Annotated in this window: 41 protein-coding genes and 1 CRISPR repeat array (1 of these 42 running past the window's edge); of the genes, 23 read left to right on the top strand and 18 right to left on the bottom strand. The window is 45.3% G+C overall.

Annotation, left to right across the window (positions count from 1 at the left end):
• On the bottom strand, positions 1 to 2,531 hold the 5' portion of the coding sequence (locus Y697_RS11610) for a PD-(D/E)XK nuclease family protein (RefSeq protein ID WP_183083800.1). Its footprint begins 562 nt before the window's first position; the window shows 2,531 of its 3,093 coding nt (coding positions 1-2,531); the start codon lies at positions 2,529 to 2,531; its stop codon lies off the left edge, out of view.
• A 489-nt stretch (positions 2,532 to 3,020) separates the two neighbouring features.
• Here Y697_RS11610 and Y697_RS11605 point away from each other — a divergent pair, with 489 nt between their 5' ends.
• The 6 genes from Y697_RS11605 to Y697_RS11580 all read left to right on the top strand — a co-directional run bounded on the left by Y697_RS11605 (position 3,021) and on the right by Y697_RS11580 (position 12,885).
• Complete coding sequence (locus tag Y697_RS11605) at positions 3,021 to 4,820, top strand: class I SAM-dependent DNA methyltransferase (RefSeq protein WP_121551764.1); 1,800 nt, start codon at positions 3,021 to 3,023, stop codon at positions 4,818 to 4,820.
• 663 nt (positions 4,821 to 5,483) lie between these two features.
• Complete coding sequence (locus tag Y697_RS15020; protein ID WP_259462533.1) at positions 5,484 to 7,148, top strand: formylglycine-generating enzyme family protein; 1,665 nt, start codon at positions 5,484 to 5,486, stop codon at positions 7,146 to 7,148.
• Positions 7,148 to 9,013 carry a class I SAM-dependent DNA methyltransferase gene (locus tag Y697_RS11595; protein WP_121551763.1) on the top strand — a complete coding sequence of 622 codons (1,866 nt, stop codon included), beginning with the start codon at positions 7,148 to 7,150 and terminating at the stop codon, positions 9,011 to 9,013. Before Y697_RS15020 ends, Y697_RS11595 begins: the two co-directional genes overlap by 1 nt.
• Positions 9,006 to 9,764 (top strand): hypothetical protein, encoded by a 759-nt coding sequence (locus Y697_RS11590; RefSeq protein ID WP_121551762.1) that lies wholly within the window; start codon positions 9,006 to 9,008, stop codon positions 9,762 to 9,764. The genes Y697_RS11595 and Y697_RS11590 overlap by 8 nt, the downstream gene beginning before the upstream one ends.
• Positions 9,765 to 10,078: 314 nt before the next feature.
• Positions 10,079 to 12,037 (top strand): leucine-rich repeat domain-containing protein, encoded by a 1,959-nt coding sequence (locus tag Y697_RS11585; protein ID WP_183083799.1) that lies wholly within the window; start codon positions 10,079 to 10,081, stop codon positions 12,035 to 12,037.
• 230 nt (positions 12,038 to 12,267) lie between these two features.
• The gene (locus tag Y697_RS11580) at positions 12,268 to 12,885 is read left to right on the top strand and encodes a tetratricopeptide repeat protein (RefSeq protein ID WP_121551760.1); all 618 of its coding nucleotides are present in this window, start codon (positions 12,268 to 12,270) and stop codon (positions 12,883 to 12,885) included.
• 8 nt (positions 12,886 to 12,893) lie between these two features.
• Here Y697_RS11580 and Y697_RS11575 read toward each other — a convergent pair whose 3' ends face one another.
• The gene (locus tag Y697_RS11575) at positions 12,894 to 14,357 is read right to left on the bottom strand and encodes a hypothetical protein (RefSeq protein ID WP_121551759.1); all 1,464 of its coding nucleotides are present in this window, start codon (positions 14,355 to 14,357) and stop codon (positions 12,894 to 12,896) included.
• An 87-nt stretch (positions 14,358 to 14,444) separates the two neighbouring features.
• On the opposite strand from Y697_RS11575, the gene Y697_RS11570 reads away from it, so the two are divergent.
• Both Y697_RS11570 and Y697_RS11565 read left to right on the top strand, forming a co-directional pair.
• Positions 14,445 to 15,263, top strand: coding sequence for a hypothetical protein (locus Y697_RS11570; RefSeq protein WP_121551758.1), 819 nt, complete (start codon positions 14,445 to 14,447; stop codon positions 15,261 to 15,263).
• Between the two features lie 651 nt (positions 15,264 to 15,914).
• A complete protein-coding gene (locus tag Y697_RS11565) occupies positions 15,915 to 16,565 on the top strand; it encodes a hypothetical protein (RefSeq protein ID WP_121551757.1) in 651 nt (216 codons plus the stop codon).
• A gap of 354 nt (positions 16,566 to 16,919) precedes the next feature.
• Here the strand turns inward: Y697_RS11565 and Y697_RS11560 are convergent, their stop codons facing one another.
• The 11 genes from Y697_RS11560 to Y697_RS11510 all read right to left on the bottom strand — a co-directional run bounded on the left by Y697_RS11560 (position 16,920) and on the right by Y697_RS11510 (position 34,155).
• The gene (locus Y697_RS11560) at positions 16,920 to 17,963 is read right to left on the bottom strand and encodes a hypothetical protein (protein ID WP_121551756.1); all 1,044 of its coding nucleotides are present in this window, start codon (positions 17,961 to 17,963) and stop codon (positions 16,920 to 16,922) included.
• Positions 17,963 to 19,570 carry a DUF3696 domain-containing protein gene (locus tag Y697_RS11555; protein ID WP_121551755.1) on the bottom strand — a complete coding sequence of 536 codons (1,608 nt, stop codon included), beginning with the start codon at positions 19,568 to 19,570 and terminating at the stop codon, positions 17,963 to 17,965. The genes Y697_RS11560 and Y697_RS11555 overlap by 1 nt, the downstream gene beginning before the upstream one ends.
• 73 nt (positions 19,571 to 19,643) lie before the next feature.
• The gene (locus Y697_RS11550; RefSeq protein WP_121551754.1) at positions 19,644 to 20,960 is read right to left on the bottom strand and encodes a hypothetical protein; all 1,317 of its coding nucleotides are present in this window, start codon (positions 20,958 to 20,960) and stop codon (positions 19,644 to 19,646) included.
• The gene (locus tag Y697_RS11545; protein ID WP_121551753.1) at positions 20,950 to 23,157 is read right to left on the bottom strand and encodes a helicase HerA domain-containing protein; all 2,208 of its coding nucleotides are present in this window, start codon (positions 23,155 to 23,157) and stop codon (positions 20,950 to 20,952) included. The genes Y697_RS11550 and Y697_RS11545 overlap by 11 nt, the downstream gene beginning before the upstream one ends.
• A gap of 1 nt (position 23,158) precedes the next feature.
• On the bottom strand, positions 23,159 to 23,989 hold the full coding sequence (locus Y697_RS11540; protein ID WP_183083798.1) for a Dam family site-specific DNA-(adenine-N6)-methyltransferase: 831 nt from the start codon (positions 23,987 to 23,989) through the stop codon (positions 23,159 to 23,161).
• Positions 23,989 to 26,628, bottom strand: coding sequence for a TnsA endonuclease N-terminal domain-containing protein (locus Y697_RS11535; RefSeq protein ID WP_121551751.1), 2,640 nt, complete (start codon positions 26,626 to 26,628; stop codon positions 23,989 to 23,991). The genes Y697_RS11540 and Y697_RS11535 overlap by 1 nt, the downstream gene beginning before the upstream one ends.
• Complete coding sequence (locus tag Y697_RS11530; RefSeq protein ID WP_220665746.1) at positions 26,621 to 28,369, bottom strand: site-specific DNA-methyltransferase; 1,749 nt, start codon at positions 28,367 to 28,369, stop codon at positions 26,621 to 26,623. The genes Y697_RS11535 and Y697_RS11530 overlap by 8 nt, the downstream gene beginning before the upstream one ends.
• Before the next feature lie 15 nt (positions 28,370 to 28,384).
• Positions 28,385 to 31,246 carry an ATP-dependent DNA helicase gene (locus Y697_RS11525; protein ID WP_121551750.1) on the bottom strand — a complete coding sequence of 954 codons (2,862 nt, stop codon included), beginning with the start codon at positions 31,244 to 31,246 and terminating at the stop codon, positions 28,385 to 28,387.
• Positions 31,247 to 32,038: 792 nt separating this feature from the next.
• Positions 32,039 to 32,806 carry a thermonuclease family protein gene (locus Y697_RS11520; protein WP_121551749.1) on the bottom strand — a complete coding sequence of 256 codons (768 nt, stop codon included), beginning with the start codon at positions 32,804 to 32,806 and terminating at the stop codon, positions 32,039 to 32,041.
• A 24-nt stretch (positions 32,807 to 32,830) separates the two neighbouring features.
• Complete coding sequence (locus Y697_RS11515; RefSeq protein ID WP_121551748.1) at positions 32,831 to 33,688, bottom strand: thermonuclease family protein; 858 nt, start codon at positions 33,686 to 33,688, stop codon at positions 32,831 to 32,833.
• Between the two features lie 224 nt (positions 33,689 to 33,912).
• Complete coding sequence (locus tag Y697_RS11510) at positions 33,913 to 34,155, bottom strand: hypothetical protein (RefSeq protein WP_121551747.1); 243 nt, start codon at positions 34,153 to 34,155, stop codon at positions 33,913 to 33,915.
• Positions 34,156 to 34,265: 110 nt separating this feature from the next.
• Between Y697_RS11510 and Y697_RS11505 the strand changes: the two genes are divergently transcribed.
• A complete protein-coding gene (locus tag Y697_RS11505; protein ID WP_121551746.1) occupies positions 34,266 to 34,631 on the top strand; it encodes a four helix bundle protein in 366 nt (121 codons plus the stop codon).
• A 55-nt stretch (positions 34,632 to 34,686) separates the two neighbouring features.
• Here the strand turns inward: Y697_RS11505 and Y697_RS11500 are convergent, their stop codons facing one another.
• Complete coding sequence (locus Y697_RS11500; protein ID WP_103134807.1) at positions 34,687 to 34,896, bottom strand: DUF2922 family protein; 210 nt, start codon at positions 34,894 to 34,896, stop codon at positions 34,687 to 34,689.
• 146 nt (positions 34,897 to 35,042) lie between these two features.
• The gene (locus Y697_RS11495; protein ID WP_099772674.1) at positions 35,043 to 35,279 is read right to left on the bottom strand and encodes a DUF1659 domain-containing protein; all 237 of its coding nucleotides are present in this window, start codon (positions 35,277 to 35,279) and stop codon (positions 35,043 to 35,045) included.
• Positions 35,280 to 36,112: 833 nt separating this feature from the next.
• On the opposite strand from Y697_RS11495, the gene Y697_RS11490 reads away from it, so the two are divergent.
• From Y697_RS11490 to Y697_RS11460, 7 genes are all read left to right on the top strand, one after another.
• Positions 36,113 to 36,424 (top strand): helix-turn-helix transcriptional regulator, encoded by a 312-nt coding sequence (locus tag Y697_RS11490; RefSeq protein WP_099771549.1) that lies wholly within the window; start codon positions 36,113 to 36,115, stop codon positions 36,422 to 36,424.
• Between the two features lie 78 nt (positions 36,425 to 36,502).
• Complete coding sequence (locus Y697_RS11485) at positions 36,503 to 36,871, top strand: four helix bundle protein (protein WP_121551745.1); 369 nt, start codon at positions 36,503 to 36,505, stop codon at positions 36,869 to 36,871.
• 108 nt (positions 36,872 to 36,979) lie between these two features.
• Complete coding sequence (locus Y697_RS11480; protein WP_121551744.1) at positions 36,980 to 38,407, top strand: PD-(D/E)XK nuclease family protein; 1,428 nt, start codon at positions 36,980 to 36,982, stop codon at positions 38,405 to 38,407.
• Positions 38,408 to 38,504: 97 nt separating this feature from the next.
• Entirely contained in the window at positions 38,505 to 39,761 is a 1,257-nt protein-coding gene (locus tag Y697_RS11475) for a hypothetical protein (RefSeq protein ID WP_121551743.1), read from the top strand.
• Positions 39,762 to 39,786: 25 nt separating this feature from the next.
• Positions 39,787 to 40,521 (top strand): ATP-binding protein, encoded by a 735-nt coding sequence (locus tag Y697_RS11470; RefSeq protein WP_121551742.1) that lies wholly within the window; start codon positions 39,787 to 39,789, stop codon positions 40,519 to 40,521.
• Positions 40,522 to 40,546: 25 nt separating this feature from the next.
• A complete protein-coding gene (locus Y697_RS11465; protein ID WP_121551741.1) occupies positions 40,547 to 41,332 on the top strand; it encodes a hypothetical protein in 786 nt (261 codons plus the stop codon).
• Between the two features lie 358 nt (positions 41,333 to 41,690).
• A complete protein-coding gene (locus Y697_RS11460) occupies positions 41,691 to 42,452 on the top strand; it encodes a DnaB-like helicase C-terminal domain-containing protein (protein ID WP_121551740.1) in 762 nt (253 codons plus the stop codon).
• 486 nt (positions 42,453 to 42,938) lie between these two features.
• Positions 42,939 to 44,580: a CRISPR direct-repeat array (repeat unit 30 nt; unit sequence GTTTCCATACCACTATGGTTCTTACGCAAC).
• Positions 44,581 to 45,384: 804 nt separating this feature from the next.
• On the opposite strand, the gene Y697_RS11455 is transcribed toward Y697_RS11460, so the two are convergent.
• Complete coding sequence (locus Y697_RS11455; RefSeq protein ID WP_121551739.1) at positions 45,385 to 47,166, bottom strand: transporter substrate-binding domain-containing protein; 1,782 nt, start codon at positions 47,164 to 47,166, stop codon at positions 45,385 to 45,387.
• A 239-nt stretch (positions 47,167 to 47,405) separates the two neighbouring features.
• Between Y697_RS11455 and Y697_RS11450 the strand changes: the two genes are divergently transcribed.
• Genes Y697_RS11450 through Y697_RS11440 form a run of 3 tightly spaced genes read left to right on the top strand, consistent with a single transcriptional unit; the run spans position 47,406 to position 49,004 of the window.
• Entirely contained in the window at positions 47,406 to 47,675 is a 270-nt protein-coding gene (locus Y697_RS11450; protein WP_121551738.1) for a DUF362 domain-containing protein, read from the top strand.
• A 21-nt stretch (positions 47,676 to 47,696) separates the two neighbouring features.
• The gene (locus tag Y697_RS11445; protein WP_121551737.1) at positions 47,697 to 48,656 is read left to right on the top strand and encodes a radical SAM protein; all 960 of its coding nucleotides are present in this window, start codon (positions 47,697 to 47,699) and stop codon (positions 48,654 to 48,656) included.
• A 3-nt stretch (positions 48,657 to 48,659) separates the two neighbouring features.
• Positions 48,660 to 49,004, top strand: a complete 345-nt coding sequence (locus Y697_RS11440) for a NifB/NifX family molybdenum-iron cluster-binding protein (protein ID WP_121551736.1) — start codon at positions 48,660 to 48,662, stop codon at positions 49,002 to 49,004.
• Positions 49,005 to 50,485: 1,481 nt separating this feature from the next.
• On the opposite strand, the gene Y697_RS11435 is transcribed toward Y697_RS11440, so the two are convergent.
• Both Y697_RS11435 and Y697_RS11430 read right to left on the bottom strand, forming a co-directional pair.
• The gene (locus tag Y697_RS11435; protein WP_121551735.1) at positions 50,486 to 51,325 is read right to left on the bottom strand and encodes a mechanosensitive ion channel family protein; all 840 of its coding nucleotides are present in this window, start codon (positions 51,323 to 51,325) and stop codon (positions 50,486 to 50,488) included.
• A gap of 126 nt (positions 51,326 to 51,451) precedes the next feature.
• A complete protein-coding gene (locus tag Y697_RS11430) occupies positions 51,452 to 52,432 on the bottom strand; it encodes a 4Fe-4S dicluster domain-containing protein (RefSeq protein ID WP_183083796.1) in 981 nt (326 codons plus the stop codon).
• 392 nt (positions 52,433 to 52,824) lie between these two features.
• On the opposite strand from Y697_RS11430, the gene Y697_RS11425 reads away from it, so the two are divergent.
• The 4 genes from Y697_RS11425 to Y697_RS11410 all read left to right on the top strand — a co-directional run bounded on the left by Y697_RS11425 (position 52,825) and on the right by Y697_RS11410 (position 57,632).
• A complete protein-coding gene (locus tag Y697_RS11425) occupies positions 52,825 to 54,255 on the top strand; it encodes a mercuric reductase (protein WP_259462531.1) in 1,431 nt (476 codons plus the stop codon).
• Between the two features lie 200 nt (positions 54,256 to 54,455).
• Positions 54,456 to 55,361, top strand: a complete 906-nt coding sequence (locus tag Y697_RS11420; RefSeq protein ID WP_121551733.1) for an ABC transporter substrate-binding protein — start codon at positions 54,456 to 54,458, stop codon at positions 55,359 to 55,361.
• A 35-nt stretch (positions 55,362 to 55,396) separates the two neighbouring features.
• Positions 55,397 to 56,542, top strand: coding sequence for an ABC transporter permease (locus Y697_RS11415; protein WP_259462530.1), 1,146 nt, complete (start codon positions 55,397 to 55,399; stop codon positions 56,540 to 56,542).
• Complete coding sequence (locus Y697_RS11410; RefSeq protein WP_121551731.1) at positions 56,535 to 57,632, top strand: ABC transporter ATP-binding protein; 1,098 nt, start codon at positions 56,535 to 56,537, stop codon at positions 57,630 to 57,632. The genes Y697_RS11415 and Y697_RS11410 overlap by 8 nt, the downstream gene beginning before the upstream one ends.
• The last annotated feature ends 39 nt before the right edge of the window (positions 57,633 to 57,671 follow it).

Genomic DNA, 57,671 nt, shown 5'->3' with positions numbered 1-57,671 from the left:
GTCTCCTCCGATTGATCGTAATCCATATATTCTGTAAGTATCTTCAACATCTGATCGTAGCGCCTTTTGAAGAGCGCCTTGTTTATGCCGCCAGAAAACCTCCGGAGATTCTTCTCGAGGCTCTCATCTAGCGCGACGCCACTTCCGAGGTGATCGCTGAGAACGGCATGAAAAACGCTTCCCGCATCCATGGGAGAAAGCTCTAGTATCTCCTCCGGAACAGGCTGCAACCCAAGCACATAGTTCAAGAAATACTTGAATTTGCACTTGCAGTAGGTCCCGACCGTAGAGAAGCTAATACATTTCTCCGTCAGCTCCTCGGCTGCTTTCACGCCGGGGACCTTGAAGGAAAAGTCGTTTGTGATCGAGCTCAGGTTCTTCTCCAGAGTGGAGACTGTTTCCGAGTTTTTATGTTTCTCCCATTCCTCGGGGTTCTCCTTGAACAGACTGGCTATCGAAAGCCTGTAATCCGCCGGGCTCATAGCCTCCGACGGCACGGACACGAGATCGGTGCGCTTGCCTTCTACGCGGCCGTGGGGTTTGGGCTCAGATTTGCCGAATGCCCCAAGAACCGATCCTTCGTAAGGAGACTTCATCAGCACGTTCCCATCGACCGTGGAGTTCGAGAAAGTTATGCAGAGCCTCTCCTGTGCACCGCTCATCGCCAGAAAAAGGCCCAGTTTCTGCCTGTTCTCCTGAATGCCCAGAATGTCCTTGGCTCTGGGCTCGGAGTACTGCGCGCCCGCATAGAGTGGATTGAGAGACAAAACGGGGTAATTTCCCTCGTTGAATCCCATGAAGTACTTGACCTTCTTCGAAGTGTAACGAGAGTCGATCAGTGAGAGGACTTCGACTCCACCCCCCATATTGGCCTCGCCCCGCAGATCCTCGCCTTCCAGATACTTCATGAGAGACTTGTGGTATTTTTCTGGATCGTACTCGGTGATTTCCATAGCTTCAAGAATCCCGGCGTGTGAAGGAACGGCTCTTTGAATGAACTGTTCGACGCAGGCAATGTTTTCAGATACCAATGTCTTTTCCTTGTTTCCCGTAAGCTCTTTTAGTCCAAGTTTCTCTTCACAGACTCGGAAGAAGGCTTCATATTTCGAAAGAGGCATCGACACATTTCTATCAATGCTATTCAGAAGTGAAAAGACCCTCTTGACAGCGGGTTTGGCAGCATACTCTATGAACCGTATCTCTTCTTTTATCTCCTGGATTTGGGACAGAGCAGAGAAGTCCTCGTCAAGATCGTCTTTGGAGGCTAGGCTTTCAGATTTTGCACCGAGAAAACGTTTGTAAGTCTCTAGCTTCTCCAGCCATGCCTTCTTTGCATCCTCTGTCGTGGCTCCAGACATTTCGAACTGCAGACCGGCCGATGCCATTACTTTCTCGAAAAGAACGGAATCTATCGTACCGCCACCGTAGCCGGCATCTATCATTTCGAGGATTCCCCAAGGCTCGAAAGAATCGGATACCACTTCAAGCGGCAGTAGAAGGGTCTGGATGCTCTTCGATTCGAGCAAGGAAACCGAATTCTTGCTCACTACAGGGATCCCGAAGTCGTTCAGCGATTTCTTCAATACCCTCCAGTAATCCTGATTCGGTATTACAATCTCTATCTCCTCCGGCTTCAGTTCTCCCTTCGCTATCGCTCTCTTTACTTCCCTGGCGACGAAGTCGACCTCTCCGTACAGATCGTTGCACTCGACAATCTCAGCGTTTTCACACCCGGTGTCATTGAACTCTTCCCGATCCGAAAAGAGAATCCCATTCACTTTTGTAAGTGGGCCGATTTCGCTCCGATCAACATTTATCTTGTCGAAGCCGATGCCCTCGAAGAGAGCTGAAATGGTTTGACTCTCCCTGAACAGATTTTTTCTATCACTATCTCCAGGACATGAGAGATAAACCTCGTCGAAACAACGCATAATATTCTTCAGAAAAGCCCTGGTTGCCGGACTGAAATCGTAGAAACCGTCTATGAACAGAGTCTTTCCGAAAGCGCCTCTTTCGAGATCGGTTTGCACTGCCGCCAGCCTCATGGCATCGTATGAATCGAAAAGCTTGCCTTCTTTAAAGTGTTCTTGAAGCTCTGCGTAGACTTTCTTCAGAACCTCGGGAACGACGTCTTCTCTCCCGAAGGCGGTCTCGAAATTTCCGAGATTCTCCTTCAAGACTACGATGGCTTCATGAAAGTAGCTCGTGGCCTTTTCTGAAGGATAGTACTTCTTGACCTTTTCGAAGGCCTTCGCGATCTCTATTCTTTCGCCTCTTTCGGGAACGGCTCTGAGATCCGGGAACATCTCCCTAACCATTTTCATGGCAAGAGATCTCTCAGTACTGAACTGTCCGGCGGCGATCGAAAGCCCCCTCTTCACCAAGGAATCTTTCACCGTTCGCAGAAAGAAAGAAGATGGTCCTACGAAGAGAAAGGAGAAGGGATCTCCGCTGTAGCTTTCCTGGATCTTCTGCAGCAAGCAATCGCTTCTTCTTCTGCCTTCTTTTCCACAGACAAGAACACCTTTCAAGAACTGCCCCCTAAATAAAGATCTTAACTTTACTACCATTGTACAGTTTTTGATAACGTAAACAATGCGTATCTCACTCCTGATATAATTAATTTAATAGTCTTGCCGTTACGTCCAGCAACTTTATTCATTGTCGTCACTCACCCGAATATATTCTTGTGCGAAGGAAGGCTTGCGGTAGTTGAATCGTATTGCATTTCCAGAGTCATCAGAGAAGGTTATCCTCCGTGAGGTTCCGAGATTGATTCTCGGCGAAACTCTCTATTCACATATAGTGAAAATGCTTTTTTCATCGATCTATCGGTCAAGCGCGAGCAATCGGCTGCTCCGGTGGCTGTCGCCTATGGCTAAGTCTGCGAAGATATGAACAGTGAGATTTCAGGAGGTGAAGAACGGGGAAACATGTTAAGGGAGATTCCATGGAACGCAGGTTAAAACAGTCAGAGCAAGACAACCTGATTGAACTAAAAATGAAAAAGGGGGCTTGGAATGGATCTAGTAAGTTTTGCAGAGAACTTTATCTATCTCCTATTCAAATTGCGAGAAGAAGACCGAAGCCTTTCGGAGAGGGCCATAGAGTACTTCTGGACGAACATGTTGCTCAGAAAGAACTCGTTTCGAGAGAACTACTTCGATGTCTTCGAAGAGTTCGCTCTTTTCGGCAAGAGTGGAATTGAAAGGGCGGTGCTGATAGAGAAGGCGTTGAAGGAGATAATCAGCAGGTATCCCCGGTTCAGATTCATCGATTATGAAGGCAAGTATTTGTGGATCTTCAGCGAAGGTCCCGAGCTACTTCAAAAGACATGCGCTTACGTCGACTCGTTCGTCGATCAATTGGCGATGAAGGATATCTTCGACAAGAGCGGCTCTCTGTACGAGGCTCTGCTCTCGGTATCCATGGAATCCGATTTGCTTGAAGGAGGTTCGGATGCTCCCCCGCAGGTGATCGATTCAATGGTAGAACTGCTAGATGTCCGGCATGGAATGAGCATATACGATCCATCAACGGGCTTCGGCAGGACCCTTTACGGTATCTTCAAGAACAATACCCTCGAAAACCTCGAATACGCCGGCCTGGAGGCAGACCCATACAGACACAGTATCGGAAAGATAGCTTTGATTCTACTCGGATTGAACGCCGTGAATATGAAGCAGGGAGACCCGCTAACCAGGCCGGAAGACTATTCGCTCCTGTCGAATTCTCAGTACGACAGGGTGATACTCGAGCCGCCATCCAGCGAGAAGCTTCTCTCTTACAGAATCAAGACGGGGTATCTGACAAGAGGCATTCTGGAGGTATCTAAGGTTCCCGGAAGCCAGTGGAGCTACATTAAACACGGAATCGAATGTCTTAAGCCAACGGGGAAAATGGTAAGCCTTATAGAGACAAGAGCACTTGAAAACCCGATCTGTGAGATAGTCGACAACGACTGGCTGGAAGCCGTAATAGAGCTTCCCATCGGTAGGGGAAACTTCCTTCGAAGAGAGACAAGCATTCTCGTAATAAACAAATCCAAACCCACTCAAAGGAAGGAAAAAGTGCTGCTTGTGGTTCCCGAATCGGAAAGGCAGATCGACTGGTTCGACATACGGAACCCGATCGATTGGCCATCGAGATTCACAGAGCAGTACAGGGGATGGCTCTCGGAACCGAATCGAAGCGGCATTGTCTCGATTCAGACTATAACTGCAAACGGGTACACCCTGAGACCGCGAGACTATGCTATATCTGCGGGTATGCCCAGAAGAAAGAAAGTGAGTTTTGAAGAACTCATCAACGCCCCAATGATAGAGCTTAAAGAGATTGGGGAGTTCATTATTGGCAGGAATCCAGATAGAGTCGGTTACGGCCCTGAGCACGGCCTGAACTCGGAGACACCGCTTCATGGCAAGATGAAATCGGGCAGAATCTATATCCTGGAGAGAGTGTCGACCGATTCGGAAGGCGTCATAGATTTATATCGCTCGGCGAGTCAACTCAGGACACCGTTGGAGGTCACAGAATCCGGGATCCTTAGAAAGTCTGACATCGTTATCTCTGTCTGGTCGGGAGAAGAGAGCGTAGGTATTTTCGGAGATATCCTTGACGATGAGACGGTGATTCTTTCGAGAGATCACGTAGTACTGAGAGTAAGGGAAGAGTATGATGCTCTTGAAGTCTTGAGAGTCCTTCGTAGTGACTACGGAAAACATTTGATCCATAAGGCGAAGGCAGACATGTTCTTTGGTGGCATGTCGTTTGACGCATTGGAAGAGATGAGGATACCGGCTATTTTTGGGAGTAAGTAACGAATTGACAGAGACTCTTCCGTAAACACGCCCGCCAAACTTGGGGAAGAATCGATCGGCCCCGGACTTGACAGCTCTAGCATTGCGAGACTGTTCGAGATCTACGAGGGCCGTCTCTTTCGGGCGAGATAGACGAGTCAACGGATTCATCCCTCAATTATGTAAGTGTTTCGTAATGAATAGATGATTATTATAGATATAACGCCGTAACTTACTGGCATGAACTTTACTGTATAATTAACTTAGTTATTCTAGACAATTCGAATCAACAGGATGTGAATTAACTCCGCTACTCAAAAACCGTTTAATTGAGGTCTCCAAGGTAGATCAAATCCTATCGAATCAATTGCTTATGTCGAATCCAGAAACCACGGACACCATAGTATCCTTAAGTCGACTTTCAGAATCCAAATCCCACACGGACATTTCTGTTCTCCGTTGTATCCAGCCGGTGCAATCTTTCTTGTAGCTTTTTAAGCATCGGACAGTCCGAACAGCACTATCACTCAGCTCCACAGAATATCAACTCATAAGACTTTCTCCCGTTTCCGATCCAGTGACAATCCCATTGTGCGGTTGTAGTGAGGTCAGATAAGCCAATAGACCCGTTTAACGGGTAGCGATTTCGATCGCGGAATATCATAAGGAGGAGTGGTCAGTTTGATGACGGAACTACCGTCAATGGAAATGCCGGAATGGATCAGAAACCCAGGGGAGTTCGACATAAGGAACATTCTGCAGGACTCTCTCTGCTACCTTGCCAGCGGCCTTCACGGCCATTTTGTCAAATACTACATGGGAAACGTTTACAGCTTCGTGTACATCGACTACTTCATAAGCCGAGAAGATCTGCTGCAGGATATGGCCGAGTACGGGTTCACAGGTTACAGTGTGATCCGACAAGAATCGATAGACCCCTACAGACTCCATCGGGGTGGATGGGACGCGCTTACGTGGTATTACCGCGAGGACGATCCGCGAGGAGAGAGGCGGTTCGACCACTTCCGTGGAGACCGCGAAAGAGGTTACTTCGCAGGATATCTAGACATTCTGAATCCTTCGTGGAAGAAGGTCCTGCCGGATGAGCGAGATGGCAACCCTAACTCGGAGCGTAGAATCCAGAAAGAGCCCTTCGCCGAATGGTTCATCTTAGAGAGGACCGAAGAGTACGACGAGACGCACAATCCGAAACGCTTCTCCTTCTTCTTTCTCAACACCGAGGCGGTAGCGGCCTACCAGGCCCTGTATCTCGCAAATCGGATGGCTCCAAAAATCATCGTAATCCCGCAATACGGCTTCGGCTTGAACTGGACAGAATTCGCCCTCAGAGAGAAGATCCTCGCCAGGACGATATTCTACCGCGACAATCCCCTGCCTGAATACATAGTCGGTATGTCAGGTTTTACTGAACCCTGGCCAGAATACACGAACAGGGTGAAGAAGTACTTCAACGGGTATAATTTCTGCGTGACTATCTGGAGGTACTCGGGAGACCCCGCAAGGCTCAATCCACCTGTTTCCGAGCAGAGAGGGAACCATCAGCAGGAAACATCTGAAAACGATCTCGTCTTTGTCGAGAACGGCGAGTTCGAGATGAGCGAGGTAGGGAGAATACGAGATATTGCCGAAGGTAATACCCTCTATGTGATGCTTACCTATGATTTCTATATCGGCAGATACACCGTCACGTGTCAGGAGTACTCGAGGTTCTGCAGGGAAACGGGCGCAGAAGAACCCGTGGATGAAGAATCCCCGAACGGCACAAAACCGGTTACGAATGTGAAATGGTTAGACGCCATCTCCTACTGCAACTGGTTGAGCGAAAAGGAAGGCCTGCCCCCGGCGTACGATGAATTGGGAAAGCTGCTTGATTGCGACGGCTCACACACGACCGACTTAAGAAGAGTTGCCGGCTACAGGTTGCCTACCGAGGCAGAATGGGAATACGCGGCCAGGGGAGGTAACAAGAGCAGAGATTATATCTTCGCCGGAAGTAACGACGTCGATGAGGTCGCCTGGTATATTGAAAACTCATCCGACAGAACTCGAGAGGTCGGGTTGAAGAGCCCGAACGAACTCGGACTTTACGATATGTCCGGCAACGTCTGGGAACTGTGCAGCGACAACAGCGACAGATACTCGGAGGGACTGGAGATAAACCCGTATGGGGAAACCGGTGTGTTCAAAATCCTTCGTGGCGGAAGCGTACGTGAAGACCGTGAAGAAGTAACGATTTCGGCTCGTGATTTCACAGGGGAGCGTTACACAAACTCATCTATAGGCTTCCGCGTAGCGAAGACAGTGCTGGTCGACGGGGGAGAGCAGTGATGGACTTTCCGGGCAGCGTGCAGAACTTCATGTATCTTCTTTCCAAACTCGGTCAACAAAACAAGATGCTCTCGGAAAAGGCGATCGAGTACTTCTGGAGCTCCCTGTTGTTGAAGAAACTCTCACAGAACGTACAATTCAGTGGCGTCTTCTGGAGGTTCGTGTTCTTCGGAAAGAGCGGGAAGGAACGGGCCGATCTCATTGAGAGCGCGATATCCGAGCTCATCGTCGAGCACCCGGAATTTGCTTTCATGGACTTCAAAGGAGAATTGGGCGAGGCGTTCAAAGAAGACTCGCCCCTCTTCTACAGAACCTGCGCTTACGCCGACGGCATGATCGACGGACTCTCCATCAGGGACATAGATCTTTTGATAGGCCCCTTCTACACGGGAATGTTCTCATTTGCGATCGACTCCAATCTTCTCTATTCTGACATGATAGTGCCGATGGAAATACTTGATATGATGGTCGATCTGCTCGAAATCGAACCGGGAATGACCGTTTACGACCCCGCTTTCGGCTACGGACGTGCCTTCTACACAATCTTCAGGAGAGAAGGCTTCGACTACACTTCCTTCGCCGGACTTGAAATCGACCCTAGGAAATGGCGACTCACAAAGATTATCCTTTCCCTTGTCGGGATAGACGTCTCGAAGCTCGTAAGGGGCGATTCCCTCGTGAAACCGACGAAAGAGACTCTCTATGTGGAAGAACAGTACGACAGGGTGATTATCGAGCCACCAACAGGCGAGCGCATGGTATTGCAGGAGTTGAAGACTGATTTCTTCCTCCGAAACATTCTAAATATCTCGTCCGGTCTCATAAGCCAATGGGACTTCATTAACCATGGAATTCGCTCGATGAAGGATGACGGCAAGCTCGTGACGCTGATTACGAGAGGAGAGCTGAGAGAAGGAAATAAGGAAATAATAGACAACGACTGGCTTGAAGCAGTAATACAACTCCCCCTTGGAGCCGTTCACGGCGGAAACGACGACTGCTGTTTGCTGGTCCTTAACAAGGCGAAGCCCGTCGGCAGGAAAGGTCAGGTCTTCATGTCGGTATCCAAGAGCGACGGCAGAGAGCCTTTCTGCTTCGAAGTGAGAGAGGAGAATCTTCTGCTTAGTTCAGTAATGAGAAACTTCAGGGACTGGAGAGGCGAAAGCGGAGTATGCGCGCTGGTCCCGATAGATACGATAAAGAATAGCGGCTATTCCCTGGTGCCTGGCGACTACTCGATAATCCCCGTGAAGAAAGATCAGCTGCCCGATGATTACGAAATCTTCCTGACTTCCCCGACCGTCGAGCTGGATTCCATCGGTGAGTTCCTCGAATCACACAGATACTTGCGGAAGTCGAAGAATGCCGACCTTCCCGAAGGTCATGAGCCAGATGAAAAAGAGTATAAAGGCAAGATCTACAAGTACCCTCGCTTGGAGGTCGATGAGAAGGGCATCGTTCAGCTGGTCTCTCTAAAGGAGCATGCCGGAGAACTCACAAAAGCGGCTGAGAAATCCCTTCTACGAAAGAACGACATCATCTTCAACAGAAGAGACGACATAACGACCATAGGGCTGGTAACCGACATCCCTTCAGACGCGTCGATACTGCCCTCAGGCAATCACATAGTCTTTAGAGTCTCCGGCGAATACGATCCTGTAAAGGTCTTCAACATTCTAAGGAGCGACTACGGCCAGTTTCTCATTGGAGAAGCCACAAAGCACCTTTTCATGGAGTTTCTGCCCTTGCACGCAATTCAGGCCATGAGGCTTCCGGTCGAGGCAATCAAGGCCGACAGACCTCAACAGAGCGGATCGCAGGACAGAAGAATTTCGACAGACGAAGGGAGTGATTCCGATGTTTGAAGAAGTGACGAAGGCCGAAATGCCCGAATGGATAAAGAATCCCGCGGAATTCGACATTCATGACGTGTTGAAAGACTCTCTGTATTACCCGGCCTGCGGCCACGACGGCCATCCGGTCGAGTACTTTATGGGAAATGTCTATAGTTTCGTATATGTCGACTACTCCATAAGCAGGAAGAACTTGCTCGAAGAGATCGCCAACAAGGGATTCAGGGGATACAGAGTTATCCGCCAGCTTCCAATAAGTGAGAGCCAGCTAGCGCCGAACGGCTGGAGGATCAGGGTCACCCCAAACCGTGCCGAATACCACCGCCCCGACCATTATTCGGATGTCTTCGAGAAGCCCTTCGCCGAATGGTTCATATTCGAGAGAACCGAAGAGTACGGTGAAGACCATAATCCGTCCAGGTTCTCGCTACTTTTCATATGCGCGGACGGCGCCGCGGCTTATCAGGCGCTTTATCTAGAGAACAGGATGGCTCCTAAGATCCTGGCCATAATCCAGCCAGGGGAAGCCTTCGGCTGTAACTGGACCGACTTCACCAGAAGATGGCAGATAATGGCCCGGTCGGTCTTCTACGGGACCAACCCTCTGCCCGAATATGTCATAAACGGAGGCATAGGCCGCAGCGAATTCTACAGAGCGCCCATCTGGCCGGAATACTCAGAGTTTGTCAAGAAATTCAACATCGGTGCAAAGTACTTCAGGATCTGGAAGAGGTCGGTACGGGTTGAAAAGAGATCGGAATGAGTCAGGTCGAGTTGACAATAATTGATGTAGATGCCAAATTAAAACAAAGAAAGCAATTCAGAATGAAACATGCTTCGCCTGCTTACAGCATGGGAGAGAGTGTGAAAATTGGAGTCTGACCCTGTCTGTTTTCGGCGAACTGGTTTTCAATGTTCCATTAAGTTCAAGCCAAAACTTACTTGTCGCAGTTTTGACAAACTACTATGACTGAACAACTCAGAGTGCTATAATTTGATTGTAAGATATACGCAATCTTCACTAAACATGTTGACTTTCTCGTTTCCTGCTCAAGTTCCGTAATGGGGGGCATATTGATGAAAAGAGTATCAGTGTGGGTAATCACTTTCGTTTTGATCTTAGTGTTTTCATCCTGTATCCCATCCAATCTAGCGCCCATATTGCTCAAAGTTGGGGGCCTTCAAGGTATCATTCAAGTATCGACGAATTCTCTTGAATGGATAGGTACCGATGCTGATGGCGTTATTGCCAGATACGAGTACAGGAAAGACGGTGGAACCTGGCAAAATCATGGTAGCAATACTTCTTATGTTTGGGAAGATTATTCTGAGTCTTCGCACACATTTGAAGCGAGAGCAATAGATGATAAGGGCGCAATATCTAATGTGCTGATGTGGAGCTTTGTTTATGATCCACCGAACATAATTCCAAAGGTAATCAAAGAAGGCGGATTTGAGGGCCAAATATCGAACTGGACCAACGCTTTCTCATGGTCTGCAAGTGATGTCGATGGGCACATTGTAAAGTGTGAACGGCGCAAAGATGGAGGATCATGGACTGTCAATGAGTCGGAATCCCAGTATGTCTGGAGTGGTTATTCCCAGGGAAGCCATACCTTTCAAATAAGGGTTCAAGACAATGAAGGAGACTATTCTGAACCTATTACATGGACTTTCGAGTATGATGGGAGTCAAGACGACTTTGAGGTACATTTTGAAGATTCGGTTCTTGAGCAAGCGGTTAGAGAGGAAATTGATAAACTTAGTGGGCAACTATACTGGAGCGATGTTAAGGAAATTGATGGACTCGGGGTCTATGATTTGGGAGTTAGAAGCCTTGATGGCATTGAGAACTTGACCGCAGTGACGGCTCTAAATCTTGGGAAGAATGAAATTGTTGATATCTATCCTCTTTCGGGTCTTTCTAATCTTACGTGGCTTAGTTTGTTCACAAACAAGATCAAAGATATCTCTCCTCTGGCTAACCTGACAAATCTGAGGGATTTATATTTCGACAAGAATGAAGTGGAGGATATTTCTGCTTTGGAGGGTCTGGTTAATCTCGATGATTTGAGATTTTCTAGCAATGAGGTTCAAGATATATCTGTTGTGGAGCAAATGACTTATCTGCGACGTCTGGAATGTCCACGCAACGAGATATCCGACATTTCTGCGATCGAGAATCTGATTCACCTTGAGACATTGGTGATTGACAATAATGACATTGTCGATTTATCTCCTCTGCGTAAACTAACAAACTTATGGAACCTGAATGTGTGCTGCAACAGAATCAAAGATGTTTCAGCTCTAAAGAATCTTATCAACCTGAATTGGTTGAATTTCAGTGTTAATGAAGTCACCGACATTTCTGCCCTTTCGTTTCTGAAGAAGCTCACCTTACTGCAGTTCACATCTAATCAAGTGATTGATATATCGCCTCTTTCGGAGCTAACACTACTAGATTCTCTTTCTTTTGGTTCAAATGAAGTGAGCGATATTTCTTGTCTCTCAGGCCTAAGCAATCTAACGTTTTTGACTCTCTCTTTGAATAACGTTAGCAACATCTCATCGCTTTTAGGGCTGACAAAGCTGAACTTCCTGAGTTTTGATTCCAATGAAGTAAGCGACATTTCTTATCTCTCAAATCAAGTTTCTCTGGAGACTCTCCATTTGAAGAACAATCAAGTGAGTGACATTTCTTGTCTGGAAGGGTTGACTAACTTGAAATGGCTAGATTTTGAACACAACAATGTGAGCGACATTACGGCACTTAATAATGTACCGCATTTGGAGGGCATTAACTTCAGTTTCAACAAAGTTAGTGATATCTCTTCGCTCCAGGGGCTTAACAACTTGAAATCTTTGGACTTCATATTCAACGAAGTCTCTGATATCTCAGCGCTGGTCAACAATCCTGATTTCGGTCTGGGAGACTATGTTGACATGCGATGGAACATGCTTGATCTCACGCCTGGTTCTGATGATATGCAGGACATTGAGACTCTCATCGCTCGGGGTGTAGAAGTGAACTATTGAATAGCAAAGAAGGATAATTCTGCCACCGGATTATGCCTATAATAAATGAAGGTGAGGAACTCTTTTTCTTGGTAAGAGACCAGAAAACTAGTGGAATGTGCCGGAAGAAAGCCCTAGCACTTTCTTGACGCAACTATCCGTGGAAATTTAGATCTCGTTAGTGCTCATCAGCAAGAAAGAAATCAGGCTCGTTAACAAGACAATGTTTGTGTTGATAGGAGGAAAACATCTTGAATGGAAAGCGCGTGCTACTAGAAAGAATTCTCGGTAAGGGTACTAAGAGCAGAGAAGAAGATGAAATGGGCCTGGAACCAGAAAAGATGGAAAGAATACTCTCAGAAGTACTAGCTAAAAAATCAGCTGACTTCACGTTGCCTGATTCCAAGGAGTCAAAAGAGAAACTTAGGCGTTCAATTTCTTCGGCCCAAGAAGTAACTAGAGTTGATGCAATACGCGGAAGCTCATTGAAGTTAGATCCTCTAAATGAATTGCACTACTATGTTAGGGGAGTCGACTACATGATGGACAATCTCGATTATGCGGTTCAAGACTTCACAAGAGCCATACAGATAAACGACACATTTGCTCTAGCGTATTTTGCTCGCGGAAACGTGTATATAATGCTGCTCGAATATGAAAAGGCAGCAAGAGACCTAGAAAAGGCGATTTCACTATATCCCAATTTGCAATGGGCTTACATAGATCTTGCATATGTTTATACAAGACAGGGCAATAGAGATTTGTCTCAGAAGTGTATTGATCAGCTCTTTGAAAAGACTCTTGGCGATGATTTCTCCATAGCTGAAAACGATCCATTATGGGGATATCCTTTTATAGGGACGTGGTAATTATTGGGTCAAGAAATACCCATTACTCTGCAGATCTCCGATTTTATTAGATAGGGGTTACTGTTATTCACCAATACGAGATCATTTATGCGGCTTTTCAACCAATAGTAGACTGCATGACTCGCCCTCTGTGTATTGAGAATGGTTACATCGGATCTCTTCAAGTTCGTGGAAGGGGGTTCAAAAGGGCTATAGATCTCGACTATCACATTGTATCTTAGCAATGCAGTATGTAGCTCTTTTTCTGCGCCGAAATAGTTTACATATACAGGGCGGGAAAAGACGAATTCTCTGAGGTTTTTGCTCATAGTTTCTTTCAACTTCAACAATTCATCACTAGTGAGCTTGAGTATATCTTCTTTGAATTGAAGACTTCTAGTCAGTTCTTCTCTTTCGCGTTCGAGAGCATCCAGGGTGTTCATAAGTGTGCTACGCGCATCTTTGAAAGTTTCCAAATCGGTGTTTCTGTTTCTAAGTCTGTTGATCTTTTGCTTTTCCTTTAGAAGCTGCCCGCTAAGCTCGTCAAGCTGCAACCGGATTTTGTTTGCTTCCTGATTTGCCGATTTCTGAATGTTCTCTTTCTCGGCCTGTAATACGCTTACTACTGGCTTAAGGCTTGTGAGTTCTAGGTTTGTCTTTAGTGTGCTCATGAACGCGGGTAGAATTACCAGTATAGTTTTCAGTGAACGAGAGCTTATACTGTATTTGCTTTCATCAGTTCTCGTTGCACCAAGCATAGCCAGTGCACTCTTCCCAATTGCTACATTGTCAATACTCTCTTCGCCAAAAATCATTTTTGCGTATTTGTTCAGCAAACTTACACTCTCTTCTCCAAGCAGGGCTTCAACAAAGCTTGCAACGTCCGCATCAAAATCACCGTACACTTCTTTTGCGTTCTTATACACGGATGAATCAGAGTTTTCAAGAGCTTTATCTTGCATTAACTGGTCCCAGAGAATGTTCAGAATCTCCAAAGAACTGGAGTCACCGAAACAGTATTCAAGAAGCTTATAGCCAGTGTAAGTTGTATTGTTAGTGGACGAATCCCTTGAGTTGAGTTCTGCCCACCGAGAAGGAGTTGTTAGTTGATATGATGGTCGGCTCGATGTGTAGGATAAATAAAATTCGGCGATGAGCGCATCGAGCACACTTTCGATTTGAATGTCGTAAGGCAATCCATCACCAATGATGTCAACTAGCAGTCTTCTGATTACTGAAGCGATAAGAGCTCTTACACGAGTAATGTCAGAAAGCAACTCATCATCAAGAGTCCTGTCCATATAAGGATTGTTGATGATTTCATTTCTAAGGCGTTGGACATGAGTCAGGTTAACTGTGTTGTATAACTCGTAGATCACATTTGAAAACACCCTATCCAGCATCTCATCTGAAATCTCATTATCTAAATCCGTAGAACGGTTGAGGAGATCTTCCAATAGATCAGCAAGTCTGTTAAAAAAATCTCTTTTCATCATCGATACTCCCGCAGCACATGTTTTTTAATACATCCTTAATATGATAACATTATGTATAAAACATATTGGGTTGGTGTAGCTGACATGAAAATGTGGTTTGGAGACAAGCATCACAAGAACCCCTTTGATGCAAAAGAAGGAAGTAAAGACTACGAGGACGCTAAAGCGAAAATTGCTAAAGAATACGGAAAATTCATCGAGAATCTTGACAAATCCTACACTGGTTTTCTTATAAATCCGGATGAATTTCGCGAACAGATTACAACTAAGTCCCCGGATTTCAGGAGGTTCAGTTTTCTTCCAAACTCCTTCAGAACGTGCGTTTTGGCAAGTGTGCTCAGCGAGCTTACTTTTGAAAACATCTTGTTGGATCTAGAATGGTCTGCTGCTGCTTTGGAGAGGTTATGCAAATGTCTTTCCCGGGAAGGGGATCATGTGCTAGCGGGAATAGGATTTGACATATACTTTGAAATCCTTCTCAAACTCATTCAGATCAAAGAATATTCCGATCCGCAGATTTACAAGGAAGATTGTAGAACTTTGGATGTCGGTATGAAGGAAAATTTTAAGTATAGAGGATACTGGCCGGATAATACCCTTAACAGATTCAGAAGGTATTTTGACCAGATGTTTGATGAATATGATATTAGCCCCCATTCTATGACTAGCTGCTTGTATATCAACAACCTAGCGAGAATTCATTTTGGCAGTAAGTTCGATGAACCACTCGACTTTCTCGAGAGATTTTTTTGCAGTGGTGTTGATTTGTTTGAGACTTGGACTATCGGAAGAGAATACAGGCTTCAGTGTTATTTTTGTTCTATTGATAGAGAAAACGATCCTTTCGGTAGATTTTCTGAAGAGTTTGAAGACTATAAGAAGTGGAGATTGGAGAAGGGATAACGGACCATCTTTGTAGAAGCATTAATGGAAAAACAGTGCAAGAACCGAAGTCTGATCAGAAATCAAAGAACTACTTGTTGCCAAAGTTCAGTTGATTAAAAGAGAGACTTTCATTGGCAACAGAGAATTCAGACAAAGACTATCAGACAAGACAAGAAACAGAAATTCTCAACATGGAGTATCATTAATGTACACAGCACGCAGTAGATCTCTAAGAAACAAATAGGATCCAGTCCTATTGTGATTCTAGTTAAGTTGCAGTGCTATTCGTGAATCTGTACGTCGATGGCATTATCTTCGCTTCTTACCTCGTACCGTTTTTCAGGCTTCACGTAAACATTTACTGACTGATGGCTTGTCGAAAACGAGTTGTCCTCGAGATAAGTTTTACTTCCGAGTATCAGTTCTTCTATTATTGGGGCTTGTTGTTCAGTCAATCTGGTTTGACTTTTGCAGAGCACCTGATTTGGGCTTGGGAGATTGTATTGACATACCACGGAACATGATTATATCACGCCCAGTTCTGATTAGATGCAGAACATAGAGGCTCTCATTGCTAGGGACAAACATGGTTCTGCATAATAATATAGAATTAATGTATATGGGTTAATTCAGGTACGCACATCATGAAGAAAGGAGGTGGCCCCAAGGTTGGATATTCATGAATTTATCCCGATGGACGAAAAAGAGTATCCCGTTTGTTTCAAAGGCCCTTTTGTGGACGTTGTGTTGATCCACAAATTATCATTGTTGTATGAGAATGTCACACTCACGATTATTAAAGATCTGAGAGGCTATTTCTTTCTCGGAGGGTTAGCTGATAAAGAGAGTCCTTTGCTATCAAAGATTTGTAAATTGCCAAAGATGCTTGGAAGAAAGGCAGAGTCGCTTCTGGAAAAAATCCGCGATGGGTATGATTACATAGAGACTATGAGGAGAAGAAGGACTGAGAGAGAAAAAATGCTGGACTATGATTGGGACTTCTACATGGGAAGCGACGATCATTGGCACTACGATGACAGGCTTCCCAGTCTTGAAGCTTTTGCTGCAGAAGAAGAAGAGTATGACAAAGCGTTTAATCTTGATCTAATCGAAAGATACATCTGTTTCAGGGAAATACTGCAATACTTCAATCCAGTTTTAGTTGAAGCTATTCGCAGGAAAACAACTTCAGATAAGGACAATGCAAAGATACCGCCCGCTCTTTTGTACAAGATCAGTGAAAGGGTTCTTGGCGACGACTATTTGCCGAATATTAAACACTTCAGATTCATTGAACTCAGGTCGAGAGTTATTATTTAGGCAAGAGCTAAACTTTATTTCAGTTGGTTATAAGAGAATGGCACCAGATTGTTTGCTCAGCAATCTCAATGTAGGGGTGCTTCATATTAGAGTTGATCCTTTCTTGAGAGAACTAGTTTCAAGTAGAGTTGCTCTTGTTTAGGTGTTTTTCCTGTCATGCAAAATGGTTAATCATCTCTTACTAAGTAGAAATTGAGGTTCAAGATAACACTATAACAGCGTATATAATGAACGAGATTCCTATTTCTGTATTTGCCATTTCGCATGAATGATAGGCTAGTTTTCTTGGCAAACAGCAACCGCTCAATCAATAGCTGATTGTTTGCAACGAATTGAATATGCAACAATAAACGATTACCTACTCTGTCGCGAGTAACATCTGTTTTTGGCTGTACAAACTAGTTCCTTGAATGAGTCAGGCAATTTGCTTTCAAGATGCCATTTCTTCTCATCAGGAGAAAACACAGCTACTTTCAAGGTGCGCTTCCCGTGAAGCCCATCATTGAGCTCCTCAAGATGTCTTAACAAGTTGATTACCCTTTGGGAGTTCCAAACTAGCAATGTTGTTTCGGATGTATTTGTAAGACCGAAGCCTCCATCCGATTTCATTATCACTTGCGTAGTTATCAGGAATCGTTCGTGAAGATGCAAGTACTCTTTGCTTTCGAAAGTACTTGTTGGGATAAGTATAGAGACAGGGAAATCAAAATCATTTCTGAAAGATACTACTTTCTTGTCCAAGTCTCTCAGAAGTTCTTGGAGTTTATTTCTATCTTCTGAGGTGCCAGGAAAAGTAGCAATTATGAATATCATGGGATCATTTGGATTTGAGGCTTTGTCGACTTTGAGATTCTTGGACAGCCATTCAAGCGTATCAAAGCAATTCGCATTCTTTTTCTTAGAATCCCAAGCTTTGTCAAGAATCGCAAGATTGATGTATCTGTCCACCACGGCAATTTTGTCTGTATTTGTAACTGCACGCTCGATTTGGGTCCAAAGCCGTTTGTTGCCGACTACATCTGCATGATTCGTTATGTCCCATTGAACATGATAGTACTTCAAGGAGTTGTGTCTGTCGTTGCTTATTTCATTCATGTCGAGTGATGTCAAGTGCAGCGAGTCATAGACTAGCCCCGTGTTTCTCAGTCCGTCAAGAAATCCCAGAATCTTTTCGTAAAAGGCCACTTTCTTAACATCTTTTCTAGCCTTTGATTCCTTGTGAAGTCTCCTGATTTCGTCCGCAAGAATAGCCAATTTACTTCTCTCCATTGGACAACTGTTTCTTATCATATCCACAAGCAACATGTAGAGTTTCTCGGGATTTTTCTCTATGTTCGCTACATCAGTTGAAAGCCTCACAAATGGCCAAAAGAACTCATCTATGCTAAGGTTAATCATTACAGTAACTCCTCTAGTCTCTCTTCGAAGAAGCCTTCTGGCCATAATTTCGTGAAGTCACCCTCTTCATCGAGTTTAATTTCGGTAATGGTAGATCTATTTCCTACTCGTTCAACATATAGGAATGTGATCATATCCTTCGAAATCCTCCCCTTGCGAACGAGTTTGCGCCACCTTAAAGCCATGCTTTCACTATGTGTTTCTACAATGACTCTTTCAACCGCTTTGCTCTGATCCAGGACTCTTTTACCAATATACTCGGCAAGATTGCCTTGCAGTCTTGGATGAAGATGGAGCTCCGGTTGCTGCAGCACGACCGCAGTGTTTTTCCCAATAGATAATTGAACAATAATGGGAACCACCTGGCTTATGCCCACACCCACATCTTTGAACGTGGTACTGAGTTTTGTTCGGCTTTGCTCAAGAGATACGAAGAAGAAGCGTTTGTTTTGATCACCAGGTATGATAGCGATGTCGTATGGAATGTCGAGATCTTCCAAAGCACTTTGAACGCTTTTTGCCAGGACAGGGTTTGATTCTAAAATTGCGAATGCATCTGATCCATCCAATCCGACATAATCCTCAGAAGAACGCTGCCTGCTTGGGGTTCTATCCAGAACTCTTCTAAACGGTCCGATGACACGCATTTGTTCTCTCGAGAAATATCGCAACTTATCAAAAAGATTGTGAACTATCGTGTCTGGTGTTAATTTGGAGTAAGGGCTAAATGACTCGCCAAAACAGAACTTGTTTATAGTCCATAAAAAACCAGAGTCCTCTGAAGCAGATTGGTCCCCTGAAGCATGTTCAGTTACCTGTTGTTCTGATTGTTCGTTATCCGATAAATGCTCATCAACAACTCCTTCATACTCGTCATAAAACCCGAATATCTCCTTTGTTGTAACAGGCCAGAAATATCGAACTGTCTTCAGGAAGTGTTCCTCTGCAACATTTAAGGGGTCAAACCCAGGTGTTTCCAATAAACCTAAGTCTTTCTTAGTTTCCCTCATTAATCCGCGAATAATACTATTAGGCGAATCAAGATCGTTTTTATCAAGCAACTCTTTCCACTTTGTCCACATGAAAGATGCAATTATTTCAAGGTATTTAGAGTTTTTGTCAACGAAATTTACCGAGGGACTGAACCCATAAGATCCGGAATGATCGCCGAAAAATGTCCCCTTTATTAGAGGTGTTTCCTCTTCATCGTAGAATACCTCAAACGAGAGACGTCGATGGCTGTTTTGCGAGGAAATAGTGAACTTGTCGAAATTTATATAGATTTCGAAAGGATCTGAACTCAAGGTACCGATTAAGCCTTCGTAGTTCTTATACTCGAATTCTGCACGAATGCCGAGTTTCATAGTTCGTGATGTATCATGCTCATAAACAATATTCTCGAAATCGAGATAATCTTCGAATGGTTCAGTAAAGGAATCCTGCGTAAACTCTTTAAGAAAAGCCTGTGATAGAAACAGCATTGCTTGGATGATAGAACTCTTTCCGGAACTATTTTGCCCGTAAATAGCAGTTATCGGAGCTAATGGGAGTTTCGTTCTTGTGGAATATCCCTTGAAGTTTTCAAAACAGAAATGGGTGATCTTCATGTGGTCGTTCCTCCAATGTGCTCAGATTGATGCGTGACAAGCTGTGTGATGAAATTGCTCAGAGCTGTTAGGTTCACTTCCTCAGTTCAGAAGCAAAGAGCTCTAGTACTTTTGCAGATGGATAGCTTGAGAGGGAGGCTATTCCGTTGGCTAGTTCAATTGGATATATCGCCCCCTCAAAGCGATTACTAATGATGCTCGGAAGTGTGGCCATAATTCTTTCGAACCCTATCAAATCGTTCTCTTTTGGATCACTCAAATAGTCCCCAATGGGAATATTGAGAACCATTTTATGATAGTTGTTGAACTTATAAAAGACCTTCGCTCCATAGTTTGTATCCTTTCCATAAGGAGCTCCTGTTTCACTTCTACCTTGAATTTCTCTAATGATGTATGAACTTGAAGGAATGAATGCGTAGCCGGCGTCTATACAGGGAGAAATCATATCGAAATGGTCTCTAAAGGCACCAGTCTTTTCTTGGCCAAGAATATTGACTTCTATTCCGCATGATCTTGCATGAGACAAAAAGCGTCGAATTGGTTGAACCAGCTTTGAATACTGGGCTCTAATAGAAAGGGGACCATCCTTAATGAAAAGGGAGTCTTTCAGAACAGATTTGTTTCTATCCCAAAGAAGCCTTACTCCTGTGAGCATGAGCAAAGTTTCGTGGATAATCATGTACGTTCCGATAATTGAATCGCGTGCAATATCTTGATTCATGTCTTGATGAAATCCCAGACAGTCAGTAATGAATATCTCTCTCCCACATATAGGACATGGACCAACTTCTGCATCATATTCAAGCGTCGCCCTTGGACTATGACAGTGCGGGCATTCAAAGAACTCGAGTTGCTTCTTTGTTGCTGCCCATTTCTCATACAAGAGCCACTTCAGGGTCTCCAAAACTTCTTCTTCTAGGGTTTGCTTTAGTGATTTAAATACAATTGATCTAATGGCATCATAGATATTCAGCCCTTCATAAGAAATGTTTCGCAAAGGGAAAGCTGTATAGTGATAAATCGCAGATTTCTTCATTAAGCTCTCAAGTTCAAATGGGTTTGGGTAGTTTTTATCAATCTTCTCGAGACTTCTAAAATCGATACGAAGCATTGCGGTTTTTATGAAAGCGTATCTCTTGAATGGCCATTTGCCTTTCTCCTCTATAATCTGCATAGAACCATCAATCCCATAGATCATTGGTATTAGGGATGTACTACCAAGATTAGAAACAGATATAATGGGCATGTCTCTTTGAGAGTAATCTTCTGATTCTTCGTTAAGGCCTAGATCTTCCACAATCTTGCGAACAAACTCGCTTTTGGTCAAATCAATATGACCGATCTTGCTTGCATGTTCTGCTGGGAGTCTCTGACCTTTCTCATATGGCATTGGAATCACCTTCTTCATTAAGGCCGAACATCTTCGCCTGAACAGAAATTACAAATCGATTTGAACGAGTAAGCATTCTAACGTAACCTGGGCTTTTCGCTCGAAGAATATCTTCCTTTAGATCTTCATAGGCTGAATTGACTTTTGACAAAGCGTTAACTTCATCACGTGACGAGATATGAGCTACAAAGAAGTTTTCGGTTTGTGCTAGTAGTTCCTTACTCACTGAAGAAGGTGATTGTGTTGAATAGACCATTCCAATGTGATACTTAGCCCCTTCTTTAGCAAATCGGTGATAAACATCGGTGGTATCAGAAGAACTCACTGGGAAGAGTGTGTGGGCTTCTTCGAAATACAACTGGATGTATGATTTTCCAAGAGAGTTCTCAGTGAATTTTTTGACTTGATTTTGGAATACAGATTGAGACATTCTCTTCGAATAGTATTTTAATACCTTCTCGTTGGCGTTTCCGAGATCAAGTATGACTGTTTCTCCTCTGTCCAGAAGATCTACTACTTCATCAAATGTCTTTGAAGCATTCTTATCATGGTAGATTCTATAAGCTTTGAGCATTTCCGGACCGGATCCTGAAAGCGGTTTCAGGAATCTAAGAAGAGCAATGTCATTTGCATCAAAAAGAGGGTTATTGCTAGAACTTTGGAGTTCTTTCTGTGCGTTTATCGCGTCCGCTGCCAATTCGTATTCCCTTAGCATTTCTTGAAGCGTTGAGGGGGACTTCGGGAGATCCGTCTCAGGTTTAGCGTGGATTATCTTCCTTACTTCTTTGTTTATACCTGGATTAAAGCCATTCACATGGGAAGCATGGGGAGCAATCTTTTTCAATTCGTTTTCGTCAATATCAAAGCCAGCTTTATTGAGAATCGCCCAGAAAATCTGAAGCTTTCGTATTGCTCTCATTTTCTCGCTTGTCTCTTGTATGAGTTCAACAGTCTCTAATGACGGCATTTCGAGACCTGTGAATGATTTGACATAGATTGCCGTCCTGCCATCTTCTTCAAGAAGACCCCTGAGAATCTCTATCGACTGTTCAGGCTGCTCATAGAAGTTTAGCCTCAAAGATTTAGAAGGTGTTCCTTCTTTTTTGGACAGCGCGTAAACGTTACATCTATTTGCATATATAGACCTCAAAGATACATTGCCATCTTGCGGATTGTCGTTCGCGTATTCTCCGTCGGCATCGAAGATCAGCTGACCAACTCTAGTTCTTGCGTGATCAAGTATTGTTTTAGAATGCCTATTGAAGTCTTCTAGTGAAAGACACGATTTTAGAGCTGCTTCAAAGCAAGAAATACCTTTATACTCATTATTCTTAACTGAATTGAGCTTCTCAAGGAGTTCTTGAGGTACTTTAGATGGATTTGCTTTTAGCATGTGAATACAAGTGTCATCGATAATGAACTCGGTCTTGTTTTCATCCGTGGCTTCCAAAATACTTTGAGCTATCAACTTCACAATGTTGCTTTTCCCAAGACGAGTCTTGCCAAACATAGCAGTTCTAGTCCCCATAAAGTCGTTTGCCGAGATTCGTACGTCAACTTTTTCAGATACCCGTTCTCCAACGGTAAGCCTGCATTCTGTCAGCCTTAGTATTCCTATTTCAGAGCGGTTCTTCACTGGCACTGATGAGTTTACAATAATGTCCAGCAACTGTTCATCTGGAGCGTATATCCTATATCTGTCTGCGCTGACAAAGTTGTTGATATCGCTCGAGAATTCAACTGCTTTGTAATTATCTGGATTTGCATAGAACATTCCTAGGACAGCTGTATCTAGTGCACCCCACTGAAGCTCATTTCTTGTCCAAATATCGAGTTCGGGCATTGATTTCTTCTGAAGTTCAAAATACGTTTGCTGAACCTCCATCGAAAGCGGTGTATCTGCCGCTTCTAAGACTCTAAGAAGTGTGAAATGAGGCGGTAACTCCTCATAGTTTGAGGGAATCATAACTAGAAGCGAATTTCTGGGAATTCCTCCAACGTTTATCTTGAAAGGATCACAAGTTGTTATTCTAATTTTGTCGTAAGCAATATTCAGAGCATATCCAACCAAACGCATCTTATCGAAGGCCTCTGACAACTCGTATTTCTTCTCCTTATCAAGAAAATCTCTTAATGCAGAAAGTGGATTTTGGCTCTCTTCTGATTCTTCTACAATATCTGAGACTGTGTTTGCCATGTTACCCCCCCTTAGTTAGATTGGTCATTATCACCTCTTTCCTCGTTTCTAACCTTTCCCCTTTATCTGTTTCCAAAACTGATAAGTCGAGTACCAATAAATGAAGGTCCTGATATAGTTCAGTTATTTCTGATGCTCCTGAGTTGGTAAGTGCCCACTTCACTCCTCTACTTGAGGCTTTCGTCAGGCACCGAGCTAAACGAATCTGATCGGTAAATGAGAAGCACATGTACCCAAAGTGATCGTTGCGCATTTCACTTTCACCCGGCTGATACGGAGGATCCAGGAATATATAATCCCCTTCATTTGCATAAGCTATAATCTGTTCAAAGTCCGATGTAAGAAGGTGCTTTCCCTTAAGAAGCTTCGAAACCATAACTAGGTCGTGTTCTGTGATAACCCATCTCCTATCTTCGCCACCGTAACCCACATTGAATCTTCCTGCGCTGTTGTAACGCCACATACCCTTAAAACACGTTCTGTTCAAGAAGAGAGTTCTTGCTGCCCTTGTTATTAGATTTGCTTTTGAGAGATCTTCATTTCTTATCGCATAATATGCATCTCTCCCTTCTGGAAGAGTCCTGTACTTCTGCCATACTCCTTTTGGATCTTTTTTCACACCTCGGTAGAGATCCATAAGATCGCCACTCAGATCTGATAGAGTTGCTTTTTTCGGTCTTATGTGGAAGAAGACAGTTGCCCCCCCAAGAAAGGGTTCGAAATACCGACCTTTAATCTCATCTTTTGTCGGCAGGAGATCGAAAAAGCTTTTTACTTTTCTCTTCTTTCCTCCTGGATATCTCAAGAAGACTGGATTGGCAGGGTTTTCCACTATTGCTCCTCTTCCTCTGCTAATAGCTTTAACTTCGTTTTCTCAGTACCAAAGGAATGATCTCTTACTTCGCTTTCTGATACTATCGAATAGGTCATTTCATTTTCGACGGCGAACTGTTCAGCAGCCTCTTTTTTTGCTTGCACTATAGCGTCATCGATCATGTTGTCTGCCTTGACTTCAAGAATAGACCAGCCATCATCACCCTTTTTGACAAGAAAGTCAGGATAATAGTGTCTGACCATCTTTGAGTCAGGATCGATGTAGCTTATATAGAACTCCGTCTGTCCATGTGTTAGCATGCCGGTGAAGTAAACCTTTTCGATGTCGCTGCTCTTTAGAAGATCGATGAACAGTTCCATTTCAGGTTTTGAATCAAAGCAATAGGTGTCAAGATGAAAGCTTTTGCAAGAAAGAGTCTTATAGTCAGAAAGAGCAACTGTCTTTTTCGGATCTCCCGAGATTTCATAATAACCAGATTCTGGCTCTTTTACTAGAAGAACTGTTTTCTGTTCCTCTTCTTTTCTCTCAGTTATCTGATGGATAGATCTGAAGATCTTGGGAATTACGTGATCGTACAGAATTTCGTTATACTCATTCACACACTCAAGAATCTTTTCCATTTCTTCTTCAGCTCTTTCCAGAATTCTCTCTACTCTTAAGCAGGAAATGTTAAGATATCTCGCAATCTCCGCAACCAAAGTAGTTCTCGAAAACTTTCTCTTTTCTCTGAGAGATGTTATATCTTCAGTAGACTCAGTCTGCTTGTCCAAGGCTTTGCCTATCTTCACATCTTCGATTGTTCTTGCTAGAATTCTGTACCTGTCTGTGGATACCTTATCGAAATCAAAAGTGATTTTCTCAGGCTCCTTTATCTCCTCAATGTCAAAGGTCATTTTCACTCTAGTTATCTTGATTTCAATCGGAGGTTTTGTAACCGAAATCTTGAAAAGCTGTTTCTCTTTCCCTTTCGCGTTCTTGAGCTCATTTATGCTCATCCTGAAGTTCTTGTCTAGTTCTGCCTTAAGTATCTCTTCATTCTCACTGGAAAGATAAATAGATGCCGTCTGCTGGACTTTATCTATAGATCTGAGACAACGCATAGTTGCTTGTAGAACGAAAATCGTCGAATAAGGTCTTCTAAAGAGTGCTACTGCAAATAGGGAGCGGCAGTTCCAACCTTCCTTCCCCTTATTCACAAGCAAGATGAACTGCTTTTCTGATTCAGGAGTATCCAAACGACTGAATTCTCTAATAGAATCACTGTCAGATCCCTGGTGATTTACAAGAATCTTATCTGAGGAAATGCCAAGACCATTCAACACGTTTTCTAAGGAAGGCTTCAGATTTTCTTCCAAATCTTTGATTGTCGGCGCAAAGAAGGCAATCTTTGGCAACATATTCTCATGACGGTTCTCGCCATATTTTCTCCAGAAATCTTCTATAACATCTCTAACAAACTCCTCACTTCGAATATCGCTATATGTTTTGAGTCTAACCCTTTTCAGATACTCATTGTCAATTGCGTCTTTCAACCCGTAGCCATAAACGACTTCAGGTAGAATGGTCTTCTTGACATACGGTGTTCCTGTGTAATTATAACAGGCAACAACACGCGACCCAGAGCGATTCAGATTCTTCGCTATTTCGTCGATTGTCAGTTTCAGGCTTGTTTTAGTTCTATTCAATCCTAAATCCCTTGCAAGCTGACTTCCAAAGACGTGGTGAGCCTCGTCAACATATATGCCAAGCTGAGGAAGCCTGTTCAACTTGTAGAACCTGTTATTTGCTATCAGATCTTTATCGTCTTCAGGCTCTTCGTTTGGTAGAACGTCGGCAGCTTCGGCTAATACTCCTGCTGAACTCGATATGTACTTAAAGAGCCTTTCTCCAGCAGTTTTCTCCTTGTGTTCCTTCTTCAGTATGATTTTCTGGTTGTTTGTGATCACAATATTGAAGTCCGATCCATCAACAGTATTGAGATCTGTCTCTGTGTCTTCCAGGAAGAAATACTTGATATTTGAGTTCAGGAAATTGACATACTCTGCTGGCACCACTTTCGTCTTGTCAAAAGTTTGTATTTCCAGAAGAGAAGAAAGCACAGTTTTATCTGGTGCAAATACAAGTGCGTTATGGCAATATAATGGATCTTTTGGCAACTTGTGAGCGAGTACGAACTCATAGAAGATACACGTTGCCATTAGAATCGTCTTTCCTGTACCCATAGTGAGCGCAAAGATGTAATTTGCATAGTCACTGGCTGAACCAAACTCATTTATCGTTTCGAAGATTTGTTCGTAATTTTCTCTCGTCATCTCATCAAGCATGTTCATCTGGCCAGTCTGAACGTTAATCGTACCTCGCTCGCGTAGATTGAACATGTCAGTCCTATCGTACCATTCGTTGAAAATCTCACTCATCTTGAGGTTCTTGAGGCCTTCTTTCAGGAAAACATACATCTCAAAAGCTTCAAACTGAGGTGTTCTTAGAAAACGATTCGGATTCTCAGGACCATTGAACTGAAGGAATTTCCTTGTCGGTCCTTTATACTTGGAAATGATAGTCTTTCTATTCTTCTGATAAAACATCCACAGATGTTTGAAGAACGTGAAGTCCATTGTGACCTTTTTCTTAGCCATTGTATATCTCACCTTCATAAGCCTCAGAAAGTAGGTCAACTATCCTTATTTTGATATTCCTTGCTCCCTCAGGAATATCATACTGGCCCTTAACCAGCTCTCTATCTCTAGGTATATCTATCTCAGCGGGTTTCATCGTTTCTCCATCATAATCCCAGTCAATATAAACAGCATCAACAAGTTCTCGCCAATCTTTGATATCTTCCTTGAACATGCTGATTTTCTGAAGAAGATTCATCGGATAGAAGCTTCTGATTACAAGTTTCCCATTTTCGATTTGGATGTCAGCCTCTGAATCTCGTTTAAAGCACAAATCTTTCCTATCTCTTAGAACGTCTAATACCTCGACATCTATGTTGTATCCAGTTTCTTTGACGAACTTGGCAGCGATATCTGGTTCATGCCCCATGCAGACAAGAGTTATAAGATCGACCGGTGAATGTGGGTGGTCTTTCTTCTTCTTCTCATAACTCTTGTAGTCAAGATTACGTGCCAGGTTTATAACATCTTCTTGCGCAGCAATTCGATTAACAGGCATAATTATGACTTTTCTACCATCTTTCTCTCCATCAAAGATAGGGTTATTGTGGAGTGTCTGTATTTCGAGTGCTTCCATTAGAAGTTCTTTAGCCTGAACGGGATTGCGAAAAACATCGTAGTTGTTTACGTTATATACCTCGAAGCCTGTATAGAGCTTCTCAGACTCTTCAAGGCTCATTTGACCAGTTTCAACTTCTTCTCTCACTCCTAGGAGCCTCTTAACTGTAGTTTCCACAGCACCAAGGTTAATATCTGCTCCGATAAACTTTCTCCCAAGTTTCATAGCGACTGCTTGAGTAGTACCGCATCCCATAAAACAGTCAAGAACGATGTCGCCCTTATTTGATGAGGCTTTTATAATGCGTTCAAGTAATGCTTCAGGCTTTTGGGTAGGATAACCTTGTCGCTCGTGAGAGCTAGTAGCTATCATTCCTATATCGGTCCAATAATCCTTAACATTAACCAGAGTATATCTTCCTTTATCATCTTCGTAGTATGTTTGCGCGGGGTTTTGCCCTGACCAAGGAAACATATACGACTTTTCCTTTATTTGGTTGAAAGCAAAATCCTTCGTCTTCGAGTAAAGCAGAATTGTGTCATGCTTTCTTGCATATCCACGATCACCTGCACCGCCGGACTTATAGCACCAAATGACTTCGTTCAGGAACCTATTCACTCCGAATATCTCATCCATCAAACATCTTAGATGATGAACTTTCCTGTAATCGCAGTGAAGGTATATGCAACCATTTTCGGAAAGCAGTTCTCGCATAACGATTAACCTTTCATACATAAACTGAAGATAGTCATCATTTGTCCAGATGTCTGTGTATTGCTTTTCTTCAAAGGAATTGTAGTCGTTGTTGATTTCTTTCCCTCTGAGTTCTACTTTCTTTTTGTAATCAGCTTTTGAGTCAAATGGAGGATCAATATATATAAGCTGTATCTTTCCGCGATAATCCCTGAGAAGGTGACTGAGAACCTGAAGATTGTCACCCCAGTACAGCTTGTTCATCCAGTCATTTGCAGGTTCCCCAAAACTCTCTTTCAGCTGGGCCGGATAGTAGTGAGTTGATTTGAAAGGTCTCTTTCCGCGCCATTGCAACATCGGTCTGCCTTGCAATGGTTCAAATTCGTACTTTTCATTATCAGTCGCATGCGTTTGAATATCAATATCGAGTTTTTGCTGATTATTCTCCACGGTGAATTCCTCCTATCATCTTCGGTCACAATAGTGTCGCATATCACAGTTTGAGCACTGCTTGATCGGTCTTGTTTCGATTGAGAACTTCAATGATTCTATGTTATCGACAACGTTATTAACTTGATCGATTGTGCGGTTTATCGAAGACTGATCGTTTCTGAAAGATATTATCGGACTGCCATCGATTTCGCCAGTGAAGTAGAGCTGCATACCGCTTACTTTGAGCCCGATCTTTTGTTCGACAACATGAGCATAGATCTCCAGTTGCCTTCTATACTGATCAATTCTCTCTCTTTCGCCTTGAAGGTCCGGCTTTTTCTCGGCCTTGAAATCGATTATCTGCACAGTATCACCAGTACCGGCAATAAGATCCACCTTCCCCTTAAGGATATAGGCTTCCTTTACAAGCGATACATCGACTTCTGCTTCTCGAATATCTGACCAATCGCCTCGCTTCCTCTCAAAGTACTTCATGACTTGCTCAAGAGCAACTCTCTGTGTCTCCGGAGCCAGATACACTCTTTCTTTTGTGCTCAGACTCCTGTAATTGCTGCTGAACCATTTTTCTATATTATCTCTGTTTAGAAGGTGCGTTTCATTGCGAAGAACTGCTTTGTGGATATCTTCTATTGTCTCATGAACAAGATTTCCAAACAGAATAGGGTTAGCCCTCACTGGCTCGAAACCAAGGTATTTTGTGAACATATACTGTCTTGGACAGGCCTCATAGTTCAGTATATGAGAAGTGTATGAGTACTCTCTCTTGATCGAAGTCTCTTTTATAGAATGCAAAGAAAGCAGCTTGAAGTCAAAAGAGTCATCTCTCCAGTAGGGAATACTCTCATATAGTGACACGAACTGCCCAGACGGTACTTTTCGACGCCCGTTTCCGGGTAAAACTTCTTGACACGTTAGGACCAAGAGATCCTGTGCACGTGAGAAGGCCGTGAAAAATTGTCTCCTGAAGTCGAAAGATTTGGTTTCTTTGATTGGCTCGAAAGGGGGTCTTAAATAATAACCAGATTGGAGCAACTCATCTAAGTCGGTGTAATTCTTTCTTGGCGAAGCTCCAAGCGAATCCACAATAACTACAGGGAACTCAAGGCCCTTTGACTGATGGATTGTCATGAATGAAACGCACCCACTCGGAGCATAGTCGAAGTCATCTTCATACTCGTCCAATCCACCTTCTTTTAGGAAATTAAGGTACTTATCGAAAAAATCAATGATGGTCTTGTCGATGAATCTAGAAGATAATACCTTTATGTTGTGAAGATACTCGAATTTTACAAGAAGCTGGGAGAAAAGAGCGATGTTTCTCGCTGGTCTGCTGTCTATCATGCCAGATACAAGATTCTCATGAAGAAACTTGCTAAAGAGGGGAAACTGCAGCAGCTCGTAGAAGAGCGCTGAGAAGCCATAGTTCGTTGTGCCGAAATTGCTGTCGTGATACCTCAGTTTATTCTGGCACCAAGTAAGAAGTTCTGCATTCTCATTTAGCCTGAGCTTTTCAACAAACAGATGGAAACAGTCATCAAGATAGGCCCAAATGGGATTCGTGAATGTGCTGTCCTTTGATCTTATTTTTGCATACCAGGCGAAGAGATAGTAGAATGCGCCGATAAGGAGCTTGAACTCTTCTCTATCAAAGATCAGATTTGATCGCGGAGAATAGACATTCACACCTTTTTCTTCGAGAAAACTGGCTAAAGCAATTACTTTTGGGTTCTTAACAGACTGGAAAAGAAAGACAATTTGATTCCAGTCGTCTATCGCCCCAGTTCTCTTGAGTTGCTGTAGAAACTCAAGAATTTCCTCGTGCCAGGGGCTTCCAGAATCTGTACCGGCCACTTTTATTACCGTCTGATTATTGGCAAAGACACCTTCACGAGGGGAGATCGTCTTTTCGAAGCGAAATCTCCTTCCTTCATATTCCCATTGTTGCTCGCTCATCCAGCGATTGTAGAAGTCAATTATTTTGGGATGAGAGCGATAGTTTTCATTGAGAACAACTAGCTTGCACTCTCCGGGATCAAAGTTCCGTTGGAATTCAAGGATATTCCTTACGGTCGCACCGCGAAATCGATACAGGCTTTGATCTTCATCTCCAACCACGCATATGTTCTGCCTTTCTCCAGAAATAAGTAAGAAGATCTTCTCTTGGATGGTATTTGTGTCTTGGTATTCGTCAATCATAAGGTAGGAAATCTTCTCTCGAAGATTCTTCAGTACATTATCGTGAGTAGTGAGCAGCTGATATGTCTCATATTGAATATTTGAGAAATCAAGTGCGTTCTCTTCATACAAGTATTGTCGGTACAGATTGAGACAGGTTCCCAGCGTCCGCAATTTCTCATCATCCGATTCTAGAAGTTTCTGCGAGTCAACAAGCTCTTCTGTTAGTTTATTCATTAAGCCAGCAATTTCGACAGAGTTGGCCCACCAATTTCTTGTACTCAGTATCGAGCTTATTCCTGAAAGATTCCGAAAACTGTGGATCCGCTGATATATGAAGTAATATTGGCCAAACTGATCGAGAATTGTGTAGTTTCTCTTGAGTCTCGTGAATTCGAGGTTCTCATCCAATATGCGACTGCAAATTGAGTGAATTGTCCCGAGATACATTTCGTTAACGTTGAAGTTTATTTGCTCCTCATATAGACGCTGCGACACCCTAGAAAGAAGCTCTGAGGAGGCTTTCTCAGTGAAGGTCGATAGAAGTATTCGGTCTGGATCAACGAGTCTTTCCTTTACAATGTGGATAGTCCTTTCAACTAGAGTAAAAGTCTTTCCAGACCCGGGACCCGCTATTACTAACAAAGGACCGTCGAGTGCTTCGATTGCTTTTTTCTGTTGTGAGCTTGCATTTTGCACTTCTTTGCCTCCAGGGAACAAAGCTATCGATTTCTCTTGCTAGTGATATTCATAAGAAAGATCACTGATTAAATAATAGATAATAAGCATAATAACATTATACAAATTTTCGAAACTAATTCAAAATGATTGCCTAACATGAGTCTCTCAAGCTGTAATGATCTATGAAAGTCCAATGGGACTCAGGAATTGACACATACCTAGCATGTCTTGTTTGAGGCAAATAACCTGATATATATTTTCAAGTCTCAAATATTGCTTTCTGCTGTAAATTAGCCGAATCGCTTTCTAAGAACACGGCTCAGCGGAAATCTTTCCACGCTTCATGCACCTCTACAGTTTGCTCTGAGCCGAATGTGAATCTAAGTAACTGTAAAAGATGCACTTTTCAAAGAGATGATCGTGAACTCAATTCAGGTGTCTTTCAAAGTTTCGGTATAAGATATGTGATATGTCCTTCTTCTTCATCGACTCCAAATTCTATTAAGCACTAGACGATAAGTGCCTCACAGAATAAATTCGGTGATAAATTGGGACCTCTTGATCTTTTTCGTTGTTGACCTACTGCTGTAGTTGGTCGCAACGAGTTTTAATAAGCAACAAAGCGCAAATACTCAACAAGGTAATTGCAATTGTTAAACCAATCTGAACAATATATTTTGCAGCTCTCTGAATATTAGCACATTGCTGCTTTCTCAAGTCGACTCACCTCAAATCAAACAGCTTCTTCTATTGGAATTCTAATTGCATTTCATTCTCACGAGATTCCTTGTTGTGCTTCAAGCTTCGATACTATTGCGGGTCAATGTATATAATAGGCGGCCTGCAAACGCTGCACGGCTCATATCCTAGGTAAACAGCTTCCGACAGCCTAATCGGAATCCTGCTTTCAAGCAGATTCTGGCAGTGATACTGATGGTATTTCTCCCCGGTGTTTGTTATGTATACAATCGGGTTGAAAAGTGGTTCGGCTGGTATATTGGCGAAGCCTTCTTCGGCCCACAGCCCTGTTCTTTGCAGCTTCGCCTGTCTTCCCGCTTCGATGAAGATCTCCATGTAGTAGTCATTGAATGGATGTGTAGTGTAGACCTGGCCGTATCCATTTGTTAGAGCGAGAAGATTAAACAACACATAGTATGAATTGCCCTCGTAGACTGCGGGGAGCCATACATAGGCGAGGTACCTTCCATAAGAATCCCTAGGGGTAATGTCGTAAGTAAGAAGGACTCTTTTGTCTTCCAGCAGAACTCTAACAAATTCTGAAGACTTCAGTCCAAGTTTCTCAATGGTTTTGTCCGGATGTGTGCTGTCGGGAGCGTCTACTCCTATAAGATGTATTACTTCCAAGAAATTCAATGTTTTATGGCGCACAATAGTGAAAATGTCACCGTCTAATATGCTTGTTACCAAAGCCTCATTTTGATCAGCTGTCACATCGAACAGATTTAGAAGCTCTCTGTAATATGTAGCTTCATTTTCCCCAAACTGAAGCGTTATGGGCGTTAACGCATGAAGCAGAGAAAATGCCATCAGGATGCTGAGAAGCAGAATTCTTCTCATGATTACCTCCCTCTTTTCTTCCTGTTAGTATGCCTCAAATTCCCAAGTACCGTCTGGGTAGAGTATTACAACACTTCCTTCTACTGTAATGGCCGTTAAAAAGTCTTCCTCAACTACGCTGATAGAGGGAAGCTCTAATTGAGGCGGTTTGCAGACGCGACAGGGTATGTAACCTCGTCTTACAGCTTCAGACAGAAGGATAGGGATCTTACTGTGTTCCAGAAAATGACAGCCATGGACATGGTACTTGTCTCCGGTGCTTGTTATGTAAACAATAGGGTCATACTCAGGCAGCAAGATGCTGTCTGGCTTTTCTTCCTGCCATAGATTAAACCCTCCGAGTCTGGCAAGCCTTTCAGCTTCGATGAAGATTCCCGTGTAGTTCTCATCGAAAGCATAGCTAGTATAGGCATGACCGTAACCGCTAGTAATGAGAAGAAGGTTGAACATGATATTGTAAGCTCTTCCTTCATACTCTAGGGGAATCCAGATATAACAGAGAATCCGTCCGTATGAATCAATTTGCTCCCAGTCAAAGGACAGAAAGACATCCTTCCCCTCGAGAACTGCTTTGGTGAAACCAGATGACTCGATGCCGAAATGCTCTACGCTTTTCTGGGGATGGACGCTTTCGGGAGTATCTACTCCAATCAGTCTTGCAGTTAGCAAAGAATCGGGATCGCTCTTTAGCTTCAGCTTGACAGTATCTCCATCCACGACTGTGCATATAACGGCGCTTTCATATTCGCTTATGTCATCGAAGAGGTTAAGGTATTCCCTGTAGTAACTGGCTGAAGTATCGCCAATCTGAAGAGTTATCGGCTCTAGCCCAAACACCAGTGTATGCAAAGCAAATAAGAGAAAGAAGATAGTTCTTCTCATTTCGATCCTCCTTCTCTCGTTCCAAGCATCCCCAAAAAAACGATCGAATCTAAACAAAATTATAAAGGAGTTTACATTGAAAACAAAATCCGCCGTTTTCGATAAGTGAAAAAAGACCCGGCATCAAAGCCGGGCAAAAGAAAGAAGGTGATATACAGTGGGTTTGTTTGTGTTCTAGTCGCTTAGAGACATTGTGTTTCTCAATCGCTATCTGCAAATAGCAATTACTTCACCAATACCTTCATCGCCGTCTTCCAAAGCCCCCTGTTCAGGAACATGACGACGAGGTCTATCAGGATATCCAGGATGAAGTCGAAGAATTCGGGGTCGATCTTCCATTGTTCATCTGGAAGCGCGTCCTTTATCATCTGCTTCACTTTCTTTTTCTTCTCCGGTCCGTTGCCGGGGCTCTCAACGTAACTTGCAAATACTCCTATTAGCGAAATCAATTCTCGTATGAAATCCATGGCTACCTCCTGTTGATTTCGTCCTTCGTCCAAGATCATGAACCCGTCCCTCGTCCTTGGATAGACACTGACAGCATCTTTGCGCTATCATTTCTCTGGAGGTGGTCTTCATGGCCGATTCTTATCAGAATCTAGATGTGTATAAGCTGAGTATGAAGTTTGCCTACGACGTTTATCAGATTGTCTCCACTTTCCCTGACTTCGAGAAATTCGGCCTTTCTTCCCAGCTAAGGAGAGCCGTTATCTCCGTTCCCTCCAATATCGCCGAAGGGTCAGGGCGTCAGTACAACAAGGAGTTTGTGCAGTTTCTCTTCCTGGCAAAGGGCTCTCTGAGAGAAGCAATGACACAACTCGAACTCTCGAAGATGTTTGAATATATAGATGAAGAGACTTTCAGTCAGATAAAGGATCAGGCAAACAGACTCCATAAGATGCTTAACAGGTTGATCTCCAGATTGAAGAACCCGGGTGGCTGAGCCACCCGGAGCCAAGGACGCCGGACGGGTCCTCGGGTTTGGACGATGGACGGTTCTAGATCAGATTAAACAACTCGTTCTTCTGAGTATCGATGACTGCCGCGTAGTCTACCGCATAGCTTGAAGGGATTACCTTCAGAGTTATGAGGTTTCCCATGACAGTCTCGACCTCAGCCTGAGTGAGAGTCTCCTTGGGCTCCTTTATGTAGAAGCCCTTGGACTTCTTCGCAGTTGAATCGTACCATCTAACGCTCAGGTTTCTCATTCGAGTTCCTCCTTTCAAATTGTACGGGGCTGCGGGTCGGGGGTTGCGGGTAGGTAAACCATTTCAACCCGAACCTCACTCTTTAACCGCTACCCCGGACTTTCTGATCTTACGGACCCGCTACCTGCCATCCGCTACCACGGTTGTCAGTCAATCGGTCCGAGGGTCTGGGTTTCGATCAGTCTAATGTCGGCGATGATGTAATTGGTGAGGCTTGCGATGTTATAGGCTGCATCGTATGCCTCCTGTGCGGTCATTGCCGAATCTACGCTGAGAGTCTGTCTTGAGAGGACTGGTTTATCGTCCTCAATGACACCGGTATCCCAGGTGATCGAAAGTGACTTCTCGGTACCAACTACCATCACAGTTGCTCCTAATCCCATTAAAATTCCTCCTTTTCTTGTGAACGTCCCCCGATGGCCGTCCTCCGTCCTCCGAAAGAGCTACAAAGTGCAGTGGCATTGCTTTTTTTTGATCTTCATCGGTGAACGGCTGACCGTTGTCGGCGAACGCTCCGTTTTCTTTTTCGTGGCCACGTGAGATGAATATATACCACAGGGTCAAAAAACACCAAGCTCAGGTGAAAAACACCTGAGTTTGGCTCTGGAATAACGGCTATGTATAATCAAAATAGAGAAGCAAAGGCTCTTTTATTCCGATTGAAAGCTATCGCATTCATGTGTCGAAAATCATGAAAACGAAAGAAAAAAGAAGATTAGAAAAGAGACAAATTCTAACACATCGAAAGAATGAAATAATTGGCTTTTGTCGGCAATAATCGCGAATAAATGACAGCATTTGAAAATATCGCTCCGGGTCTCTCAATGCCGAATAGCTCACGAACAGTTCTTGACAGCGTTTATGAGGGTGATATAGAATATATACAACCAGTTTTGATTGACTTGCGGAGCTGATGGAGGTTTTTCAAAATATGGATGGTTTTGGAAATACTGTTTTTCACTTTTGTTCTATCTGTTTAAGGTTTTCTTTCTTCAAGAACTCATCTTCAGGTCTTTCTCCTTAATGAAGGCATGATAATTTTCCACTGAACGGGAACAGTCTGCGCAAGTTTAGCTAAAGCTACACAGCGTTCGAACCCGGCTTTGTTCACAAGAATATGATGTGATGATTTGGAGTATATCCAGGGCTTCAAAGTCCTTGCATTCAGAAAACTCAGTTCTGGATGAACTCAGACCATGGAGAGAGGAGGTGATTTATGGGCAACCTGCGCGATGAGAGGATCATGAGAGAACTTAGCCAGAGGGAGCTCGGAGAGGTGATAGGCAAGGACCAGAAGTATATCTCCGAGGTCGAGCTGGGAAGGATAATTCCCGGTTTCAGGAACGCGGATACTCTGGCCCGTTTTCTGGGCGTTCCGGTGGAGAGGATCTTCCCCTGCTTCACAAGGACTTCCCGCTTTCCAGGCTACAAGGATCTCATGTATCTCTACAGTCTCGGTTACGACATAGGCGTATATGAGGGCGCTATAAGAGAACTAACAACAAAGGAGGCGCAAAATGACGGATGAAAAAGGTCATCGGTCAACGGTCCACCGTCCTCGGAGTAAAACAGATTTCAAAAATACTGAGATTTATGGAGGTTTGAAATGTCGTTTGGTTTCAAGAATCTGGAAGTCTGGAAAGTGAGCAAGTCCTTCGCAAAGGATGTGTATGAGTTGACTTCATCCTTTCCTTCAGATGAGAAGTTTGGCCTTGTCGCTCAGTTAAGGCGGGCAGCGGTTTCAGTTATGTCGAATATAGCCGAAGGAGCTGGGAGGAAACACAAGAAGGAGTTTGATCATTTTCTCTATCTTGCCCGTGGTTCTTTGAATGAGACAGTGGCCCAGTTGGAGATTTCCTTTGAGTTTGGCTATCTGAATCGAGATCAGCTTGATCTAATCGAGAAGAAGGCTGAAAGCATTAATAGAATGCTCTGGAAACTCTCCAAGTCTCTTGAAAAAACGGAGGACCGATGACGGCTGACTGAGGACCGCACTTCCAGCGTTCAGCGAAAAGCGGCTCTTTTGCTTGCAACTAACAACTTGTAACTTGGAACTGAATTCAAGAAAGGAAGGTGATCTGCCATGAATCCGGCAGTAAAAAACGAGAACGGATCCCCTGCACGAGACCCGCTCTCAACACAAAAAGCAAACGTGGAACATCTAAATATTATCACTTCCAGAAAGTTGGTAGCTAATCCCGCTTACTCTTTCTGTAAAAGTGATATTACTTCGTCAATTCCCGCAGAAGAAATGTCAGGAATTGGGCAGAATTTCTCTTGCCCATACATATCCAATCGATCAGGTCCTGAGAAATCGGGGAACGGAGAACGGATGACGGAGAACCGTCACCCGTTCCCATTATCGTATTCAAGACTCAAATCCTTCATCGAATGTCCTCACAGGTTCTATCTCCGTTATTTCGAGGGACTGCCCGAAGCACAGGGAGAGGGAAGAAAACACAACGGCCTCATTCTGAGGGCGATGTTCAATTCCTATCTAGGTAATTCTCCTACTCCTCTCCTCTTTGGAGAGAATCTGAAGAGGGATCTAGATCAGATAGAGTTCGGAGTTCAATTTCTCAAGAGCAAAGATGTCGTAGCTCTAAATATTCCCTTCGCGCTGGATAGATTCTCGAACCCAATTCCCTTCGACGAACCCGAAGTGGTGTTTAGGGGCGTAGCGCAGGCGCTCTATGAAGATGAGCGGAAAAACGTCCCTCGTCCTTCGTCCCAGAGCATGTACCCGTCCTTCGAGAAGAACTGTGAAGCAGAATTCTTTGTCTCCAATCCCGGCGAAGAAGCTAACAAGAGCCTTGAATCTGCTTTTCTCCGTCTTTCGGAGGACGGAGGACCGGGGACGGTCAACCAGCCCCTCGTTTTGTGCCACTTCAAGGCAGGATTCGGTGATCCCGATTGGGAGAGGCTGTTTATATACGCCTGGGCTCTCTCGAGACAGGGATACGACATAAGAAGGATAGAATGGGTATCTCTTTCTGCGGGAGCCTCGATTTCTAAAGAGGTGACAAAGGAAAATCTCGAAGAGGCCGGGATCAATCTCTACGCCTGGATAAGCCAGATCCTTCAGAGCGATTTTTCGCCCGAAGCGGGAGATCACTGCTCCTACTGCCTCTATCATTCCTTCTGTCCCTTAATGGAGAAGCTTGGAGAGGATCTCATGATAACAGATAGTGATTCATTGAAGAGTACTCTTCAGAAGACAGTCGCCTTTCAGGAAGGGGCTAAGAAGATGAAGAAGCTCGCGGATGAATTCATAGACAAAGAAGGGATAGGAAAGGTCGAGCTTCAGGGCTACGAGTACGCGAGCGATGAGGCTCCGACTCAGATAAGGCTTCTGGATAGAGAGGCGGTTCTGGATACCGTTGTAGGTCTTCCCGATCCCTTCAAATTCATCACATTCAGAAACCTCTCCGAACTGGTCGACTATCTTCCCGACGATGCATACGAGAAGAAAGAGAAGCTCAAGCCGGTGAGGAGGTTCAGGAAAGCATAGCTTTCGAGGCTGGGGGTACGGGGTAGCGGGTTCGTAAGATCTTGTCCTACCACCTACCCCTCACCCGCTACCACGATTCAGATTTGGAGGTTTTACTGTGAATTACATAGAACTGATCAACAATTTCTGGATACAGCACAGGCGGTTTCATTTCAATGAAAAGGAGATCTCCATGTTCTTTTTCCTTCTCGACAGGGCGAATGAGTTATTCTGGCCCGAGAGCTTTTCCCTGCCTGCCAGTGTTTTCAGGAAAGAATTCGGCTGGACGAGAAATCAGGTGAGATGGGCGAGAAGCAAACTGATTGAAACCGGCATTATAAGCTATTATTCAGGTGATACAGGCAGGAGCGGGGAGTACTCGTTCTCAGGAACATTTCTACGCGCATCTTCAACGCAATGTGTGAGCAATCCATGCGCACTTTCCGCGCACGGTGATGAGTTAATAGAAAGCCCTTCAGAACTGGGAGAGCGTTCATCGGGAATGTGTAATGGCGAAGATTCTACGCGCAACTTATGCGCAGACCATGCGCAACTTTCGCGCGAATCACACGCACGCACATTATATATAAACAAAACAAAACAAGACAAAACAAAACTTAAAAACATTCTTTCTCCTTACGGAGAAACGAAAGTTTCACTTTCGCAATCGACAGGAGAAGGGGTGAAGAATGAAGAGAATGATGACCCTTTGCTAAACATTGAAGCAGTAAACAACTCATTGACGAAACAGCCTGCCAATTCCCGGGAGATTTCCCCGGATATAGGGCCATTATCCGGTGTCCCGGAAAAGGGAAAGACTGATCCAAGAGAGACTCCTCCCGGTGAAGTTGCCGGTTCATCTTCCGAAATCAAATCGAACGGGAAAGAACCTTTACGCAATGCAGAAGCCGGACCTCCGGAAGAAGTCCCTGCTGAAGGTTGTCCGGTCGTCCCGCTGTTCGAGATGAACGATCAGGAAGCAAAGCAGAGTGAGGAAGATCAGGAAGACTTCTCATACCTAGAGTCCTGTTCTAGGTACGAGAGAGACGTAATGGAGACCTGGGAGGCGATAATAGGGCCCTTCGAAAGGGAATGGATTCCATTGCTGAGAGAAGCCCTGAGGAAATGCTATCCCTCCCAGATAAAGAACGCGATCATAGCGATAGACAGATCGAAACACGAGGTCCTCGAAGAGATTGGCTTCGAATATCTGATGCAGCCCCTCCTCAGGGGAGCCTTCGGAAGGAGAGTGAAGAAAAATGGAAGAAAAGATTGGAACGATTCTGAACCGTTTAGAGATCCTATCGAAAAGTTCAAGAATCCCGCAAGAGAAAGACCCAAAACACTTGAAGAACTCCTCAAATACACGGTATAGCAAGGACGAGGCGATAGAAGAGTGCATGAGGAACTGTCCCGGTCCGGAGAAGTGCCCTTACGGGGGATACATAATCTACGCCAGTGAAGATCCTCGCTACAGCGACCTCATGTACGAGTGCTCGATATACAGAGAATTCAGAAGGGTGAGGGAAAACATGGAGAGACTGATAAAAGTCCTTCCCAAGGGACTTTGGGAGAGGAGACTGGACAACTTCATCCCCGAAGACGAAGTGACGGAAAGGGCGTTCGACCTCTCGAAGAAGTACGTTAGACACAGGGCGTGGAAGATAGGGTCGAACTTCGTACTTCTGGGAGGTTACGGAACCGGAAAGACTCACCTCGCTGCGGGAATAGCGATAGAGGCGGTCAATATGGGAGACACCGTAGCCTTCATAACCGCCCCGTCTCTTAAGATCGGAGACTTCAAGACAGTCTCCGAGAAGATACAGGAGTGTTCGGGGGTTGACCTTCTCGTTATTGACGATCTCAGCAACGAGACTGAAAACAAGATGACCACAGACAAGATATTCGAACTGATAAACCACAGGTATGAACAGGGAGCGGGAACGATAATAACCTCCAACCTGAACTTGACAGATTTCGATGGAACCGTTGGAGCAAGGATCTTCAGCAGGCTGGGTGAGAGGACTGCGATCATGCGTCTGGAAGGAGTCAGCTCTTACCGTGAGAAGAAGAGGGAGAGATACTTGGCATGGACGAAAGAGCAGTTCCAAGATGCAAGTTCCAAGTTGCAATAAAAGCGAAGGAAAGAGGAGTGATGTAATGGAAGACAGAATAGCCAAGACTTTGGCTTTGCTTCTGGATGGAAGATGGAATGAGGCGTTTAAACTTTATCACGAGATAATAACCGATCTCGCAAAGAAGGAGAGTGTTCGAGAAGAAACTGAAAACGGAGAAGACAACCTATGTTCTTCTAAGGCTGAAAAGGGTGTATCTGTCGCGAGGGAATTCGAGCGATGGGCGACACTGAACGATGAAGAGCTGTGGGATCTAGGCCATATTTCCTATCTCTTCGATTACACGGAGACGGCTGAATCTTTTATCGAGGAGCATTATTCCAGAAAGCCGAACGATATAGAAGGAATGGTCTTTCTCGGAAAGATCTACAAGAAGCGCAAAAAGCCTTACAAATCCGAACTGATGTTCAGGGCAGCGCTTTCGGAAGATAAAGACAACATGAAAGCTGTGGAAGAACTTGTTTATCTTTACCTCGAAACCGAGAGGCCTCTCGACGCCCTCGCATGGGTTCAGAAGTTGCTGAGGCTCGATCCCCGGACTCCGAAAAACTACTTTCTTGCAGGCAAAGCACTAGAGAACCTTGACAAGGTAGAGCAAAGCAGAAGATACATTATCGCCGGTATGATCCTCGATCTATTCGGCTTTTTCGGGGGAAGTCTGCAGAGCTTTTACGAAGCCAGACTCGGCGAATCGATCACAATAGCTGATCTCTGTGATGCAAGGGAAGTCATTCAAGAGTGGGTAGGAAAAAACCGGCACGCGGTTGACCCTTCTCCGTTCTCCGCGTTCGAACACCAGGAGAGCTATTGATACCAAAACGAAAAGGTCCTTGAATGGCTCTTTGCTAGGTAATCTCGTTTCTGACCATCATGGGATACGCGGGAGGGATCTTTGTCCCTCAGCTTACAGCGAAAAGCGTCTTCTTACAAGCGGATCTTGTTGGCGTGCAGCGAACACCAAATTGCGGGTATTCAAAGGCAGTGCCACTGTTATTGCTTGGAGCTTGGAACAGACAACATGGAACTGTTCTTCACAACGATCAGCGGCTCTCTTCTTTGCAACACGGAATTGAAAGCACGAAGCTGTTCTTCACAGTGCAGAGAGCATCGGTCTTTCCGGAGAACGGCGAACCGTTGACCGACAACTATATCTAATGGAGGTGAATTAAATGTCTGAATACAGGTGGCCGATAGAGAAACTGAACGATATTCTTCAACCTATGAGAGAAACGGACCTTATCGTAATAGGTTCGAGGCCCTCTCAGGGAAAGACTACGCTAATGCTGAACATGGCATATGAATTCACGAGAAAAGGAATGAGGACTGCCTATGCAACCGTAGACAGAAGCAGGGACAATCTAGAAGAAAGGCTTCTCCAAAGGCATCGTTATTCAGAGGATTTACTGAAGGACGGAGAAGACGAATATTTTGCAATGCGCTCCCGATACAGAGAGAAGTTAAGAAGCATACCCCTCTTCTTCTTAGACCTTAGAGAGTGGGGCGAGACTATTGACAAGGTCGCATATGCGATCGACGATCTGAAATGCTTTTTCAGATACGATATCTGCTTTGTCGACTACCTTCAGCTCATTCGTGAGAGAGAAGGCGAACTCAAGTGGTTCAAGGAGTTGGCAACGTTTCTCCAAATGCCGATCGTTATTGCAAGCCAGCTAAAGAGAACGGTAATGAACAATCCAGGCAATCTTCCTCAAGAGAAGGACTTCCATGACTTTGAAGAGATAAACGCCTGCGCGGACACGATAATCATGCTTCATCGCGAGCGTTCCTATGACGACAATGCGCCGAAAAAAGAGCTGAGGGTCATAGTCTCTAGAGACAGAGGAAAGCCCGTGAACCGCGAGACAGTCCTTCACTTCGATTGGGAAAGGGCGACGCTGATGGAAGAAGAGCAAGAATCAATAGCTAGGTAGCGGGCTCTTCTGCGACCGCCGGGTCTTCCGGGAAAACGGATAACCGACAACCGACAACGATTTTTTCAACTAACAACTTGCAACACAGAACTTGGAACTGCACTACTCACACACCCTAATGGCAGGAAGGAAGAGAGATCCTTCCTGCCTCATTTCTTGAAAAATGAATGATCTCAGCGCATGGTTAGTTGTCTTTCAAAAGATCGCTGTTTAATGAAGATAGAGAGCAAATCGAAATTGGCAGGAGTATTTCAAATACCGAGTTTACTGAGGAAACGGTTTAATGAAAGTCGTCCTTCATTGATCCTCCCAGATCATGGACCGGTTCACCGATAGGATCTAAGATCAGATCCTGAACAGGAGCTTTTCAGGATGACAAGCTGTGTTGGTTCTGATCTAATAGCCTTCCTCAGTCACAATTAACTAGATCTAGTTCTTGTTCTTTGCTCCTGACCAACCACCAACCACGAACCACCCACAACGGCTCTTAGCATACCACTATGGTTCTTACGCAACGGAGCGAGTTACGAAGCAGAAATACTACTATCAAAAGTTTCCATACCACTATGGTTCTTACGCAACTATTGAAACTAAGGACGGACACAGAATCATCATACATGTTTCCATACCACTATGGTTCTTACGCAACGACGAAGAAAGAGCGAGGAAGTTTGTTTTGGAACAGGGGTTTCCATACCACTATGGTTCTTACGCAACGCTGCCGCGTGTGACTTCCCTGCCATCTCGCTTTTGGTTCGTTTCCATACCACTATGGTTCTTACGCAACCATAACACGTACGTATATTATTATCAGTTACTTTAAGTTTCCATACCACTATGGTTCTTACGCAACACACAGAATCATCATACATAGAATACGGTTGGACTTCAAGTTTCCATACCACTATGGTTCTTACGCAACCGAGTGGTAAAGACACTGTCTTTACCCTCGAGTGGTATGTTTCCATACCACTATGGTTCTTACGCAACACCCTCTTGAGCCATAGGCGTAAGTCCTGATCATTGTTTCCATACCACTATGGTTCTTACGCAACCAACAAAAGAACTTGGTATTGCGAATGGGTCATAGTTTCCATACCACTATGGTTCTTACGCAACAGGGGTAAGTATGATGACCCCAGAGAAGAAAGCAAAGAGTTTCCATACCACTATGGTTCTTACGCAACCCAAGATGTTAGGGATAGCGGACTCCAAGGTCCTCAGTTCGTTTCCATACCACTATGGTTCTTACGCAACTGCGAAAAGCAGAACGCAATTAGAAAACTTATTGGCGTTTCCATACCACTATGGTTCTTACGCAACTTACATTAACAAGCACAACCTCACGATGATGAAGCTCGTTTCCATACCACTATGGTTCTTACGCAACGTTAATGGCAATGGTCTACTTCCTTGAGTTGTACTCTGTTTCCATACCACTATGGTTCTTACGCAACCGACGTCGATAAATCGAGAGAAAAAGTGCTTGCGATGGCGTTTCCATACCACTATGGTTCTTACGCAACCTTCTCGGAGTGGTGTTACATAGATGAAGATCTAGCGTTTCCATACCACTATGGTTCTTACGCAACAGGGAGACTCGGTTCGTTCCGAGTATTCCGAGATCATATGTTTCCATACCACTATGGTTCTTACGCAACCAAAATGAACATAATGATCAGATAATATCTGCTATGTTTCCATACCACTATGGTTCTTACGCAACGATCTTATGAAAAGGCTGGCTGCAGATGCAGAGAAACGTTTCCATACCACTATGGTTCTTACGCAACGATGTTGAACGAGGGTGATAGATGGAACGATATAAGTTTCCATACCACTATGGTTCTTACGCAACTGGTCAAGGCGAAAATTCTGTCAAAGCTGTATTCTAGGTTTCCATACCACTATGGTTCTTACGCAACTGGAGCTTTCTATGGGAGGGCGAGTTCAAGACCGTAACCGTTTCCATACCACTATGGTTCTTACGCAACCTGAAGCCAAGGTTGGCCGTTTCAAAGTGGCATTATAGTTTCCATACCACTATGGTTCTTACGCAACATTCAAACGCAGACGGATGAGATGTCCCAGTTCTACAGTTTCCATACCACTATGGTTCTTACGCAACCGCTTTTATTATAAAGATATTATACAGGTTTTGGGCAGGCGGAATCAAATGAACGGAAAGCTCTCACAAGAGTTATTCTTTCTGTATTTTGGAGATTTGTCTGGATTCGATTCGAGAAATCGTGATTGTTTTCCGTATGAAGAACTGGCCCGCATCTTCTAAGAAAGGTCATTTGTCTAAAATCCTGGGAGACACCTTTCAACAGAAGTTTACAGAAGAAAACTGCTCTCGATTTCGCTTTCAATCAAATGACCTATCCACAGTCGGATCTATGTAAACTGTACAAGAATGATTCTAAATAAGTTTATAAGTGTTATTGAGAAATGAGTTTAGAGGAAAATGGTATACGAATGATCCGACGAGAGCCGGTAACGAAATTATTAAGTCGGGTAATGTTTTATAGGAGCATAATACAACTGGATTCAGAAAAGCGGATAAAGTAGATCTGAAATATGGGGTTTGCCAAACCAGACTGTATGTAATGAGATCCGACAGAAAGAATCATGAATCAAACCTTGAAATCCTCTATTTATAAGGGTTCGGAAGAATGGATAATATCTTGTGCGATCGAGTGTAATGAGGCTTATGCTCACCACCATATTACGATGAAGTGAAGTGCTGTTGATTCTGGCTGTGTGTGACATACAGGTAGCCTTTCAGCGGGGAAGAATGCGATTATTCCGCCATGAAGAATAAGAAATGCTAATTTCCGTTTTATTTGAAGTGCCGATATGGGAGGCAGGGCAGTATGTTCTCTAATCGCTAGAACTCCGCCCTTAGGCCTCCCATATGACACTGTCATTCTTACTCGACTATTATGTTTATCGCAAAGGTCTGTATTGGATGGACGCTTTCCCAGGGGCGCCTGAGGGAGAATATGACAACTGTTTCGCCGGGTTGTTGGGCTTCGAATACCCACTGGACGTCATAGGGAGCTCCCACGAGTTCTGAATCGTCAAGGAACTTCCTTTCGAATATCGAGCCCTCGTAGATCAGCGAAACGACGTTTGGATTGGTTATCTTTACGTCCCAGATATAGCCTGTGGATCCGTTCTCCTGGAGTTCCATGGTCGCTATCTCTCCTACAGAGAGGGTGTTCATGGAGGTTCGAAGACCCTTCACATCGAGCTGGGAGGAATTCCAGAGCAGCGATGTCACGAGCATGTTTGGCACGAATTCTCTGATTGTTTCTTCGAAGCTTCCGTCGCGCTTCATTTCGTCGAGAGTCTTCTGGAAGTTCAAAATCAGTCCGAGATTCGTTCCCTTCGAAGCCGCGATGTAGAAGTAGTTTGTTTGGAGCTCAATAAGGGCTTCCAGGTCGTCCATGGAGTAGCCTGCGTTCTTGACCAGCTCGCCGACAGTGAGGTCGGTGAATACTGCCAAATCCGTTTCGCCTTCGACAAGCTGCACGACGGTGTCGAGAGGATCGAGAGAGCTAACGAGGTTCTCGAAGCCCATTTCCTTTAGGAGCTGTTCGGTCCACCAGTTCGTCGTCGTGCCTATGGCGTCGACTCTCTTTGCTGACTCGAGGTCTGTGGCTGGAGTGTCCGTGTCTTTGCGGCCGTAGAGGTAGGCGGTATTCTTTCCTACCGGTCCGATCCACTCGAAGTTTTCCTTTCTCTGCTCGGTCTGGTCCATGCTGAAGAGGAAAATGTTAGGCAGATTCGAGGCCAGTTCATAACCGAGGGACCATGGGACGATCAGGATCTCGGCAGACATGTCGTTTCTGCGTAGGATCTCCTTTACCATTTCGGTCACGAAGCCCGTCGGTTCTCCGTCTTCACTCCTGAAGGTTACCGGCGGGTACTCCTCGGTCAGGAAGGTGTAGATGCCGGGAACGGGCTGTCCGGGAAACCATTCGCTGTAGAGCTCGGAGAAGGAGCCGGATCTCTTTAGACTATCGAGAGCCTTCTGGAATGCGTCTACGATTTCAGTCGGGACTTCCTTCGAGAAACCGAGGTATGTCATATCCAGGTCGATCGCGACTGTCGATACGGGACTATAAGAGGCTTGTTCCCTTTTGAGAAGTTCCTGGAGAACTGCCGAGTTGAAGGGCGCCAGTTCGATATCTCCGTCAAGAAGGGCTTCGAGCAACGACCCTTCGTCTTCAAAAACTATAAGGTTGTCAAACCCCTGCTCCTCCAAGAGTTTGTGGGAATAGTATTCGCTTACCACACCTACGGAATTTGCGTTTCTAGCATCCTCGAGTGATTTGAATTCACCCGAAAGTTCTTCGGTCGTGTAGAGGTAAGTGTTCGTTATGGCAACGGGCCCCGCCCATTGATAAAGAGCTTTCCTCTGTGTCGTGAAGACAAGAGAGGGAATGCAGTATCTTCCTTCACCCTGCAACATCTCGAGGGCTTCGTCAAATTTGACGGGCTTCATCTCGACTTCTATGCCCGTTTCGCTTTCAAGCGATCCGATCAGATCGACGAGGAAGCCCTTCAGATGGCCTTCCTCAAGGTAGCTGAAGGGATCGTAATCGGGATTCACGAGGAAGGTAATTGGCTGAGCCAGGGCAACAGACCCGAGAAAAAGAACAAGGACAATGGAAAAGACGGCTTTCTTGGAAATAGTAGATTTCATTCTTACACCTCCAATTGAGTGTGTGATGATTCCTATTCTAGACGATAAATCCTGTTTCACAAGTAACAATCAATACTGGCGAAGCCGAATGGCAAGTGATCGTCTCATTTGGAAAGTCTATGGAAGAAGCTTCTGCTCGGGATGTTTGTCGGAGTCTTCTAGAGATTTGTGAAAGGGGATTTCGTGGTGATATAATATATATGCAATAAACATATATAAAGATGAAGGAGATGTTTATATTGCCTTGGATAAGAGAAGATATGTGCACCGGATGTGGACTGTGTATCAAAGCCTGTCCGGTGGAAGGAGCTATCGTAATGAAGGCGGATAAGGCATATATCAACGACGCGCTTTGCACCAAATGTGGCAGGTGTTTCAGCGCTTGCCCCGTAAATGCCATAAGGCCGAACTCCGAGAATCCCTCTCTTCGATCGGGTAGATGTGGAGGAATGGGTCTCAGGCGCGGAGGCGGACAGGGAAAGGGAATGGGAGGACAAGGAGGAAGATAGCCAAACAATACTGTTAGGGAAGTGATTCGTTTGAGCCATGTATACGGAGTGGTTCCTTCAAGAAGACTTGGCAGATCTCTAGGGGTCTGTACGATACCGTTCAAGACATGCAATTACTCGTGCATTTACTGCCAGCTTGGCAGAACGACTAACATGACCAATACCAGGCAGACCTTCTATCCTGCGGAGGAAATCTTAAACGAGGCTAGAAGCTTCATAGAGAAATACGGCAAGGATTCCTTCGATGTAGTGACAGTTGTTGGAGAAGGTGAACCGACTCTGTACAAGCCCTTGGATTCAATTGTAAACGGACTCAGAGAACTTACAGATAAGCCGCTTGTGCTAATCACAAATGGCTCGCTTCTATATGAGAGGACATTGAGAGAAGAGATACTTGACTTCGATATTGTCATGCCGACCCTTGATGCCATTGATAAGGAGAGCTTCAGAAAAATAAACAGACCTTTTGGAAAGCTAAGGTACGAAAGAGTCTATAATGGTCTGCTCGAATTTTCGAAGGAATTCAAAGGAGAAATATGGCTTGAAGTGATGCTGATCAAGGATTACAACGACAGCGACAGATTTCTTGGAGAACTGAAGAATAGGATCGAGCTGCTTGGCCCGGCAAGAGTGTACATAAATGTCCCTGCCAGACCACCGGCAGAAGAAAATGTGGAAATACCTGAAGAAGAGACGCTAAGATACGCTCGTGCTCTTCTGAAGGCGGAGAGCATCGAGAACCTTCCGGTCAGCAGTTTCACTACCTCCGAGAAAAAATCACTGGATGCAGTGATCGAGATCATCAAGCGCCACCCAATGTCGGAAAATGACATAAAGAGTTTCGTAGAGTCGCAGTTCAATGATGAGTTTGTCGTAGATCTTCTGAAGAGACTTAGCAGGAATCCGAACGTCGAGAAGAACTCCTATCGCGGGAAGGATTTTTACAGATACATCCTTGCAGGAAGACGATCGGGAGGATGAGAGATGGGGAAGTTAATCGCAATCGGTACAAATGACGGCTTCAAATTGAACGACGACCACTTCGGGCAGTCAAGGTACTACGATATCTATGAGCTCGACGAAAGAAAGTGCGCCATTAAGGTTGAAGCGAGGCAGAATCCCTATTATGAGAGTCACAAGCATGCCGAGGTTGACGAGATCCTCCAGGTCATCGGCGACTGCTCGGTCTGGATCGGCGCAGCCATGGGAAAGGGATCGTTGAAGAAACTCGCCGAGATGAATTACGAGCCGGTGATTTTGGAGCCCATGACGATCGACGAGGCATTGAAGGCGTATCTCAATGAGCAGAAATACGATGGTGAACACTAGGCGGTCCGCTAATCGCTGTGAAGAGCCGTCCTTGGTCCTTCGTCCCGGATCATGGACCCGTCCTTCGCTGAGACCCAAGCCCAGATCCTGAACAGGAGCATTTCAGAATGACATGAAGGACTGTTATCCCGTAAGCATGACCTGATGGGCGCCTCTTCGGTCATCCCGTAGAACCTGCCCCTAAATCTACTCACTTTGTCATCCCGTGATGTTCCTGCACGGGATCTCGCGTTAGAAACCGCTCTACGCTTAAAACCAAGGACCCGCTGATCGCTGCAAAGAACCGTCCTTGGTTCTTCGCTGTGCGCTTAAGAGAAAGAAACCGCTGGTCGCTGTGAAGACAACGTTGTCCGTCAAAGGTCCTCCGTCCCCAGCTGAGACCGCAAAACCAGATCCCGAAACAAGTTCGGGATGACATTCTTTGCGTTATTCAGACATGATTCTGCCCAGAATTCGGTTCGTTAAAATATTGAAGAGGACGATCTCATCCTTGGGAAGACTGATCGTTGTTGACAGCGGGCGTGCAGCCGCACGCCCCTACATCCGTTTGGATCGAATCTATTCTCACATGCAACTCACATTTTGGAACTTGCAACTGTTCTTTTCGGCGAACGGAGAACCGTCCAACGGAGAACCGGTTTCACTTCGCTCTTTCCTACCACGACCCGCTACCCCCGACCACGGTTCTTAGAAAATCCCAGATCCCGAAAAGAGTTCGGGATGACATTCTTTGCGTTATTCAGACATGATTCTGCCCAGAATTCGGTTCGTCAAACTATTGAAGAGGACGATCTCATCCTTGGGAAGACTGATCGTTGTTTACAGCGGGCGTGCAGCCGCACGCCCCTACATCCGTTTGGATCGAATCTATTCTCACATGCAACTCACAACTTGCAACTGTTCTTTTCGGCGAACGGAGAACCGTCCAACGGAGAACCGGTTTCACTTCGCTCTTTCCTACCACCGACCCGCTACCCCCGACCACGGTTCTTAGAAAATCCCAGATCCCGAAAAGAGTTCGGGATGACATTCTTTGCGTTATTCAGACATGATTCTGCCCAGAATTCGGTTCGTTAAACTATTGAAGAGGACGATCTCATCCTTGGGAAGACTGATCATTGTTGACAGCGGGCGTGCAGCCGCACGCCCCTACATCCGTTTGGATCGAATCTATTCTCACATGCAACTCACAACTTGGAACTTGGAACTGATTCCTTGGTTCTCCGTCATCCGTCCCCCGTTCTCCGAGATGAGCCGGGTCTAGGGTCTGGAGTTTTGGGTCTGGTAAAAAAACACTGGACACAGGGCGCCGAAAAGCATCAGCGGTGCAATGATGACAGAATCACACCACAAATGCACAGCCCGTCATCTGAATTTGTTTAAAAATCACGCTCTAAAGTTTTTTCGTACCGCGCAACCCCCTACCTGCAACCTCGGTAGTCCCTCAGGTTAGAAAGTACATCCTCGCGCAGCAGGTTTCGTCAGCTCTCCTTCTTTGCCAGCTTTATACCTTCTGCGGGGCCGTCTTTTATATGCAGATCTAGCTGGTTGAATGGTATCTCTATGTCGTTTTCGTCGAACCTTGATTTTATGATCTTCGCCAGTTCGGTGCTGGAGTCTATGAAGTTCGGTTTCTCCACCCAGAACCTTACGACGAAGTCGATCGAAGAGGCGCCATAACCGGTGAACTGGATCATGGGCTTATGATTGTCGTCTACATATAGCTTTTCATAAGAGTTCACAGATTCTTCGAGTATCTTCATCACTTTGTTCAGGTCGCTCGAGTACGAAACACCTACCGTAAGATCGTTTCTTCTTATGTTCTCAGGCCAGAAGTGAATTATCGTTGCGGCCCAGACGTTTCTGCTCGGTATGGTGACGAGCTTTCCGTCCCAGGTTTTGATCAGGACGTGATTCAGTTTTATCTCCTGCACTCCACCTGAGGTTCCACCGATATCGACTGCTTCCCCTTCGTAGACGAGTTTGTTGATCATTATAAGAATTCCGCATATGAAATTCTCAAGAGGCTCCTTGACGGCGAGACCTACAATGATACCGGATACTCCAAGTCCGGCAAGGACCGGGGCCAGATTCTTGAAGAGAACCGAGACAATTATGAAGGTTGCCAGCGCATAGAAGGCCAGATTGAAAAGCGTTCTCATGGTTTTCTGATATTGAGTGGAGACAACTGATGTCTTCTCCGCGAATTTTAAGAATGCTTTGTAGAAGAGGCCCGCAAGCCATTTTGCCACCAGTAGGATAACAATGCTGATCCCTATTCTGATGGCCCACTCGATGATTGTGTTAATTACCTCATTCATGGTTATCCCTCCTAATAGTCTTATATGTTTATTGTTACATAGATCCCTCGAAAAGCCAAATTCGATGATGGCGGCGGCTTCTCTCTGGCCCGAAAACGCTGGATAAGGCAGCCGAGAATTTCGGAATCAAAGCACTTTGTCGTGTGATTTCGTAAATTGGGAAAAGCCGATTCCCTTCGAAAAGGGGCAGACCTTCATGCAGATACCGCAATCGGTACCATTCGACCTCCAAAAGGAGTAACAGAGCTCGTGGTTGATTTTCCATCTCCTATTACAGTTGTCGAGCTCCCGTCCATTGCCTGGTATTGCAGAAGTGGGGCACTCTCTCGAGCAGAGCCCGCAATTGCCGCAGAATCTCTCGAGGTCGACATTGAGTGGTTGGCTGCACCTCAAAGGCACGTCCGTGGTTACAAGTCCGAGCTTGATTCTTGGGCCGAACCTGTCAGAGATGAGAAGACCGTGTCTTCCGAAAACGCCAAGTCCTGCGGCTGTCGCTATTAGAGGGAGAATTGCGAGATAATTCCCATCCATATGATTCCTTGCCGAGTATCCCAGGCCGCGGAGAAAATGGGAAATGCCTAGTCCAATCGTGGCGGCCTTCAGGTAAGTTCTGGAGCTCTCGACCATTGCGGTCATCACCGGCGCTGTGTCGATCATTTCTCTCTTCATCTCGACCGCGAAAACGATTCCGTAAGGAAGCAGTTCGCTTATTTCCTCTCCGTAGTGTTCTTTATGCCTGCCTCTGTAACTGTAATAGAACTCCGGTTTCATTTCCGCCACACCTACGAGATCTGCCCCGGAATCGAGGGCTATTAGTTTGATTAGATCCGTAATGCTCGATGGCTCTACATGGAGTCTGTCGGTTGATGATTTGCACTCGCATAGAGACCTAAGTTCTTCTATAAGGGAGAAATTCGAACGAACTTCCGAAGCTTCAATCGGATCGTAAGACGGGGCACTTGAATCGCACAGATCCGGCTTGCCGCGCAGTTCGTCATCAACCTCTTTCAACTCGGGATGCCTTGAGTAGTAGTCACAGTACTCCGGTGAGTCGACTTCGTAGTTCATCCGGGCAAAGATGGTGTCACGCTCATCATATCTAGCCATTTCATTCATCACCGACCTATGTTGGATCTTACGATTATACTAGCTGTGGGTTGAGTCATCCTTCACTACTGACGGGGTTGTAGAGAAAAGGGAAAGATAATGCTGGCTCCGAGCGGTTCAATAGTTTTCGATTCCAGACTCTTTCTTGAGCTTGTTTAGATTTGCCCGATGCTATACTTGTAAAGTGCTCGGGATGTTCCCTTTCTCGATAAGAACGGGTACGGTCTTTAGTTCTTCAACGAATTGTCGTCCACTCGGTGCTTCAGTTAAGGAAGCAGAACAAGATAGTTTCCCCTCCAGCTCTTTCGTACATTCATCTCACTGAGGCAGAGAAGCAGAATTGCACTTTTTGCTTTCCATACAGAGTTCGGCAAAAGATCGAGAGGCTCGAGATGCCCAGGGTTGAACATCAGGATGGTGATGAAATGAAGGATGGCAGAAGAAAATTCGATGCGATAGTTATTGGTTCCGGTCAGGGGGGCACGCCTCTGTCGCTTTCGCTTGCAGAGGCAGGATGGAAGGTAGCCCTTATAGAGAGAAAGGCAGTTGGGGGTACGTGCGTCAATGAAGGCTGTACCCCGACGAAGACCATGATAGCCAGTGCAAGAATAGCTCATCTGGTTCGGCGCGCCGGAGATTTCGGAGTTCATGCCGGGGAGTTCTCGCTCGATCTGGAAAGAGTTGTCCAACGAAAAAGGGAGGTTGTCGAGAGCTTCAGAGAAGGTAGCAAGAAAAGGATTCTCGATTCTCCAAACCTATCATTGATAGAAGGCAGCGCACGTTTCGTCAGGGAAAGACAGCTCGAAGTCACGCTTCTGAACGGAAGGACAGAGTTCCTTGAAGCAGATACTATTGTGATAAACACCGGAACGAGACCGGCAAGGCCTGAGATAAAGGGTCTGGATAATGTGGTAGCCCATGACTCAACGTCGATAATGGAACTGGATGAGCTTCCAGAACACCTGATAATAGTTGGTGGCGGCTATGTGGGGCTGGAGTTCGGGCAGATGTTCAGGCGTTTTGGAAGCAAGGTCACCATTATTCAGAGGGATAAGCAGCTGCTCTCTCGTGAAGACGAGGATATTGCCGGTATGATTTTGGAAATCATGAGGGACGAAGGTATCGAGGTCCTTTTAGATACTGAACCGCTTGAAGTCGACAGCGTAGGAGGTAACAAAATCAGCCTGACACTGCAATCTTCTGAGAAAGAGAAGACGGTAGCCGGGAGCCACCTCTTGCTTGCAGCCGGCAGGCTGCCCAACACTCCTGACTTGGATCTCGAAAAGACCGGGATTGAGATCGACGGGAGGGGTTTCATAAGGGTTAACAGCAAACTGGAGACCACTTCGAAGGGAGTATACGCGATAGGCGATGTCAAAGGCGGACCGGCCTTCACGCACATTTCCTACGATGACTTCAGGATACTGAAGCAGAACCTCTTGAACGGTGGAAGCTCGACGATAGAAGAGAGGTTTGTCCCGTATGTCGTTTTCATAGATCCCCAGCTTGGAAGAATCGGGCTCTCCGAAAAAGAAGCATCGAGTCAGGGACGTGGCTTTCGAGTGGCAAAGCTGCCTTTTGATAGGGTGGCCCGGGCAATCGAAACGGATGAGACCAGGGGAATGATGAAGGCTCTTGTCGATTCAGAAACAGATCAGATAATTGGAGCCGCGATTCTGGGAGTGGAAGGCGGCGAGATAATGTCTGCAATTCAGATAGCGATGATGGGTGGTCTTCCTTATACTTTGCTGAGAGAAGGGGTTTTCGCACATCCGACGCTCGTGGAATCGCTGAACAATCTTTTCATGACGCTGGATAGCTGAGCGGCTAGGAGAATGCTGGCCGGGACTCTTTCTTGAGGTTTTCGACAATTAGGGGGCAGAAGATTCCTCGAATGCGCCTTAGCTAGCTACCAAATTCAGACGAATCTACAGAGGCATCACTGCATTGAAAATTTTCGGTGATAGTGTACAATTAAATTGAGTATAATTATCGGCAATACAAACAATGGAGGTTGCTTATTGTGAAGAGAATAATGCTAATAGCGCTATTGTTTATAACCGCAATTGGTTTGGCACTGAAGGGGCCGATTACGGTGGCATCGAAGATAGATACTGAAGGAGCGCTGCTCGGTCAGATGATTGTCATCGTCCTGGAAAAGAACGGTTTCGAGGTGAATGACAAAACGGAATTCGGTACGACAAGTGTCATAAGAAAGGCGATCATCGCCGGTGAGATCGATATTTACCCCGAGTACACCGGAAACGGAGGCTTCTTCTTTGACAACACAGATCCCACGGTATGGAAGAACGCGAAGTCGGGATATGAGACTGTGAAGGCCCTGGATCTGGAAAGGAACGGGCTCGTCTGGCTTACTCCCGCTCCTGCGAACAATACCTGGGCTCTGGCGATCAGAAAGGATCTTTCCGACAGTGAGGGAATCAAGACCCTCGAAGACCTTGCGACATACGTGAACGGTGGAGGCTTCATCAAGCTGGCCGCTTCCGAGGAGTTCCTGACGAGGCCCGATGCGATGCCCGCCTTCCAGGAGGCATATGGTTTTGAGCTTTCCAACGATCAGCTTCTCGCCTTCTCCGGTGGAAACACCGCACAGACGATCAGGGCCGCAGCACAGAACATAGACGGAGTCAATCTCGCTATGGCATACGGTACGGACGGGGCACTCTCGGCTCTCAGACTGGTTGTCCTTGAAGATACCAAAGGCGTACAGCCCGTTTATGAACCGGCCCCCATAGTGAGGAAAGAGGTGTACGAGATATATCCCGAGATCGAAGGACTCCTGAAACCCGTCTTCGAATCACTGGACCTAGAGATTTTGCAGTCTCTCAACGCTTCGATAGCTATCGAGGGTCTGGATGCGGGCTATGTGGCGGAACAGTTCCTGAGATCGAAGTCCTTGATTGATTAGGACCCATGAAGTTTATTGGCAGACGAAGAGATGTGATGGCCATTCTGGGAATGGCCATCATGTTGTTTTCGCTAGTAATTCCGGGCTTTCTTTCGGTTAAGGAAACGAGGATTTCCGAGGCCCTGCCGGTAAGTCTGGGAAGCTTCTCGATAATTGGACTGGTACTTCTTGCGGCCGTTTCGGTCTCCATCTTCTTTCTTTCTTATACAGAGCACAGTTTTCTTATGGGTATTGTTGCAGGACTTGTACCTGTTTTCGGTTTTTTCCTTGCCGGAAGCCACGCAGTTTCCATCGCTTCCGCGACGGGTCCCTTCGCCAGAGTCTCGCCCTATACAGGACTGTGGCTTCTGCTTCTGGCCGGCTACATAGTCGTGTTCGCCGCCAGAAGAAGGCTTAAAGACAAAAAGGTTCTCTCCGCGCTTCTTGTATTGATTCCTATTGCCTCGTTTCTCATAGTGCTTGGCTCCGGTCATCTCAAGGAGCTTGCGATCATGAAAGAGTATGCAAACAGGAGCGACAGGTTTCTCGAGGAGACGGCAAGGCATTTGACGATAGCCGGTGGAGCCGTAGTTGCTGGAGTGATTATCGGAGTGCCTCTTGGAATAGTGGCTAACAGGTCTCCCAAGATAGAGAAGCCGGTTTTCGGGGTAGTGAACTTCATTCAGACGATTCCCAGCATAGCTCTCTTTGGGCTGCTGATCGCTCCCCTTTCGTATCTTTCTCGCAGTCTGCCCTTTCTGAGGGAGATTGGAATAACTGGCGTGGGTTGGGCTCCAGCCATGATAGCTCTGATTCTTTATTCGTTGCTCCCGATTGTCAGGAATACTTATTCTAGTCTGAAGGTGATTCCGGTCGATACGGTGGAGGCTGCCAGGGCCATGGGAATGAGTAGATTACAGGTTCTCGGGAAGGTCGAAATTCCGATCTCGCTTCCGGTCGTTTTGGCAGGAGTGAGAACGGCGGCCGTTCAGGCGGTAGGCAATACTACGATGGCCGCTCTCATAGGAGCGGGGGGCCTGGGTGTTTTCGTCTTTCAAGGCCTTGGTCAGGCCGCAATGGATCTGGTGCTGTTAGGGGCGTTGCCGATCGTGGCTCTTGCGCTGATAGTCGATTCTCTTATGCAGTTGCTGATAGCTATTCTGACGCCCAGAGGGCTTGTTTCGGAGGGAGCCGATGATTAGATTCGAGAAAGTTACAAAAGAATACGATGAAGAGACCGTAGCTGCAAAAGATATCACGTTCGAGATACCTTCGAGAGAACTTACCGTTCTTATCGGGCCGTCTGGATGCGGGAAGACAACGACTCTCAAGATGATAAACCGTATAATCAGACCTACTGCCGGCAAGATTCTGATAGACGGCAACGATGTGACTGAGATGGATATTAGGCAGCTCAGGAGAGGAATAGGCTACGTCATCCAGAATGTCGGACTCTTTCCCCACATGTCAGTCAAGGACAACGTCGCCACCGTGCCCAAACTGTTGAAGTGGGAGAGATCGAAGATCGACGATCGGGTAGATGAATTGCTGCAGCTGGTCGGACTGGAGCCTAAGTCATACGCAAGCAAGCTTCCCAAAGAGCTGTCGGGCGGCGAAGCCCAAAGGGTGGGAGTTGCGAGAGCGCTTGCCGCCGACCCGCCGATAATTCTCATGGATGAACCTTTCGGGGCGGTCGATCCTCTTACGAGGGTGAGACTGCAGGACGAGTTCGCCAGAATTCAGGAGGAGCTGCACAAGACAATCGTTTTCGTGACCCACGATATAGACGAGGCGATAAGACTGGCAGATAAAATAGCCGTTATGAAAGGGGGAAGGATTCTCCAGTTCGACACGCCCGAAGAGATTCTCGCAAGGCCGGTAGAAAAGTTCGTGCATGATTTTATGGGTTCCGACAGGGCTCTGAAGAGGCTCTCGAGAATTCCCGTTCTTGAGTACATAGAGAAAAGCGAAACGATAGACGTTAACGGCGGCTGGGAGCAGCTGGGTGTCACAAAAGAGGAATTCGTCTGGGCACTGGACGAAGATAGGAAACTCGTCGGCTGGGTGGATGTTTCGCATTCAAACAGGGAGCTTCCTCTCAGGGAGGCATTGACGGAGATGCTCGAGGAGGAGATTTTGAGCCCCGACAGCACGGTGAAGGAAGCGCTCTCGAGAATGCTTGAAAGCGGGACCATGGCTCTGCCGGTCGTAGATAGAGCAGGCCGCTTTCTTGGCCAGATAAGTCTATCGAAAATTCAGGAGTTGACCAAGAGTGACAGAGAAGAAGAGTAGAGTCATTTCCTGGATAATCCGAGTATGTAAAGAAGATTG

The sequence above is a fragment of the Mesotoga sp. BH458_6_3_2_1 genome, from assembly GCF_003664995.1.
Taxonomy (GTDB): Bacteria; Thermotogota; Thermotogae; order Petrotogales; family Kosmotogaceae; genus Mesotoga.
This window is presented reverse-complemented; position numbering and strand designations above follow the sequence as displayed.

Bases quoted from the DNA above. Each gene is read 5' to 3' on its own strand.
- Y697_RS11435 (WP_121551735.1), bottom strand. From the start codon at position 51,325: ATGAATGAGGTAATTAACACAATCATCGAGTGGGCCATCAGAATAGGG.
- Y697_RS11595 (WP_121551763.1), top strand. From the start codon at position 7,148: ATGGACTTTCCGGGCAGCGTGCAGAACTTCATGTATCTTCTTTCCAAA.
- Y697_RS11465 (WP_121551741.1), top strand. From the start codon at position 40,547: ATGGAAGACAGAATAGCCAAGACTTTGGCTTTGCTTCTGGATGGAAGA.
- Y697_RS11515 (WP_121551748.1), bottom strand. From the start codon at position 33,688: ATGAGAAGAACTATCTTCTTTCTCTTATTTGCTTTGCATACACTGGTG.
- Y697_RS11570 (WP_121551758.1), top strand. From the start codon at position 14,445: ATGAAAATGTGGTTTGGAGACAAGCATCACAAGAACCCCTTTGATGCA.
- Y697_RS11485 (WP_121551745.1), top strand. From the start codon at position 36,503: ATGTCGTTTGGTTTCAAGAATCTGGAAGTCTGGAAAGTGAGCAAGTCC.
- Y697_RS11560 (WP_121551756.1), bottom strand. From the start codon at position 17,963: ATGATTAACCTTAGCATAGATGAGTTCTTTTGGCCATTTGTGAGGCTT.
- Y697_RS11430 (WP_183083796.1), bottom strand. From the start codon at position 52,432: ATGGCTAGATATGATGAGCGTGACACCATCTTTGCCCGGATGAACTAC.
- Y697_RS11415 (WP_259462530.1), top strand. From the start codon at position 55,397: ATGGCCATTCTGGGAATGGCCATCATGTTGTTTTCGCTAGTAATTCCG.
- Y697_RS11470 (WP_121551742.1), top strand. From the start codon at position 39,787: ATGAGGAACTGTCCCGGTCCGGAGAAGTGCCCTTACGGGGGATACATA.
- Y697_RS11575 (WP_121551759.1), bottom strand. From the start codon at position 14,357: ATGAAAAGAGATTTTTTTAACAGACTTGCTGATCTATTGGAAGATCTC.
- Y697_RS11535 (WP_121551751.1), bottom strand. From the start codon at position 26,628: ATGGCTAAGAAAAAGGTCACAATGGACTTCACGTTCTTCAAACATCTG.
- Y697_RS15020 (WP_259462533.1), top strand. From the start codon at position 5,484: ATGACGGAACTACCGTCAATGGAAATGCCGGAATGGATCAGAAACCCA.
- Y697_RS11495 (WP_099772674.1), bottom strand. From the start codon at position 35,279: ATGGGATTAGGAGCAACTGTGATGGTAGTTGGTACCGAGAAGTCACTT.
- Y697_RS11505 (WP_121551746.1), top strand. From the start codon at position 34,266: ATGGCCGATTCTTATCAGAATCTAGATGTGTATAAGCTGAGTATGAAG.
- Y697_RS11585 (WP_183083799.1), top strand. From the start codon at position 10,079: ATGAAAAGAGTATCAGTGTGGGTAATCACTTTCGTTTTGATCTTAGTG.
- Y697_RS11590 (WP_121551762.1), top strand. From the start codon at position 9,006: ATGTTTGAAGAAGTGACGAAGGCCGAAATGCCCGAATGGATAAAGAAT.
- Y697_RS11455 (WP_121551739.1), bottom strand. From the start codon at position 47,166: ATGAAATCTACTATTTCCAAGAAAGCCGTCTTTTCCATTGTCCTTGTT.
- Y697_RS11460 (WP_121551740.1), top strand. From the start codon at position 41,691: ATGTCTGAATACAGGTGGCCGATAGAGAAACTGAACGATATTCTTCAA.
- Y697_RS11425 (WP_259462531.1), top strand. From the start codon at position 52,825: ATGCCCAGGGTTGAACATCAGGATGGTGATGAAATGAAGGATGGCAGA.
- Y697_RS11440 (WP_121551736.1), top strand. From the start codon at position 48,660: ATGGGGAAGTTAATCGCAATCGGTACAAATGACGGCTTCAAATTGAAC.
- Y697_RS11520 (WP_121551749.1), bottom strand. From the start codon at position 32,806: ATGAGAAGAATTCTGCTTCTCAGCATCCTGATGGCATTTTCTCTGCTT.
- Y697_RS11500 (WP_103134807.1), bottom strand. From the start codon at position 34,896: ATGAGAAACCTGAGCGTTAGATGGTACGATTCAACTGCGAAGAAGTCC.
- Y697_RS11550 (WP_121551754.1), bottom strand. From the start codon at position 20,960: ATGCCATATGAGAAAGGTCAGAGACTCCCAGCAGAACATGCAAGCAAG.
- Y697_RS11605 (WP_121551764.1), top strand. From the start codon at position 3,021: ATGGATCTAGTAAGTTTTGCAGAGAACTTTATCTATCTCCTATTCAAA.
- Y697_RS11555 (WP_121551755.1), bottom strand. From the start codon at position 19,570: ATGAAGATCACCCATTTCTGTTTTGAAAACTTCAAGGGATATTCCACA.
- Y697_RS11510 (WP_121551747.1), bottom strand. From the start codon at position 34,155: ATGGATTTCATACGAGAATTGATTTCGCTAATAGGAGTATTTGCAAGT.
- Y697_RS11490 (WP_099771549.1), top strand. From the start codon at position 36,113: ATGGGCAACCTGCGCGATGAGAGGATCATGAGAGAACTTAGCCAGAGG.
- Y697_RS11545 (WP_121551753.1), bottom strand. From the start codon at position 23,157: ATGGCAAACACAGTCTCAGATATTGTAGAAGAATCAGAAGAGAGCCAA.
- Y697_RS11480 (WP_121551744.1), top strand. From the start codon at position 36,980: ATGAATCCGGCAGTAAAAAACGAGAACGGATCCCCTGCACGAGACCCG.
- Y697_RS11410 (WP_121551731.1), top strand. From the start codon at position 56,535: ATGATTAGATTCGAGAAAGTTACAAAAGAATACGATGAAGAGACCGTA.